48 protein-coding genes, 1 tRNA gene, 1 other RNA gene and 3 pseudogenes (2 of these 53 cut by a window edge) are annotated in these 56,483 nt (G+C 70.6%); 26 read left to right on the forward strand and 27 right to left on the reverse strand.

Annotated features, from left to right (window positions below; translation table 11 throughout):
* Positions 1-438, reverse strand: the start of a protein-coding gene (locus tag ACS5PV_RS02025; RefSeq protein ID WP_455393701.1) for an efflux RND transporter periplasmic adaptor subunit. It extends 768 nt beyond the left edge of the window; only the first 438 of its 1,206 coding nucleotides appear in the window; it begins with the start codon at positions 436-438; its stop codon lies beyond the left edge, outside the window.
* A gap of 203 nt (positions 439-641) precedes the next feature.
* Positions 642-767, reverse strand: a pseudogene (locus tag ACS5PV_RS02030) (CoA ester lyase); the annotation flags it as partial.
* 295 nt (positions 768-1,062) lie between these two features.
* Here ACS5PV_RS02030 and ACS5PV_RS02035 point away from each other — a divergent pair.
* From ACS5PV_RS02035 to ACS5PV_RS02045, 3 genes and pseudogenes are all read left to right on the forward strand, one after another.
* Positions 1,063-1,677: a glutathione S-transferase family protein gene (locus ACS5PV_RS02035; RefSeq protein WP_455393702.1), complete on the forward strand. Its 615-nt coding sequence runs from the start codon at positions 1,063-1,065 to the stop codon at positions 1,675-1,677.
* Positions 1,678-1,714: 37 nt separating this feature from the next.
* Positions 1,715-2,683 (forward strand): annotated as a pseudogene (locus tag ACS5PV_RS02040) (pyridoxamine 5'-phosphate oxidase family protein); the annotation flags it as partial.
* A 337-nt stretch (positions 2,684-3,020) separates the two neighbouring features.
* Positions 3,021-3,734, forward strand: coding sequence for a hypothetical protein (locus ACS5PV_RS02045; protein WP_455393703.1), 714 nt, complete (start codon positions 3,021-3,023; stop codon positions 3,732-3,734).
* A 161-nt stretch (positions 3,735-3,895) separates the two neighbouring features.
* Here the strand turns inward: ACS5PV_RS02045 and ACS5PV_RS02050 are convergent, their stop codons facing one another.
* From ACS5PV_RS02050 to soxC, 5 genes are all read right to left on the reverse strand, one after another.
* Positions 3,896-4,408: an NUDIX hydrolase gene (locus ACS5PV_RS02050; protein ID WP_455393704.1), complete on the reverse strand. Its 513-nt coding sequence runs from the start codon at positions 4,406-4,408 to the stop codon at positions 3,896-3,898.
* 8 nt (positions 4,409-4,416) lie between these two features.
* Positions 4,417-5,421: an anion permease gene (locus ACS5PV_RS02055; RefSeq protein ID WP_455393705.1), complete on the reverse strand. Its 1,005-nt coding sequence runs from the start codon at positions 5,419-5,421 to the stop codon at positions 4,417-4,419.
* 11 nt (positions 5,422-5,432) lie between these two features.
* Entirely contained in the window at positions 5,433-6,089 is a 657-nt protein-coding gene (locus ACS5PV_RS02060; RefSeq protein WP_455393706.1) for a DUF47 domain-containing protein, read from the reverse strand.
* A 235-nt stretch (positions 6,090-6,324) separates the two neighbouring features.
* Positions 6,325-6,876: a c-type cytochrome gene (locus tag ACS5PV_RS02065; RefSeq protein WP_455393707.1), complete on the reverse strand. Its 552-nt coding sequence runs from the start codon at positions 6,874-6,876 to the stop codon at positions 6,325-6,327.
* On the reverse strand, positions 6,866-8,089 hold the full coding sequence (gene soxC / locus ACS5PV_RS02070) for a sulfite dehydrogenase (RefSeq protein WP_455393708.1): 1,224 nt from the start codon (positions 8,087-8,089) through the stop codon (positions 6,866-6,868). The genes ACS5PV_RS02065 and soxC overlap by 11 nt, the downstream gene beginning before the upstream one ends.
* A 474-nt stretch (positions 8,090-8,563) precedes the next feature.
* Here soxC and ACS5PV_RS02075 point away from each other — a divergent pair, with 474 nt between their 5' ends.
* Positions 8,564-9,016, forward strand: coding sequence for an RrF2 family transcriptional regulator (locus tag ACS5PV_RS02075; protein ID WP_455393709.1), 453 nt, complete (start codon positions 8,564-8,566; stop codon positions 9,014-9,016).
* A gap of 265 nt (positions 9,017-9,281) precedes the next feature.
* Positions 9,282-9,704: pseudogene (locus ACS5PV_RS02080) on the forward strand (TCP-1/cpn60 chaperonin family protein); the annotation flags it as partial.
* 104 nt (positions 9,705-9,808) lie between these two features.
* Here ACS5PV_RS02080 and ACS5PV_RS02085 read toward each other — a convergent pair.
* The 5 genes from ACS5PV_RS02085 to ACS5PV_RS02105 all read right to left on the reverse strand — a co-directional run bounded on the left by ACS5PV_RS02085 (position 9,809) and on the right by ACS5PV_RS02105 (position 14,861).
* A complete protein-coding gene (locus tag ACS5PV_RS02085; RefSeq protein ID WP_455393710.1) occupies positions 9,809-10,441 on the reverse strand; it encodes an acyloxyacyl hydrolase in 633 nt (210 codons plus the stop codon).
* A gap of 519 nt (positions 10,442-10,960) precedes the next feature.
* Positions 10,961-11,034: transfer RNA gene (locus tag ACS5PV_RS02090), tRNA-Gly, on the reverse strand.
* 86 nt (positions 11,035-11,120) lie between these two features.
* The gene (locus ACS5PV_RS02095) at positions 11,121-12,593 is read right to left on the reverse strand and encodes a M48 family metalloprotease (RefSeq protein ID WP_455393711.1); all 1,473 of its coding nucleotides are present in this window, start codon (positions 12,591-12,593) and stop codon (positions 11,121-11,123) included.
* Positions 12,594-12,598: 5 nt separating this feature from the next.
* Complete coding sequence (locus tag ACS5PV_RS02100) at positions 12,599-13,396, reverse strand: DNA-binding protein (RefSeq protein ID WP_455393712.1); 798 nt, start codon at positions 13,394-13,396, stop codon at positions 12,599-12,601.
* Between the two features lie 1,084 nt (positions 13,397-14,480).
* Positions 14,481-14,861 carry a hypothetical protein gene (locus tag ACS5PV_RS02105; protein ID WP_455393713.1) on the reverse strand — a complete coding sequence of 127 codons (381 nt, stop codon included), beginning with the start codon at positions 14,859-14,861 and terminating at the stop codon, positions 14,481-14,483.
* 463 nt (positions 14,862-15,324) lie between these two features.
* Here ACS5PV_RS02105 and ACS5PV_RS02110 point away from each other — a divergent pair, with 463 nt between their 5' ends.
* Positions 15,325-15,573, forward strand: coding sequence for a DUF6894 family protein (locus ACS5PV_RS02110; protein ID WP_455393714.1), 249 nt, complete (start codon positions 15,325-15,327; stop codon positions 15,571-15,573).
* A 194-nt stretch (positions 15,574-15,767) separates the two neighbouring features.
* Here ACS5PV_RS02110 and ACS5PV_RS02115 read toward each other — a convergent pair whose 3' ends face one another.
* On the reverse strand, positions 15,768-16,235 hold the full coding sequence (locus ACS5PV_RS02115) for an MgtC/SapB family protein (RefSeq protein WP_455393715.1): 468 nt from the start codon (positions 16,233-16,235) through the stop codon (positions 15,768-15,770).
* Between the two features lie 287 nt (positions 16,236-16,522).
* Here ACS5PV_RS02115 and ACS5PV_RS02120 point away from each other — a divergent pair, with 287 nt between their 5' ends.
* From ACS5PV_RS02120 to ACS5PV_RS02140, 5 genes are all read left to right on the forward strand, one after another.
* On the forward strand, positions 16,523-17,014 hold the full coding sequence (locus ACS5PV_RS02120) for a helix-turn-helix domain-containing protein (RefSeq protein WP_455393716.1): 492 nt from the start codon (positions 16,523-16,525) through the stop codon (positions 17,012-17,014).
* A 99-nt stretch (positions 17,015-17,113) separates the two neighbouring features.
* A complete protein-coding gene (gene metK, locus ACS5PV_RS02125) occupies positions 17,114-18,292 on the forward strand; it encodes a methionine adenosyltransferase (RefSeq protein ID WP_455393717.1) in 1,179 nt (392 codons plus the stop codon).
* A gap of 61 nt (positions 18,293-18,353) precedes the next feature.
* Positions 18,354-19,058: a tRNA (guanine(46)-N(7))-methyltransferase TrmB gene (gene trmB, locus ACS5PV_RS02130; RefSeq protein ID WP_455393718.1), complete on the forward strand. Its 705-nt coding sequence runs from the start codon at positions 18,354-18,356 to the stop codon at positions 19,056-19,058.
* A 62-nt stretch (positions 19,059-19,120) separates the two neighbouring features.
* A complete protein-coding gene (locus ACS5PV_RS02135) occupies positions 19,121-19,654 on the forward strand; it encodes a coiled-coil domain-containing protein (protein ID WP_455393719.1) in 534 nt (177 codons plus the stop codon).
* A 205-nt stretch (positions 19,655-19,859) separates the two neighbouring features.
* Positions 19,860-21,647 carry an HWE histidine kinase domain-containing protein gene (locus tag ACS5PV_RS02140; protein ID WP_455393720.1) on the forward strand — a complete coding sequence of 596 codons (1,788 nt, stop codon included), beginning with the start codon at positions 19,860-19,862 and terminating at the stop codon, positions 21,645-21,647.
* 9 nt (positions 21,648-21,656) lie between these two features.
* Here ACS5PV_RS02140 and ACS5PV_RS02145 read toward each other — a convergent pair whose 3' ends face one another.
* On the reverse strand, positions 21,657-22,586 hold the full coding sequence (locus ACS5PV_RS02145; RefSeq protein ID WP_455393721.1) for a hypothetical protein: 930 nt from the start codon (positions 22,584-22,586) through the stop codon (positions 21,657-21,659).
* Between the two features lie 277 nt (positions 22,587-22,863).
* Between ACS5PV_RS02145 and ACS5PV_RS02150 the strand changes: the two genes are divergently transcribed.
* Positions 22,864-23,463, forward strand: a complete 600-nt coding sequence (locus tag ACS5PV_RS02150) for a superoxide dismutase (RefSeq protein ID WP_048429540.1) — start codon at positions 22,864-22,866, stop codon at positions 23,461-23,463.
* A 155-nt stretch (positions 23,464-23,618) separates the two neighbouring features.
* On the opposite strand, the gene ACS5PV_RS02155 is transcribed toward ACS5PV_RS02150, so the two are convergent.
* Entirely contained in the window at positions 23,619-24,482 is an 864-nt protein-coding gene (locus ACS5PV_RS02155) for a ChbG/HpnK family deacetylase (protein ID WP_455393722.1), read from the reverse strand.
* A 103-nt stretch (positions 24,483-24,585) separates the two neighbouring features.
* On the opposite strand from ACS5PV_RS02155, the gene ACS5PV_RS02160 reads away from it, so the two are divergent.
* The 3 genes from ACS5PV_RS02160 (at position 24,586) to ACS5PV_RS02170 (ending at position 28,093) form a co-directional block, all read left to right on the forward strand.
* On the forward strand, positions 24,586-25,623 hold the full coding sequence (locus tag ACS5PV_RS02160; protein WP_455393723.1) for a glycosyltransferase family 2 protein: 1,038 nt from the start codon (positions 24,586-24,588) through the stop codon (positions 25,621-25,623).
* 48 nt (positions 25,624-25,671) lie between these two features.
* On the forward strand, positions 25,672-27,195 hold the full coding sequence (gene murJ, locus ACS5PV_RS02165; RefSeq protein WP_455393724.1) for a murein biosynthesis integral membrane protein MurJ: 1,524 nt from the start codon (positions 25,672-25,674) through the stop codon (positions 27,193-27,195).
* 220 nt (positions 27,196-27,415) lie between these two features.
* Complete coding sequence (locus ACS5PV_RS02170) at positions 27,416-28,093, forward strand: haloacid dehalogenase type II (RefSeq protein ID WP_455393725.1); 678 nt, start codon at positions 27,416-27,418, stop codon at positions 28,091-28,093.
* A 14-nt stretch (positions 28,094-28,107) separates the two neighbouring features.
* Here ACS5PV_RS02170 and tcuC read toward each other — a convergent pair whose 3' ends face one another.
* Positions 28,108-29,427 (reverse strand): tricarballylate/proton symporter TcuC, encoded by a 1,320-nt coding sequence (gene tcuC / locus ACS5PV_RS02175; RefSeq protein ID WP_455393726.1) that lies wholly within the window; start codon positions 29,425-29,427, stop codon positions 28,108-28,110.
* Positions 29,428-29,612: 185 nt separating this feature from the next.
* On the opposite strand from tcuC, the gene ACS5PV_RS02180 reads away from it, so the two are divergent.
* The 7 genes from ACS5PV_RS02180 (at position 29,613) to ACS5PV_RS02210 (ending at position 38,250) form a co-directional block, all read left to right on the forward strand.
* On the forward strand, positions 29,613-30,413 hold the full coding sequence (locus tag ACS5PV_RS02180) for a substrate-binding domain-containing protein (RefSeq protein WP_455393727.1): 801 nt from the start codon (positions 29,613-29,615) through the stop codon (positions 30,411-30,413).
* Between the two features lie 214 nt (positions 30,414-30,627).
* Entirely contained in the window at positions 30,628-30,753 is a 126-nt protein-coding gene (locus ACS5PV_RS02185; RefSeq protein WP_455393728.1) for a hypothetical protein, read from the forward strand.
* Between the two features lie 495 nt (positions 30,754-31,248).
* Positions 31,249-32,043: a DUF2272 domain-containing protein gene (locus ACS5PV_RS02190; RefSeq protein WP_455393729.1), complete on the forward strand. Its 795-nt coding sequence runs from the start codon at positions 31,249-31,251 to the stop codon at positions 32,041-32,043.
* A 31-nt stretch (positions 32,044-32,074) separates the two neighbouring features.
* Positions 32,075-33,016: a hypothetical protein gene (locus tag ACS5PV_RS02195; protein ID WP_455393730.1), complete on the forward strand. Its 942-nt coding sequence runs from the start codon at positions 32,075-32,077 to the stop codon at positions 33,014-33,016.
* Between the two features lie 277 nt (positions 33,017-33,293).
* The gene (locus ACS5PV_RS02200) at positions 33,294-34,673 is read left to right on the forward strand and encodes a TAXI family TRAP transporter solute-binding subunit (protein WP_455393731.1); all 1,380 of its coding nucleotides are present in this window, start codon (positions 33,294-33,296) and stop codon (positions 34,671-34,673) included.
* A 140-nt stretch (positions 34,674-34,813) separates the two neighbouring features.
* Positions 34,814-36,640, forward strand: coding sequence for a translational GTPase TypA (typA, locus tag ACS5PV_RS02205; protein ID WP_455393732.1), 1,827 nt, complete (start codon positions 34,814-34,816; stop codon positions 36,638-36,640).
* A gap of 173 nt (positions 36,641-36,813) precedes the next feature.
* Positions 36,814-38,250, forward strand: coding sequence for a phospholipase D-like domain-containing protein (locus ACS5PV_RS02210; RefSeq protein WP_455393733.1), 1,437 nt, complete (start codon positions 36,814-36,816; stop codon positions 38,248-38,250).
* On the opposite strand, the gene ACS5PV_RS02215 is transcribed toward ACS5PV_RS02210, so the two are convergent.
* The 9 genes from ACS5PV_RS02215 to rnpB form a co-directional block, all read right to left on the reverse strand.
* Positions 38,183-38,998: an endonuclease/exonuclease/phosphatase family protein gene (locus ACS5PV_RS02215; protein WP_455393734.1), complete on the reverse strand. Its 816-nt coding sequence runs from the start codon at positions 38,996-38,998 to the stop codon at positions 38,183-38,185. The genes ACS5PV_RS02210 and ACS5PV_RS02215 overlap by 68 nt on opposite strands.
* A 75-nt stretch (positions 38,999-39,073) precedes the next feature.
* Entirely contained in the window at positions 39,074-40,462 is a 1,389-nt protein-coding gene (gene murD, locus ACS5PV_RS02220; protein WP_455393735.1) for a UDP-N-acetylmuramoyl-L-alanine--D-glutamate ligase, read from the reverse strand.
* A 394-nt stretch (positions 40,463-40,856) separates the two neighbouring features.
* Entirely contained in the window at positions 40,857-41,942 is a 1,086-nt protein-coding gene (mraY, locus tag ACS5PV_RS02225; RefSeq protein ID WP_455393736.1) for a phospho-N-acetylmuramoyl-pentapeptide-transferase, read from the reverse strand.
* Positions 41,943-42,022: 80 nt separating this feature from the next.
* Positions 42,023-43,483, reverse strand: a complete 1,461-nt coding sequence (locus ACS5PV_RS02230) for a UDP-N-acetylmuramoylalanyl-D-glutamyl-2,6-diaminopimelate--D-alanyl-D-alanine ligase (RefSeq protein WP_455393737.1) — start codon at positions 43,481-43,483, stop codon at positions 42,023-42,025.
* Positions 43,480-44,949, reverse strand: a complete 1,470-nt coding sequence (locus ACS5PV_RS02235; RefSeq protein ID WP_455393738.1) for a UDP-N-acetylmuramoyl-L-alanyl-D-glutamate--2,6-diaminopimelate ligase — start codon at positions 44,947-44,949, stop codon at positions 43,480-43,482. The genes ACS5PV_RS02230 and ACS5PV_RS02235 overlap by 4 nt, the downstream gene beginning before the upstream one ends.
* A complete protein-coding gene (locus ACS5PV_RS02240; protein WP_455393739.1) occupies positions 44,946-46,754 on the reverse strand; it encodes a peptidoglycan D,D-transpeptidase FtsI family protein in 1,809 nt (602 codons plus the stop codon). The genes ACS5PV_RS02235 and ACS5PV_RS02240 overlap by 4 nt, the downstream gene beginning before the upstream one ends.
* A gap of 44 nt (positions 46,755-46,798) precedes the next feature.
* Entirely contained in the window at positions 46,799-47,254 is a 456-nt protein-coding gene (gene ftsL, locus ACS5PV_RS02245) for a cell division protein FtsL (RefSeq protein ID WP_455393740.1), read from the reverse strand.
* Positions 47,251-48,270 carry a 16S rRNA (cytosine(1402)-N(4))-methyltransferase RsmH gene (gene rsmH, locus ACS5PV_RS02250; protein ID WP_455393741.1) on the reverse strand — a complete coding sequence of 340 codons (1,020 nt, stop codon included), beginning with the start codon at positions 48,268-48,270 and terminating at the stop codon, positions 47,251-47,253. The genes ftsL and rsmH overlap by 4 nt, the downstream gene beginning before the upstream one ends.
* 461 nt (positions 48,271-48,731) lie before the next feature.
* Positions 48,732-49,166, reverse strand: an RNA gene (gene rnpB / locus ACS5PV_RS02255) — RNase P RNA component class A.
* Between the two features lie 127 nt (positions 49,167-49,293).
* Between rnpB and ACS5PV_RS02260 the strand changes: the two genes are divergently transcribed.
* Complete coding sequence (locus ACS5PV_RS02260; protein ID WP_164712196.1) at positions 49,294-49,464, forward strand: hypothetical protein; 171 nt, start codon at positions 49,294-49,296, stop codon at positions 49,462-49,464.
* Between the two features lie 43 nt (positions 49,465-49,507).
* On the opposite strand, the gene ACS5PV_RS02265 is transcribed toward ACS5PV_RS02260, so the two are convergent.
* A complete protein-coding gene (locus ACS5PV_RS02265; protein ID WP_455393742.1) occupies positions 49,508-49,948 on the reverse strand; it encodes a VOC family protein in 441 nt (146 codons plus the stop codon).
* Between the two features lie 170 nt (positions 49,949-50,118).
* Here ACS5PV_RS02265 and pepN point away from each other — a divergent pair, with 170 nt between their 5' ends.
* Positions 50,119-52,776 (forward strand): aminopeptidase N, encoded by a 2,658-nt coding sequence (gene pepN, locus ACS5PV_RS02270; protein WP_455393743.1) that lies wholly within the window; start codon positions 50,119-50,121, stop codon positions 52,774-52,776.
* 199 nt (positions 52,777-52,975) lie between these two features.
* The gene (locus tag ACS5PV_RS02275; protein WP_455393744.1) at positions 52,976-55,318 is read left to right on the forward strand and encodes a PAS domain-containing sensor histidine kinase; all 2,343 of its coding nucleotides are present in this window, start codon (positions 52,976-52,978) and stop codon (positions 55,316-55,318) included.
* A 28-nt stretch (positions 55,319-55,346) separates the two neighbouring features.
* Here the strand turns inward: ACS5PV_RS02275 and gcvA are convergent, their stop codons facing one another.
* Complete coding sequence (gene gcvA / locus ACS5PV_RS02280) at positions 55,347-56,225, reverse strand: transcriptional regulator GcvA (RefSeq protein WP_455393745.1); 879 nt, start codon at positions 56,223-56,225, stop codon at positions 55,347-55,349.
* A gap of 133 nt (positions 56,226-56,358) precedes the next feature.
* Here gcvA and ACS5PV_RS02285 point away from each other — a divergent pair, with 133 nt between their 5' ends.
* Positions 56,359-56,483: the 5' portion of an EamA family transporter gene (locus ACS5PV_RS02285; protein WP_455393746.1), read on the forward strand. 703 nt of this gene lie beyond the right edge of the window; 125 of the gene's 828 nt are visible here — the first part of the coding sequence; it begins with the start codon at positions 56,359-56,361; its stop codon lies beyond the right edge, outside the window.

Consider the following 56,483-nt stretch of genomic DNA (forward strand, 5'->3'; position numbering starts at 1 on the left):
GAGCTTTGTGTAGCGATCGAGATCGGCCTTGGCGTTCTTGAGGTTGGCTTCGTCCTGGGTCTTCTTGGCTTTCGCCTGGTCGAGGGCGGCCTGATACTGGCGCGGGTCGACCTGGGCGAGCAGGTCACCCTTCTTGACCACCTGGCCCTCGCGAAAGCCGATCTTCAGGATCTCGCCGTCGACCCGGCTGCGCACCTGCACGGTGTTGTAGGCCTGGACCGTGCCGAGGCTACCGAGCACCACGCCGAACGGCCCCTGCTCGACCTGCGCGAAGGTCACCGGCACCGCGGCCGGGGCCCGTGCGGCGGGCTTCGCGTTCTCGGCATGCTGCCGGCTCTGCCACGCATAGGCGCCGCCCGCCCCCGCCAGGACCGCGAGGGCCAGCAGCCATCCACCGCGCCGGCGCTTTGCTGGGCCAGCGCCCTGTTCTGATCTCATCGGTCGCGTGCTTCCACAAGTCCCGAACCGGTCCTAAGGTCAATGTCCGAACCACCGAGGCGGTTGCACGGACCGGCATCCTGCAGACGTATGGCATCGGACTGTTTCTGCCGTATGCGAGGACCGTGCGTCGTTTCTGCGCGGCTTTCCGGCTCCCCGGTGGCGATGCATTGCACCGCTGCCGGCGCGCCGCTCCCGTTAGGTCAAGTTCGCGCCATGGCGTCGGCCTTGCCGATCAGCGCCTCGGCCATGCAGATCGACGCGATGTCGATCAGCCGCCCGTCGAGGGAGACGGCGCCGCGGCCGGCCTTCACCGCCGCCTCGATCGCCGATGGTGCCGCCTCGCTGAGACGTCGGCCGGCACGCCGATTTTCGGGATCAGGACCCTGTCGAGGCGCCGCTAGGCCTCCAACGAGGCCGAGGTCACCGACCCCTTTGAGGCAAAAGCCGCCGGGACGCGTCGAGGACGGTACGGCTTCGTGGCGATCGGCGCGGCCGCGCGATTATTCCTCTCCCTGCAACGATGAAGTGCGATCAGCGCGCATTCTCCGCGTCGCCCGATCGGATCATGGTGTCCTCGCGGATCGGGACGGACCCGGTCCGGCTCTTCGGGGACGCACGGCCATGAAGCTCTACCACCATCCCCTCTCCGGCCACGCCCACCGGGCGCGCCTGTTTCTCTCGCTCCTCGGCGTGCCGCACGAGGCCGTGGAGGTCGACCTGAAGGCGGGGGCGCACAAGGTGCCGGACTTCCTCGCCCTGAACCCGTTCGGGCAGGTGCCGGTGCTCGACGACGACGGCGTCGTCGTCCCGGATTCGAACGCGATCCTGGTCTACCTCGCCCGGAAGCTCGGGCGGACCGACTGGCTGCCGGAGGATCCGGCGGGAGCGGCCGCCGTCCAGCGCTGGCTGTCGGTCGCGGCGGGCGAGGTCGCGTACGGTCCGGCCGCCGCCCGGCTCGTCACGGTGTTCGGCGCCGCGTTCGACCCGCATGAGGTGATCGGCCGGGCGCATACCCTGCTGCGGCGCCTCGATTCCCACCTTGCCGGCCGCGACTGGCTGGTGGGCGAGCGCCCGACCATCGCGGACGTCGCGCTCTACAGCTACCTGGCGCGGGCGCCGGAAGGCAATGTCGACCTATCGGGCTACCCGCAGGTCGGTTCGTACCTGCGCCGGATCGAGGGCTTGCCGGGCTTCCTGCCCTTCGCGCGCACGCCCGCCGGTCTCGCCGCCGCGTGAGCGCACCAGCGAGGACCATGGATCGGAGGACGACATCATGAGCGATGATGGGGCGATGCCGGTCTGGCATCCGGGCGAACGGGCGATGCAGGAGCAGGTCGGCGTCGCCGGCCGCATGGAGGAGGTCGGCCGGCGCGTGGTGCGGGATTTCATGCCCGAGCAGCACCGCGCGTTCTTCGCCCAGCTCCCCTTCGTCGTCGTCGGCAGCGTCGACGGCAGGGGCGACGCCTGGGCGACGATTCTGTCCGGGGCGCCGGGCTTCCTCGCCTCGCCGGATCCCTGAACCCTCACCCTGGCGGCGCAGCCCGACCCCGGCGATCCGGCGGGCGCGGGCCTGCGCGCGGGCGAGGCCGTCGGGCTCCTCGGCATCGAGTTGCAGACTCGCCGCCGCAATCGGCTCAACGGCCTGATCCGCGCCGCGACCGACGATGGTCTGCGCATCGCGGTCGATCAGAGCTTCGGCAACTGCCCGCGATACATCCAGCTGCGGGAGCCGAGACTCGTCCGTGACCCGCGCATGCCCGTCGCGGGCGAGGTCGAGGAGCGCGACGGGCTCGACGCGGAGGCCCGCGCGATGGTCGCCGCCGCCGACACCTTCTTCGTCGCCTCATACGCCGCGCGCGACGAGACCGGCGAGGCTCGCCGCCAGGTCGACGTCTCGCATCGCGGCGGCAGGGCCGGCTTCGTGCGCGTCGCCGCCGACGGCACGCTCACGATCCCCGACTTCGCCGGCAACCTCTTCTTCGCCACGCTCGGCAACATCCTGACGACCGGCAGGGCCGGCCTCGTCTTCGCCGATTTCGCGACCGGTGACCTGCTGCAGCTATCCGGCGAGGCCGAGGTGGTGCTGTCCGCGCCCGAGATCGACGCCTTCCGGGGGGCCGAGCGGTTCTGGACCGTCCGGCCGCGCCGGGTCGTGCGCCGGCGTGCGGCTCTGCCGCTGCGCTGGACCATGCCGGCGGAGGGTTGGTCGCCCCATTCCCTGATGACCGGCGACTGGCGCGAGGTCGATGCGCATACCCAGGGACGATGAAAGGACTAGCCGGGCCTTTCTCCCCTTCGATCGGCGCCAGCGATCAGACAGAATCTCGGATATCTCCGTGTTTGCCGTCGCGATGACGGTCTTTCCGAAGTTCGCGAAACGAAGACGCAGGCCGCCATGAGCGGCGATAATCGTCCGAACGACGACCTCGGCGACCGGCTGCCTGCCGCCAGCAGGCACCGCCGGCAACGCCGCCGGCATGGGTCACTACCCTGGGATATTGGCTTGCGGATCGGGCGATCACGCCCGGCAGATCATGCACGAGTGCAACGGCACTCCGCCGAAGTTCAGCCGCGGCCACATGACCCGCCGCGAGGGTCCCGCCCGCCGGCGATCCGCCGCCGACCGCGACCGCCACCCGATTGCTCCCGGTCCCGCACCAGGCCGCCCTCGCGGCGAATTTCGTGCCCGATTCCGTGCTCGACGCCTACCGCGCGCGGCCGGGCGCATCTCCGGCTATCTGTGGATCGGCTCGGACGACAAGCCGAACCTCGCCGGAGGGGTGGTGCCCTCGACAGTCAGGACGGGCGCGCGCCTGACGCTGACGAAGAACATCGTCCTGCGCCAGGGCAAGCCGAGCGGCGACTCCACGCAGGCGCCGAGCCTCGGCGTGCTGCGGGCCGGCTCCGTCGTCACCGCGACCGGCGATCCGATCGCCTACGACCGGACGCTCGGCACGCAGTACTGGCTGCCCGTCGACGCCGATCCGCCGCTGCCGACGATCTCGATCCAGTACGCGGCGGCGCCGGGCAAGCCCGACGCGATCGCCGCGGCGCTGAGGACCCTCGGCTATCAGGTGCCCGACATCGAGCAGGCCGACGTCAACAAGGGCCTGAACGAGGTGCGCTGGTTCAACAAGCAGGACAAGGCCGCCGCCGACAAGCTCGCGGAGCGGCTCACGCAGATCCTGAAGGCGCAAGGGCTGCCGACGGCCGTCGCGAGCGTCGATCTCTCGCGATCGCGCTATCGGGTGCCGGTGGGCAACGTCGAGGTCTGGCTGGATCTGCCGGGCTAGAGCGCTTCACGATCGCGCTGCAATCGCGCTCCCGATCTTTGATTTTGCAGAATTTCCTTCGACGAAACGGAGGCCGGTTCGTCGCAGGAGACGCGGCACGATCAAGCCCCGGCGGCAATGTCCGGTCGCGACGGGATCGGACACTGCCCTGGGAGCGCGCCTCAAGCCCCCGGTGGACCGCCATCCGCCATGGCCAGCAGACGCGCGAGGTCGTGGATCAGGGCCGCCAGCTCCGGCTCCTGGACGAGCGCCGCCGCCGCCTCGCCGCTGACCCATTGCAGGTCGCGCTGCCCCTTCTCGCGCCACTCGTCCAGGGTCCCGGTGACGGCGAGCAGGTAGACCGCCACCCGGCACGGCACCACGCCGCCATCCGGCAGCCGCTTGTCGTAGGTGTAGTGCCCGGCCGGTTCCTTGCCGATCCGCCCGACGACGCCCGCCTCCTCCCGCGCCTCAATGGCGGCGGCGCGGTGGGGCTTGCGGCCCTTCATCGGCCAGCCCTTCGGGGCGATCCAGCGCCGGCTCTCCCGCGAGGTCACCAGCAGCACCTCGACGACGCCATCCGCATCGCGGCGAACCGGCAGGGCCGCGACCTGCCGCAGGAGCTTCTCGCGTCCGCGCGTCGGCTTCCTGCTCGCCTTCTTCGGTGTGGATCTGGCCTTGCGGGGCTTCGGCACGGACGTGCTCAGGCAACCAGCGACGTGAGGGCGTAGGCGCCCGCGCCGATCAGGGCCGCCGCCGGCAGGGTCAGGACCCAGGCCACCACGATGTCGCTCGCCACGCCCCAGCGCACGGCGGAGGTGCGCCGCGCCGCCCCCACCCCGACGATCGCCCCGGTGATGGTGTGGGTGGTCGAGACCGGCACCCCGAGCCAGGTCGCCCCGAACAGGGTGAGCGCTCCGCCGGTCTCGGCGCAGAACCCCTGCATCGGCGTGAGCCGGGTGATGCGCGAGCCCATCGTGTGGACGATGCGCCAGCCGCCGAGCAGCGTGCCGGCGGCCATCGCCGCCTGGCACGACAGCACCACCCAGAGCGGGACGTAAAAGTCGGATCCGAGATGGCCCTGGCTGAACAGCAGCACCGCGATGATGCCCATCGTCTTCTGGGCGTCGTTTCCGCCGTGGCCGAGGGAGTAGAGCGAGGCGGAGACGAATTGCAGCATCCGGAAGCGCCGGTCGACCGCGAACGGCGTCGAGCGCACGCAGAGCCAGGAGACGATCAGGACGAGGAGCAGCGCCAGGGCGAAGCCCAGAAGCGGCGAGAGCACGATGGCGGCGGCGGTCTTGCCGAGCCCACCCCACACCACCGCCTGCCAGCCGGCCTTGGCGAGCCCGGCCCCGACGAGGCCGCCGACGAGCGCGTGCGAGCTGCTCGACGGGATGCCTAGCACCCAGGTGAGCACGTTCCACGCGATGGCGCCGGCGAGCGCCCCGAAGATCACCCGGGCATCGACCAGGCTCGCCTCGACGATGCCGGTGCCGAGCGTCTGGGCGACGTGCAGGCCGAAGAACAGGAAGGCGATGAAGTTGAAGAACGCGGCCCACACCACCGCGTATTGCGGCCGCAGCACCCGCGTCGAGACGATGGTGGCGATCGAGTTGGCGGCGTCGTGCAGGCCGTTGAGGAAGTCGAACAGCAGCGCGACGGCGATCAGCCCGGCGAGCAGCGGCAGCGAGAGGGCAGCCTCCACGATCCAGGCTCCTACACGTTCTCGATGACGATGGCGCTGATCTCGTTGGCGACGTCCTCGAAGCGGTCGACCACGTCCTCGAGGTGGCCGAGGATCTCGCTGCCGACGATGTAGGCCATCGGGTCGCTGCGGTCGGGGCCGCTCCTCTGCGCGTGGTAGAGCGCCTTCAGGCCCTGCTCGTGCAGCGCGTCGGAGCGCCCCTCGACCTGGACCACCCGCTCGGTGAGCTCGGCCAGCCGGGTCGAGTGCTTGCCGATGCCGTTGAGCAACGGCACCGCCTCGGCGGTGAGCCGGGCGGCCTCCAGCACCGTCCCGCCCATCTCGCGCATGACCGGATCGAAGCTCCTCACCTCGAACAGCGTGATGGTCTTGGCGGTGCGGTTCATCTGGTCGATGGCGTCGTCCATCGACTGGATCAGGTCTTTGATGTCGCCGCGGTCGAAGGGCGTGATGAAGCTGCGGCGCACCGCCTCCAGCACCTCGCGGGCGATCTCGTCGGCCTCCTGCTCGCGCTCGGCGATGATCCGGCAGAAGTCGGGCACGTCCTCGCCGCCCTTGAGCAGGTCCTCCAGCGCCTCCGCGCCGGCCACCAGCGTGCGGGCGTGCCGCTCGAACAGGTCGAAGAAGCGGTCCTCCCTGGGCATCAACGCCCGGAACCAGCCCAGCATGTCCGTCCGCCCCCCAAGTGATCACCTGCGATGATCTGGAAGCCGGCTAACCTGTTGCAAGGGGCCAGATGCGCCGAACTCGCGAGGAGCGGCGCGGGTCTGCGCGCATCCGTGACCCGGCAGCGTCCTGGGGGGCGTCACCGCGCCGGATCGGGCGGATCACGCGAAGGCACGTCCCGTCGGCGCATCCTCGCGCGATCCAGCGGCGTTGCCGTGGGAACCGGGCGAGGCGCCCTCACGGCGCCTTCACGTCCGGCCGCGCATCCGCCACGAAGCCGGCCCGGTTCGGCATCGCCACGGCGGGCAGGTTCCTCGCGTCGAGGACGGCATCCGCCGGAACGATCCCGTTGAGGTGCAGGAGGTAGGCCGAGACCGCGTAGACCTCGGCATCGGACAGGGATTGCGGCGCGTCGAACGGCATCGCCCGGCGGACGTAGTCGAACACCGTCGTGGCGTAGGGCCAGAAGCTGCCCACCGTCCGCACGGGTTTGTCGCTCGCGAGCGTGCCCTGCCCGCCGACCAGCCGGTCGGCCGCCCCGCCCTGGCCGGTCTCGCCATGGCAGGCGGCGCAGCGGGCGGCGAAGACCGCGCGGCCCTCCGCCACGCTGCCGTGGCCGGGCGGCAGGCCGGCGCCGTCGGGGCGCACGTCGATGTCCCACGCCGCGATCGCGTCCGGCGTCGCGGGCCGGCCGAGGCGGTGAGGGCCGAGGGGTTCGGCCGAGGGCGTTCCTGCGAGGATCAAGCAAGCCGCGCCAACGGCGGCTCCCGAAACAATCTCACGCCACATGCCGCACGCTCCCGCCGGCCGCGACCTGCCAGCCGTAGATGCCGTTGTAATGGTAGATCGAGTTCGTGCCGCGGGCGGCGACCAGTGCCTCGCGGCTCGGCTGGCGATAGCCGGTCTCGTCGGTGGCGCGGCTCTGGATCAGGGCCGGACCGCCGTCCCAGGACCAGGGCAGGCGGAAGCGGGTGAGGCAGCGCGACAGCACCGGCTCCTGCAAGGTGGCAGGGCGCCAGGAGGCGCCGCCGTCGACCGAGACCTCGACCCCGGTGATGCGGCCCCGCCCCGACCAGGCCAGGCCGGAGATCTCGTAGGCCCCCGGCTCCTTGAGCTGGTGCCCGGCCGAGGGCGTGGTGACGACGGACTTCGCCTCCATGGTGAAGGTGAACTGGCGCGCCGTGCCATCTCGCATCAGGTCGGTGTATTTCGAGGTTTCCTCCCGGGTCTGGAACGGGCGGTCGCCGAGCTTGATCCGGCGCAGCCACTTGATGCTGAGGTTGCCCTCGAGGCCGGGGAGGAACAGCCGCAAGGGATAGCCCTGCTCCGGCCGCAAGCGTTCGCCGTTCTGGGCGTAGGCCAGAATCGCGCCGTCGAGGGCCGAGAGCGGCAGGCTGCGGGTCATCGCGGCGGCGTCCGCCCCCTCCGCCAGCAGCCACGAGGCTTCCGGCCTGACCCCGACCTCGTCGAGGAGCGTCGCCAGCTCGACACCGGTCCACTCGGCGCAGCTGAGGAGCCCGTGGGTGTCCTGCACCGTCCAGGCCGGGTTGGTGCTCTGCCAGGACGGGGTGTTGCCCGAGCATTCGAGGAAGTGCAGCCGCGACACGCTGGGGAAGCGCACGAGGTCGTCCATGGTCAGGATCAGGGGACGTGCGACGAGGCCGTGCACCACTAGGCGGTGCTGCTCGGGGTCGATCGCCGGCACGCCGCCGTGGTGGCGCTCGAAATGCAGCCCGTTCGGGGTGATCGTGCCGTGGAGGTGCTGGAGCGGCGTCCCGGTCGAGGCAGCGCCCGGGAAGGCCGGATTCGTGCGCGGCTTGCGGGCGAGGCGCTCGAAGGACGAGGGCGCGCCGTAGGCGGGACTTGCCACGCCCCTGCCCTGCTCGCGGGTCCAGACCGGCACCTGCAACGACCCCTCGGCGGCGAGCGCACCGCCGCTGACGCCGAGCGCCCCGGCGAGGAAGCTCCGGCGCCCGAAGAGCGGGACTGAGGGTGGGGGCATGGGACAGGATCCTTCAGGCGGTGCGCCAACGGAGGGACCGGGCCGCGACCGACGCGGCGGCAGGGTTGAGCAGGAAGCCAACGGGGCCCGGGACGTGGCAGGTGCCGCCGACCCGGATGGTGAGCGGGCCGTCCGCCGGAAGCGCAGGCCCCGCGCACCCGCGTCGGCGAGGGAGAGCTGCCGGATCGTCAGGTCATTGCCGGCGTCCCTGGGCTGCGCGCGCCACGTCCTCAGCCTCGCTTGCACGGGGCGGATCGCACCCGCCGATGGTGAGGTTCTCACAGCGGCAATCTATTTAGTCAATTATTTTTATGTACTATGTGCTGCAATCGGTGGCGGCTGCCACCCTCTGGCCCGCGGAGGCAGACGGGGCCCGGCAGGAAGTCTACGGAACGGGTCGACAGATCCCCGTCTTACCGGCACCGCTTGCCAGATGCGCCCCTCTCGCGGATCCCCGCCACACGCAGGACGACGATGCTGACCAACAAGGGCAAGTACGGGCTCAAGGCGATGGTCCACCTCGCCGGGCTGTCCCCGGGCGCCCGCGTCGGCGTCGCCGAGATCGCCGAGGCGCACCGGATCCCGAAGAAGTTCCTCGATGCGATCCTGGGCGACCTGCGCAATGCCGGCTTCGTGCACAGCAAGAAGGGGCCGGGCGGGGGCTACGCCCTGGCGCGCCCGGCCGAGGAGATCCGCGTCGGCCACGTCGTGCGCGCGCTTGATGGTCCGCTGGCGCCGCTCCCCTGCGCCAGCCGCACCGCCTATCGCCCGTGCGAGGATTGCGCCGACGAGGCGGCCTGCGCGGTGCGCCTCGCGATGCTGGCGGTGCGCAACAGCATCGCGGGAATCCTCGACAACCTGAGCCTGGAGCAGATGCGGGCGATGCCGCAGGCGGAGGCCGAGGCGAGCCTCACCTACCACATCTGAGCGCCGTGTCCTCGCGTCCCGGGTCTTGCTCTGGTGCGGCCGATGAAACGGCTCCCTCCCCGACGCGCCCGGCATAGGCAACGCGCCCGGCGAGCCAGGCGCAGGCGGCGTCGAGGTCGAGGAGGCGGGGTGGCGCGTAGGGCATCAGGTCCGCCGGATGACCGGCAAACAGCCGGTCGGCCGCCCCGGGCGTAACGGAAAGACCGCTCGCACGCGGCAGCAGGAGACCGCGCAGGACGAGGTCGCGCAGGAGGGCGCCCGGCCTTCGCGCGGCGCGGTCGCGGCGCTCCAGGGCGGCAACCCGGACGTGGCGGCCGGCATCAAAATCGTGCTCAAGGCCCTCGAAGCGCCGATCCGCCAGATCGCCGCCAATGCCGGGGTCGAGGGCTCGATCGTGGTGGCGAAGGTGGGTGAGAGCGAGTCCGACACCTACGGCTTCGACGCGCAAGCCGAGACCTACCTCGACCTGATCGAGGCCGGCATCGTCGACCCGGTGAAGGTGGTGCGCACGGCGCTCCAGGATGCCGCCTCCGTGGCGGGCCTGCTCGTCACGACGGAAGCGCTCGTCGCCGACCGACCGACCGAAGGACAAGGCCGCCCTGCTGGCCCCGGCCGCCCCGGATTTCTGACCTCTCGCCGCGCCCTGGGGCCAGCCCGGGGCGACCGCGCGTGCGAAGCGTCGAGATAGCCTTCTATGGTACCGCGTTCGATCGATCGCTCGACGATGGCCATGCAAGCGCATCGCACGGCGAAAAACCGGCTTTGCTCATCCCCCCGGCCGACCGGACACGCTCAGAACGTGTAGCCGAGCTTGGCGCCGTAATTCGTCAGTCCGCGGTTGTTCGCGCACAGGCCGGCATTCGACATATGCTCGATGGTGGCCATGATGGACCAGTGCTCCGTCAGGCGGTAGCCGAGGGCCGCCGCCTCGCGGAAGAGCGGCGAGCAGCCGAGGGTGTTGAAGCCGTAGGGGGTGGATATCTTCGGGCCGGTATAGCCGTCATGGACCGCGCCGCCGAAGAAGCCGTCGATGAAGACTTTCCGACCCAGCGTCTCCGGGAAGACCTCGACGGTCCACGTGGCACCGAGATACGCGTAGCTGGTCCGGCCGCCGGTATTGTAGCTGCCGCCGACCGTCGGGCGCGGGATGAAGGCCTGCCAGAAGGGATCCTGGAACACCATCGGCTTGGCGAACAGGATTTCGCCGTTGACGTTCTCGGTGTTGAAGCCCCGGGCCTTGCCCTCGGCACTGCCCGGATCCTGGACCGAGCCGCCGATCCGGACCTCGGAGACGATGCTGAGCGGCTGCACCGGAGCAGCATAGGGGACCGGGGGCGGAGCGTAGCGCAGATCCGCAGCGGCGGCAGGCACGAGAGCAGCGCCGAAAGCGAGGCCGGCGATGAGGGTGCGGATGGAAGCAGTCATGCGGGCTCGACAGACGAAAACGAGGACACTCGGTTGCACAGGACCTAACACGGAGCTTCGCCGTTGAACTCGATCTAATCCCCTGCCGCCCAGAAAATTCCGGCCTGCGGCGTGGGGGTCACAATCGCATCTCCGACGCGGTTCCGGGCGACACGGTGCGGGCGCGCCGTGAGGCGGTGGGAGCAGTTGGAGCAGACTTCCGCGCTCTTGGCTATCGCCACGACGGCTGTGGCCGCCGGATTGTCCACTCGGTTCCCCGGACACCCGCCCCCGGAGCGGGATGAAGCGCCATCGCCGGCGACGAGATCCGAGGCTCGATGGGGCGAATGAAATCCTGATTCTGCTCGACGCCGAACCAGTCCCCTCCTTTGATCTGGAGGGGCGCGAGCAAGACGGCTCAGCCTCGTCCGGACGACTGAAATGCCGCCTGCGGGATCTGTCGGGCGTTGCCCGTCGTGTCGCCCCGGACGCCGAGCCCCCTCGGGCGGCTCAAGATACCAGCGAAATGAATGGAAAAGCTGGAGCGGGTGAAGGGAATCGAACCCTCGTATTCAGCTTGGAAGGCTGCTGCTCTACCATTGAGCTACACCCGCGGCGGCCGTCCAGATAGCACGGTCGGCCGGGGTTGAGAAGCGGGGCGGTGCCGAGAAACGTCCCGTGGGGTCAGGCCCCGCCTCCCCTACTCCGCCACCAGCTTGTAGGGCTGGCCGGCCCGCAGCGGGGTGCCCTTGTCGAGCCCGTTGAGCACCTGGAAGCGCTCGAGCGGCCGGTCGACCGCGGTCATGCGCTGGGCCAAACTCTCGGCGGTGTCGCCGGGGGCGGCGGTGACGATCTGGATACGCAGCGGCTTGAGGCTGCGCGCCTCCTCGGGCGTCACCAGGGCGATGCTGGACAGCCAGCGGCCGAAGGCGGGCTCCGGATCGGTGGTGCCCTTGGCCGCCATGATCATCCGGAAGGTGTTGGTGCCGACCCGCACCGCGGCGAGGCGGAAGAACCACTCCTTGCCCTTCGAGATGGCCGTCACAGCCGGGAAGCCGTTCAGCATCCGGTTCTCGAAGCTGCCGGTCTCGATGGCGTCGTTCCAGGTCGCCTTCAGGACCTCTTCGAGCCCCTGGCCGGCATTGGTCTCGACGGCGTCGAACAGCAGTCGGCGGTTGCCGTCGGGGGTGGTGCCGAGCACCGCGCGGGCGGTGTTGTCGAGCGCGAACCCCTCGGGCGCCTCGAAGGCGACGCCGAGGCGCGGGTGGATGAAGCGGCGGCCGCGGATCAGCCCGTCGGCGGGATTGTCGCCGTAAGCGATGCCGTCGATCGCCGCGAGGTAGCGGTTGCGGTCGTCGACGCCGAGGCCAGGCGCCCCGATGCGCCGCGCCGCCTGCGTCACCTGGGTGATGCGCTCGGGCGTGCTCGGATGGGTCGCCAGCATGTCGGGCTCGGAGGCGAGCCCCGCCCCGGCGCGCAAGGCCGTGGTGCGGTTGAGCGCGGTGAGGAAGCGCGCGGCGCCGAACGGGTCGTAGCCGGCGCGGGCGAGCGTGCGCACCCCCGCCTGGTCGGCCTCGAATTCCTGCGTGCGCGAGAAGCGGGCGAGCACGAAGCGGGACTGGTCCTGGAGCAGGGCGCCGGTCGCCGGGTCGTTGAGCACGTCGGCCACGACCTTGCTGACGAGCTCGGAGCGGAGCGCCATCTCGGTGCGGGCGCTGGCATGGCGCAAGGTCACGTGGGCGATCTCGTGCGCCAGCACCGCGGCGAGCTCCGAGGTGTCGTCCGCGAGCGCGAGGAGCCCGCGGGTGACGTAGAGCCGGCCGGTCGGCAGCGCGAAGGCGTTGACAATTGGCGAATCGAGCAGCGTCACCGCGTAGGTCTCGTCCGGCCGCTCGGTCGCCTTGACCAGGCGGTCGGTGACGTCGCTGACGAGGCGCAACGCCGACGGCGCCTTGTACTCCCCGCCGAACGAGGCGACGAGCTTGGCGTGGTCGGCGTCGTTGGCCGGCCGGTCGCGCCCGGTGGTGCGCGGCGCCTCCGGCGGCACGACGGCCGCCACCGGCGCCAGTGCGCCGGTCTGGTCGGCCGTGCAGGCGCCGACGAGCAGCCCCATCGGCAACAGGGCCGCCGCCACGCGCCGGGCCGGCTGTGTTCGCGTGAAAGACCACCCCATGGCGATCAGCGCCGCGGCGCCTGCTCCTCGTCCAGCAACTCGATCATCTCGGCCGCGCCGATGTCCAGGGTCGGCCCGCGCCACAGCTCGACGATGCCGCGAGCCCGCACGCGCCGCCCCCGAAGCGCTGAGGAAGAGAAACCACGTTCGAGCATGATCCGCCAAGTGCGTTTCGACACCGTGACCGTAACACCTTCCGCGCCGAAAGGGGCGAAGTTGAGATAGGTCCGGCGCTCGCGCTCGCCCACGTTGCGGACGCGTCCCTCCACGACCGCGAACCGACCCGCCATCTCCTTGAGGACGGACACGTTTTCCGTCGGCACCGGCGCCGTCCCGGCCCAGAGCCCGCGCCCGGCGCGGCGGGCCGCGTCCTCCAGCGCCAGCAGGCCGGGGCGGCACAGGCTGTCGCCCTCCCCGGCATCGACCTGGGCCAGGCCCGCCGCCACGAGCCCGCCGGCGAGGTCCACCGGCGCCTCGCCCTGGGTCGCGGCGTCGAGGGTGATTCGGTCCCAGCGGTCGGGCTCGGGCGCCTCGCGGGTGGCGAGCAGGCGGCCGGCGAGCCCGGCGAGCCAGGTCCGTGCGGCGTCCGCCGCCGCCGGGTCGTCGGGCCAGCGCAGCCCGTCGAGGCGCGCGCGCCGCCCGGAGGCGAGGACAAGCTCGCCCCGCGCGACCACCGCCTCGATCCGGTCCTGCCCCGCGATCCGCCCGCGGCAGGCCGGCGCCTCGCGCCCGCGCGGGGCTGCCGCCTGCACCGCCCCGGCGAGAAGCGCGAGGCCGAGACCCGCCGCGATCCGTCCTCTCATGCTGGTAAACCCGTGTGGGACGACCCGTCGTGGAGATCCGGCCGTGCCGCCATCGGCGAGGTTGGCGGAAACCGGCCGGGATGGTAAGAGGCGTCCCGTGGGTCTCCGTAGCTCAGCTGGACAGAGCACAGGTTTCCTAAACCGAATTGGGCGTCGCGCCGGGAAACCGCGCGGCGGATCCGCTCAAAGTCGGGGAAAGCGTCGAGCCGCGGGTGCGGCTCACGCCGATCCCGAGCCAAGCCCGGCCCGCCAGGCCGGGAAGGTGTAGAGACTAGACGGGCGGCACCTAAGGGCTCCGGCGGGGCATCTCGCGGGGCTACGGTGAAGGGATAGTCCAGACCACGAACGCCTCGCGGCGGCGGCGAAAGCCGAAGTGGTACGAAACCTGGGGTCGCAGGTTCGAGCCCTGCCGGGGACGCCACGCATCTTCCAGCGCTTCGTCGGAAGCCATTTGCGGCCAGAGGCTGGGCGGCCGATTGCCGTCCATCGGGCACGTGGCCCGGCCCTGCGCAGGGCGGACGATCTCCGATGACGATGTCTTCTAAGGAACGGACGACGGCGCCGGTCGGGCCGTTCCGTCGAGGCGTCCGTGCGAGCCGGGCAGCCATGACCTCGTCCCGGAACCACTCCGCCTGCAGCACGTTCCCGGACTAGCAGCGGATTCCCCAATCCCCGATGACGGTTCGCCCGCCGAGGTCCTAACCCTCCGGCGGGCGTTTCGCATGCGACGCGCCGCCGGGCATTCACCATGCCGCCGGTGGGACCGACGGTCGCAGCGCTCGAGAATTCGAGCTTGAGCGTGGCCGCCAGTCCACACTCCCGCCTTGTTTGCGGTGCCTCGTGCCTGCTGACACGGCCGCCGGCGACGCGGCCCGATGCTCTTCAGCGAGGCGGCACCATGCGTTTCATCGTCATCTTCGGCGCTCTCCTCTCCGTCATCCTCGTCCTGACGGTCGGCGCGCTGTTCAACCTGGTGGCGGCGCCGTTCCGGGCGGCCCTGGCCTTCCGGCGCGCCTGACGACGCGCGCCGGCCCTTTGCGCGGCCCGATCGTGCATCGGGGCCGGCCGTGGTCCCGGGTTTTCGTCACACGCCGGCCCGGACGAGCCAGATCGCCGCGGACAGGCCGACGCCCGCAACGCCGATGAATCCGAGATAGAGAGCCAGCGTCGGGTCGACGCGGTCATGCGCGTAGCCCGGCTTGCGCGGCGACAAGCGCCACCGCTCCTTGATCTCGGCGAAGCGGGCCCGGGCGATGTCCTTCGGCGAGAGCGCGTTGCCGCCCGCCTCCTCGCAGGTCCCGAGCATCGCCATCCCGGGATCGAACACCTCGACCTTGTCGCCGCTGCGACCGGAATCGATATCGCCCTTGAGCATCGCCGTATTGGGCTTCGGATCGTCGATCGGAGCCGGCGGATCGGCGCGCTGCGCCGACAGGTGCGGAGGAACGTCGCTGTCGTAGCTCATGGTATGGCCTCGCGTCAGGGGGCGTGGTTCCTCCTCGCGGGAGGGACGGCTGTTCCGGTACTACGCGTGCCGCGCTGCGAAGTTCGGGAGGGAGCCGCCGGCCACCTGCGGCACGACGACCGCCCGCGATCCGGCGAGTGGATCGCGCGAGCGCTCGGGGCGACCCGAGCACCGATATTCTTGTGCCGGGACTCTTCGGGTCGAGATTTTCGGGAGACGGCGTCCCACGGAGGGAACGATGCGCCGCAACATGAATTGGTGCATCGCAGCATCGTCGAGATGTCGCGGTGCTGCTGCCCTCCTAGGGCGTTTCCTCCCCGACTGAAGCCGCTCGCGAGGGCGGCTTCCTTTTTTTGGGCGCTTGTGAGCCGCCCGGCGGGCCGGCCGTTCCCCGCGGCGTCGGGAACCTATCGGTATGTAGTCAGTAGTGTCGACTGCTGAACGTTTGCGGAAGGTTGACCCAATGCCCTGCTACTACGTCGACAGAGTCGATGGCACGGTGGTCATCGACGACGTAGGAGTCGAGCTGCCCGATACGAATGCCCTGCTCCATCATGTCCGCGCCGTCCTGACCGAGATGGTCACCGCCGAGCAGTGGACCGGGGACGCGACGCGCTGCCGCGCCGTCGTGCGAGATGCATCGGGCCGGCGCGTGATCGAGGCCTCCCTCCTTCTCACGATATCGTCGGAGACGCGGCCGGCGCGCCCCTGACGTCGGCCGCTCGCCCATGGGTCCCGGCCGCTTCGGGCGGCGCCCGCCATACGAAATCCGACTGATTGCTTCAGGCGATCCTGCCGGATCGCCTTCGCGATGCGGATTTCGGGTTCGCTCTGGTCCGCGAAGCCAACGGCTTCAGCGCGCGGGCTCTTGATACCGGATCGGGAGGTGATCTTCCGGATCCGGGATCAGTGATGGTCCTCCGCCCGCGCTCCCGCTCCGCCTCGCCTGCGCCGCGCATCGATGGCCCGGTCGATGACGCCGCCGATCAGGAGGGTGGCAAGCAGGAACCCCGTGCCGAGTGCCAGCGGACGATAGGCGCCGAGGCCGCAGATGATGCCGAGGGCGGCGGTCACCCAGATCGCCGCCGCGGTGGTGAGGCCGTGCACCCGGCCGGCCTCGCCTTTCACGATCACGCCGGCGCCGAGGAAGCCGATTCCCGTGATGGTGCCCTGGATCGCCCGGCTGGCATTCGCGTCGGTCCCGTCGCCGGAGAATCCGGATCCCGCCAGGGTCACGAGCGCCGCACCGAGTGCCACGAGGCCGAGCGTCCGCACGCCGACGGGCTTCGAATGCATCTCGCGGTTGATGCCGACGAGCCCCCCGGCGAGCACGGCCGCGCCGAGGCGCAGGCAGATCTCCGTGGTCGAGAGCATCGCTCAGGACTGCCGGGACGCCGGCCGACCGGGGAGGAGAGGAGCGGGATGCACCATGACGTTCCTCGTAGGGCCTTGTCGCGACCCGTGGCCCCGGCACGGTCGACGCCGCCGCTCTCCCGCGCGGTGTCGCCGCGCGTGCCCCACCGTTGCAGGCCGGTCGTTAAGGCGAGGTATGAGGCCCCGCCGCATACGTCATCCGCTATGGCGAATGAAGCGTTCGCCGAAAACGCGGGCATTTACGCGATCGCAACCATCGGGAATCAACAATCAGCCCGTTGCCTTCCATGCCGCGGCGCGACGCGCGGGCAGACCTGCGAGCCGAAGAGATGGCCGGGAAACCTGCGGACCACCGGGACGTCCATATCGGCAGCCTGATCGAGGAGCGGCGCCTGCGCGCCGGCCTGAGCCGGGAGGCCCTCGCCTCCCCGCTCGACGTCTCGCTCTCGCAGCTCGGGAAATATCTGAAGGGCGCCAACCGCCTGAGTGCCACCGACCTGGGCGTCGTCGCGCGCGTTCTCGACGTACCGGTCGGGTACTTCTTCGAGACCATGCCGGGTCGCGATGCCGCCCAGCCCGGACTCAGCGACCGGCCGCAGGCACGGCTGGAGGCGGTCGAGGCGTGGACCGGCTTCGCTCACGCCGTGGCCCTGGCCGCCGATGCCCATCTCGACGACGATCGCCGCCAGGCGCTGGGCAGCCTCGTGCGCGCGGTCGATCATGCGCTGTCCGGGCAACAAGCGTTCGATAAAGCGAACGACTCCGCTCCGTCGGATTGACGTTCGGAATCCCGGCTGCCAGAACCCCGCGATCGAAGGGTCGGGCTTCGTCGGCGTTGCGCGCCGCGCTCGACGAGATCGTTGAGGGCTCCGCACGCCATGCCGCGTTCCAACTACCTGTTCACCAGCGAGTCGGTTTCCGAGGGCCATCCGGACAAGGTCTGCGACCGCATCTCCGACACCGTGGTCGACGCCTACCTCGCGGTGATGCCGGAGGCGCGCCTGGGCGTCGAGACCCTGGCGACCACCAACCGCATCGTCATCGCGGGCGAGGTTCGCGGCCCCGACTCGGTCACCTTCCGCGATCTTGAGGAGCTGACCCGCGCGGCCGTCAAGGACATCGGCTACGAGCAGGACGGCTTCCACTGGAAGAACAACGACGTCGCCATCTACCTGCACGCCCAGTCCGCCGACATCGCCCAGGGCGTCGATGCCGCGGGCAACAAGGACGAGGGCGCGGGCGACCAGGGCATCATGTTCGGCTACGCGTCCGACGAGACCCCCGCCCTGATGCCGGCGCCGATCTACTACGCCCACAAGATCCTCAAGGACCTGGCCGACGCCCGCAAGGGCGGGGTCGGCGCGGCGGCCAAGCTCGGGCCGGACGCCAAGAGCCAGGTCACCGTGCGCTACGCCGACGGCCGCCCGGTCGAGGCGACCCAGATCGTGCTCTCGACCCAGCACCTCGACGAGTCGCTCGATTCCGCCGCCGTGCGCGAGATCGTCGAGCCCTACATCCGGGCGGCCCTGCCCGAGTCCTGGGTCACCGACGGGACGGTGTGGCACGTCAACCCGACCGGCAAGTTCGTGATCGGCGGGCCCGACGGCGACGCCGGCCTGACGGGCCGCAAGATCATCGTCGACACCTACGGCGGTGCCGCCCCCCACGGCGGCGGCGCCTTCTCGGGCAAGGACCCGACCAAGGTCGACCGTTCGGCGGCCTACGCGGCGCGCTACCTCGCCAAGAACGTCGTCGCCGCCGGCCTCGCCCGCCGGGCCACGATCCAGCTCGCCTACGCCATCGGCGTCGCCAAGCCGCTGTCGATCTACGTCGACCTGCACGGCACCGGCGAGGTCGACGAGGCCAAGCTCGAGTCGGTCCTCGGCCAGCTCGTCGACCTGTCGCCCCGCGGCATCCGCACCCATCTCGGCCTCAACAAGCCGATCTACGCCCGCACCTCGGCCTACGGCCATTTCGGCCGCGAGCCGGAGGCCGATGGCGGCTTCTCGTGGGAGCGCACCGACCTCATCGGACAGCTCAAGAGCGCCCTGGCCTGATCCGGTGCCCCGGTGCTAACGGGGCGTCGACACGCGCCCCTTCCTCGGCAACCGGGACACCATGGACGACCACGACACCGACGACGCGGTGCCTGAGCGGGCCCGCGCCTTCTACGGCCGGCGCAAGGGCAAGCGCCTGCGTCCCGGCCAGGAGGAGCGCCTGGCCGCCCTCCTGCCGCGCCTGCGCCTGCCCGAGAGCGGCGTGCTCGATCCGGCCGCCGTGTTCCCGCGCCCCGTCGCCGAGACCTGGCTCGAGATCGGCTTCGGCGGCGGCGAGCACCTCGCGGCGCAGGCCCGGCTCAATCCGGACACCGGCATCATCGGCTGCGAGCCCTTCGTCAACGGCGTGGTGAAGCTCCTGCGCACCCTCGACGACGAGGCGATCGACACCGTCCGGCTGTGGGACCGGGACGCGATGGAATTGCTGCCGCGCCTGCCCGACGCCAGCATTGGGCGGGTGTTCCTGCTCTATCCCGACCCATGGCCGAAGCGCCGGCAGCGCAAGCGCCGCTTCGTCTCGGACGAATCCCTGCGCGAGATCGCCCGGGTGCTCGTGCCCGGCGGCGAGTTCCGCTTCGCCTCCGACATCGACGACTACGTCGGCTGGACGCTGGTCCGCGCCGCGAACTGCCCCGCCCTGCGCTGGACCGCGACGGGCAGCAGCGACTGGACCACGCCCTGGCCGGAATGGCCCGGCACCCGCTACGAGGCCAAGACCACGGCCGAGGGCAGGCGGCCCACCTACCTGACCTTCGAGCGGGTGTAGGGGCCGGAGGACAACCCTGGGGCTCCTGTCGGGTCGACCCGGCCCATGCTAGGCTCACGGGCATGACCGCGGTTGCCTTCGACACCCTGAAATTCGCCCGCGCCCTCCGGGAGCGGGCCCACCTCTCCGCCGAGCAGGCGGAGGGGCTGTCCGAGGTGTTCGCCGAGGCGGTCCAGGGCGGCCTGCCGACCCGGGCCGACCTTCAGGGCCTCGAAGGCTCGGTGAAGGCAGAATTCGTCGCCGTCCGGTCCGAGGTCGCAGCATTCCAGGCGGAAACCAGGGGCGAGTTCGCCGCCGTCCGGGCGGAGCTCGCGGCCTTCAAGGCCGAGACCCGAAATGAATTCGCCTCCGTCCGGGCCGAGATGAAGGCGGAGTTCGCCGCCGTCCGCCAGGAAATGAAGACCGAGTTCGCGGCCGTCCGATCCGAGATGAAGACCGAGTTCGCCGCCGTCCGATCCGAGATGAAGACCGAGTTCGCGGCCGTCCGGTCGGACATGAAGCTCCTCGAGCAGCGGATGACGATCAAGCTCGGCGCCATGCTGGTGGCCCTCGTCGGCATCCTGCTCGCGGCGATCCGCTACATGCCGCCACGCTAGAGGACGAGCGCAGGCCCCGCCCCAGGAGCGTGCTCCGGCGCACGGGACGCGGACGGACGACCTTGCCGCCGGACGCACGGAGAGGCATGGTTTCGTTCGTAGAACCGCCAAGCCGGGCCGGGCGGGGCATGTCGGCTCGGGACGCCGTGCGGGGGAGCGGAGACGCCCCGCCCTCCCTCACCCCGTTCACCAGGATTGCGCCGCCTTGGACCAGAGGCCCGACGCCGCTCCCGGCCTGCCGGACGAATTCTTTCCCCGCTTCGCCTTCGAGGGCGCGCCGGTCGGCCTCGCCTGCCTCAGCGGATCGGACCAGCGCATCATCGTCGCCAACCCGGCCCTCGGCGCGCTGCTGGGCACGGCACCGGAGGCGCTGACCGGTCGCCGTCTCGCCGATCTCGAACACGCACCGGGATCGGTGTCCGGGCGGGACCTCGCGGGCGAGGCCTGGTGGCGCCGGGCCGACGGGTCGCCCGTGCGGGTGCGGCTCCAGGCCGGGCCGGAGCGGGACGGGTGCCGGACCCTCGCGGTCGAGGCCGTCGCGGACGACGGCGGCGCGGCCCGATCCCGCCAGGATCAGGCCCACCACGAGCAGACCCGTCTGGCGCTCGCCTCCGCCGGCCTCGGCGAGTGGAGCTGGAGCCCGTCCGACGGCCGCGTGACCCTGTCCGACCGGGCCGCCGCGATCCTGGGCTATCCCTCCGGCGCGGCACCGACCTGGGCCGAGTTGCAGGACGCCGTCGGCCGCGACGACCTCGACCGGCTCCGCGCCACGGTGCAGGACGCCGTCGCCAAGGCGATCCCCTACGCGATCGAGATGCGGTTCCGCCGGGCGAGCGACGGACAGGAGGCCTGGATCTCCGCCCGCGGCCAGGCGGCTCTCACCCCCGACGGCACCCTCACCGGCATGATCGGCGTGCTCCAGGACGTGACCGCCCGGGAGGAGGCGCGGCGCGCCCTGCACGACCGCGAGCAGCGGCTGCGGGTGGCGACCACGGTGGCGGCCCTCGGCATCTTCGAGTGGCACGTGCTCGACGACCAGTCGCTCTGGGAGAACGAGCGCATGTGGGAGATCTTCGGCCGGCGGCCGCAGGACGGCACCATCAGCATGCGCGAGTTCTTCCGCACGGTGGTCCACCCCGAGGACAAGGTGTCGTTCCGTCGGGCGGTGGCGGCGGCGCTCCACGGCGACGGGGTGCTGCACGCGACGACCCGCATCCGCCGGCCCGACGAGGGCGGCGAGGTCTGGCGCACGATCGAGATGGCCGGCCGGTTCGAGCGCGACGGGCCGGCCGGCCTGCCGCGGCGCCTGATCGGCGTGGTTGCCGACATCACCGACCGGCGGCTGGCCGAGGAGCGCCAGTCGCTGCTGATCCGCGAGCTGCACCACCGGGTGAAGAACACGCTGGCCACCGTGCAGGCCATCGTCGGTTCGACCGCCCGCACCGCGTCGAGCATCGACAGCTTCTACGAGGCCTTCGTCGGCCGCATCATGTCGCTCGCCCACACCCACTCGGTGCTGACCGAGGACGTGTGGCAGACCGCGTCCTTGCGCGGCCTCCTGGAAAACGAGCTGCGTCCCTACGCCGATGGCGAGATGCGGGCCGGCAGCGGCGGGCGGGTGGAGCTCGACGGGCCGGCGGTCGACCTGCCCTCGGAGATCGCGGTGCCGATCGGCATGGCGATCCACGAACTGACCACCAACGCCGCCAAGTACGGCGCGCTGTCGAACCGCGCCGGCCGGGTGCGCATCCGCTGGAGCGTCGAGCCCGGGGAGGACCGGCCGCGCCTGCGCTTCCACTGGCAGGAATCCGGCGGTCCTCTGGTGGCGCCGCCGACCCGCCAGGGCTTCGGCTCGCGCCTGCTGCAACGGGTGCTGACGACCCAGGTCCAGGCCGAGGTCGCCACCGACTACGCGCCGGGGGGCCTCGTCCTCACCATGCTGGCGCCGCTGCCGGCCCGCAACGCCGCTCTCAACCCCCTGGCGACACTGTAGCGCGCGGGCTCAGGCGCGGCGGGCCGCACCCTCGCCCCCGGCCCCGCGGAAGGCCTTCAGCTCCTCGATTGACGCGAAGTGGAAGCGCCCGGCCGGCGTCTCGGCGTCGATCGTGCCGTCGGCATACATCGTGTATGTGTTGCCGCCGGAATCGTAGGTGCCGATCACCGTCTTGGCGAGCGACTCGTCGAAGGGCGGCTCGTCGGCGTGGGACTCCTCCGGCCGGGGCGCCTCGGCGATCGGCTCGGAGGCCGGGGGCTCTGGTGCCGGAGGCGGCGCGTCGTGCACGTCACCGACCACGGGCGGCTCCTCCGCGGCCGGCGGCGGCGATGGCGGCAGCGGGTCGTGAGGCGCAGGCTCGGGCGGCGCATACAGGTCGGGCTGGTGCGGGTCGAGGTCGTGGGTGACCGGCTCGTGCAGGGCCGGCCCTCGGGTGTCCGGCTCGTGCGAGGCCGGCTCGCGCGACTCCGGCTCTGGCCGCCCCGCCGGGAGGTCCGGATCCTCGGCCCGGGTCAGGCGCAGCTCGCTCGCCGCGAGCCCCGCGGCCGCGCCTGCGGCTCCGGCCGCCAGCGCCGCGCCGCCGAAGCCCGTCGGCTCGGCCGGGCGCGGCTCGGATGCGGGCGGGGCCGGGAACGGAATCGGCGGCAGGACCGGCTCGCTGCGGGCCGCCCGGACCGGCGGGGCGACGGTCTCACGGGCGGAATCCGCCGCGACGATGCGTTCGGCGGCGGGGCGCGACGCGAGCGCCCGCTCGATGCGCCCGAGCCGCGCCACCGCGGCGGTGATCCCGAGCAGCACCGCGCCGCCGCTCGCCCCGACGGTCCCGGCGATCACCATGGTCCAGCCGACCTCGAGCCGCACGAAGGGGATGCCCTGCACCACCGCGGCGAGACCGCCGATCAGCATCAGGAGGGCGAGCACGGTCAACGCGACGATCATCGGACTCTCGGACTGGCGACAGGAAGCAGGCTCACGTGAGCAGCCGAACGGGCGGGCCCGGGGCCGTCCGCCCCGCCCGCTACGGCCCAGATTTAGGGGCAGCGCCCGCTTTTGCAAAATCGCCGCGCTTGAAGCTGCGCCAAAGGCCGGAATGGGCGTGCCGCGAACGACCGGCGGCGTTGCCGCCGACGGGCCGCCGACTTAGGTAGACGCGGGTACCGCGGCGGCGCCCCCGAGGTCCCGCCGCGTCGACCCCATGCGATCCGGAGACACGCCGATGGCCTTCACGCTGCCCGAACTCCCCTACGCCTACGACGCGCTGCAGCCCTACATGTCGAAGGAGACCCTGGAGTTCCACCACGACAAGCACCACAAGGCGTATGTCGACACCGGCAACAAGCTCCTCGAGGGCTCTGAGCTCGCCGGCAAGAGCGTCGAGGAGGTGGTGAAGGCCTCCTACGGCCAGAACCAGCCGCTGTTCAACAATGCCGGCCAGCACTACAACCACATCCACTTCTGGCAGTGGATGAAGCCGAACGGCGGCGGCGCGATCCCGGGCGCGCTGGAGAAGAAGATCGCCGAGGACCTCGGTGGCACCGACAAGTTCAAGGCCGACTTCATCCAGGCCGGCGTGTCGCAGTTCGGCTCCGGCTGGGCCTGGCTCGCGGTGAAGAACGGCAAGCTCGAGATCATGAAGACCCCCAACGGCGAGAACCCGCTGGTCCACGGCGCCAAGCCGATCCTCGGCGTCGACGTGTGGGAGCACTCCTACTACATCGACTACCGTAACCGCCGTCCCGACTACCTCAAGGCGTTCATCGAGAACCTGGTGAACTGGGAACACGTCGAGAAGATGTACGGCGAGGCGATCGCCTGATCGGCGCCGCGTAGCGACCGTCGAAGCCCCCTCCCCATGCGGGTCGAGGGGGCTTTTCCTTGCCGGTGGCGGTGTCGCACATCGAGACGCGACGTTTCCACCTCTCGCCGTCGTCCCGGTGCTCGCTGAAGCGAGAACGCGGGATGATGGCGGTCTCACGTCGGTTCGGGCAGACGGGCAGGTCCAGGATCCGGCACCAGCCGCAGGGCCGCCCGCTCCAGGAAGTCGCCGAACCGGTCGGAGGCGAGATAGGCCAGTTCCAGCGGCCGGCTCGCCACCACCGGGTCGAGGGCCCGCAATTCCTCATCGATTTCCCCCGGATGGCACATCACCACCGGGGCCGGCCCGAGCGCCCGGAAGCTCGCCTCGAAGGCGCCAGAGAAGCCGTCCCCCTCCGCGAAGTCCGAGAAGCCGGAGAAGCCGCGGTTGGCGGCGAACCCCGCCTGCCGGACCGCCGCGCCGAATCCGAGCCCGAGCCCCGCCACCACCAGCGCCTTGCCGGCCTGGGGCCGCGCCCGAATCGCGGCGACGCGGTCGCCTGGATCGCGCAGCCAGCCCCGCCAGCCCCGTGCCGCGAGCGCCGCGAGGAGCGCTCCCCGCACCCCGGGCAGGACGTGGACGTGCTGGTGCCCGTCGACGAAATCCGGCAGGCGGCCCATCGCGGCCGCGAAGGCGTCGAGCTGGCGCTCGATCTCGGGACGGACGTCGGCGGGCGTCAGCCCGCCCGACAGGGCGAGGCGCATGAGGCGCCCGAGGGACGGCAGGCGCCCGCCCGGCGCGAGGCGCGGCAGGGCCCCGAGGGGTGCGCCCGCGGTGAGCGTGAGGTGGAGCCCGAGGCCGACCGTGCCGGAGAGTTCGCGCAAGCCCGGCGCCGCCTCCGGAAAGGCCGGGATGTTGGTCATCGAGCCGGTGGCTGATATGCGCTTCATCCGCGCCAGCGCGAGGATGCCCCGGCTGACGCCCGGGCTCAGGCCGTAATCGTCGGCGCAGAGCACGACCGGGCGCCGTTCAGGAAGCATGGCCTAGATCTCGCGCTCGAACCGCCGGTGCGCGCACCGGCCTCTTCACCGACAGCCGCCGGCCCCGTGCCGGGGGTGCGACACCGAAACGAGGGACAGCGCCGTGGAGCTGTTCAGACACCCCGAGCCGGTCGACCTGAGCGTCGTCATACCGGTCTTCAACGAGAGCGCCAACGTCGCGCCGCTGCTCGCCCGGCTGACGCCCGTCCTGGAGCGGCTGACGCCGGCCTGGGAGGTGGTGTTCGTCGACGACGGCAGCCGCGACGACACCGCCGCGGTGGTGGCCGCCCACCACGCCGCCGAGCCGCGCATCGGCGCGGTCTCGTTCAGCCGCAACTTCGGCAAGGAGATCGCCATCGCGGCCGGCCTCGACCACGCCGAAGGCCGCGCCGTCGTCATCATGGATGCCGACCTCCAGCACCCGCCCGAGCTGATCGCGACCTTCTGGGAGCGCTGGCAGGAGGGCAACGTGATGGTCTACGCCCAGCGCACCGACCGCGACGACGAGAGCGCGATGCGCCGCGGCTTCGCCCGCCTGTTCTACCGGCTGTTCGCCCGCTTCGGCGAGATGCCGCTGCCCGAGGGGGCCGGCGACTTCCGGCTCATCGACCGCAAGGGCGTCGAGGTCCTGCGCTCGCTGCCCGAGCGGGCCCGGTTCTCGAAGGGCTTGTACTCCTGGATCGGCTTCCGCTCGGTCGGCGTGCCCTACCAGGTCGAGGAGCGCCAGCACGGCAGCTCGAAGTGGAGCTTCCGCAAGCTGTTTCGCTTCGCCTTCGACGGCATCACCTCGTTCTCGACCGTGCCGTTGCGGGTCTGGACCTATCTCGGCGGCGCCATCGCCGGCGTGGCGTTCCTCACCGCGCTCTACTTCGTCGCCGACACCCTGCTGCGCGGCCCCGACGTGCCGGGCTACGCCTCCCTGATCGTCTCGGTGATGTTCTTCTCCGGCGTGCAGCTGATGTCGCTCGGGATCATCGGCGAGTATATCGGCCGCATCTTCGCCGAGGTGAAGCGGCGCCCGCTCTACGTCGTCGCCGAGCGGATCGGCCCGGCGGCGTCCGGCCACGACCGGCTGGTGCGGGACGACCGGCGCGACAACCGCGGCACCGGGCGGCGGGCGCGCTATTCCGGCGCCGCGTGAGGCTTATCGGTCCCGGTTCCGATAAGTTCCTGTGCTAATGACCGCCGCATGATTCGCAGCATCCTCTCGGTCGGCGGCTGGACGCTGGTCTCGCGGGCCACCGGTTTCCTGCGCGACGTGGTCATGGCCGCCGTGATGGGCGCCGGACCCATCGCCGACGCCTTCGTGGTGGCCTTCCGGCTGCCGAACCACTTCCGGGCGATCTTCGGCGAGGGCGCCTTCAACGTCGCCTTCGTGCCGACCTACGCGGCGCTCGACGCCGAGGCCGGGGCGGCGCGGGCCTTCGCCGACCGGGTCTTCACCCTGATGCTGCTGGTGCAGGCGGCTTTGCTCGCGCTCGCCCTGCCGCTGATGCCGGTGATCGTGCGGGCGCTCGCCCCGGGCTTTGCCGACGAGCCGGAGAAATTCGCGCTCGCGGTGACGCTCACCCGCATCACCTTCCCCTACCTCCTGTTCATCACCCTGGTGACGCTGCTGTCGGGCATCCTGAATGCCCGACGGCGCTTCGCTGCGGCCGCCGCCGCGCCGGTGCTGCTGAACGTGTCGCTGCTGGCCGCTCTCGCCCTCGCCTTCCTGTTCCCGAATGCCGGTTGCGCCGCCGCCTGGGGTGTCGCGGTGTCGGGGGTGCTGCAATTCCTCCTCGTCTGGGCCGATGCCAGGCGGGCGGGGCTCGCGCCGGCCCTCGTGCGGCCCACCTTGCGCGATGCCGGCATGCGCCGGTTCTTCCGGATGCTGGGCCCGGCGGTGATCGGCTCGGCGGGCGTCCAGATCGCGATGTTCGCCGACACGATCATCGCCTCGTTCCTGCCGACCGGCGCGGTCTCGGCGCTGTACTACGCCGACCGGCTCTACCAGCTGCCCTTCGGGGTCATCGGCATCGCCGCCGGCACGGTGCTGCTGCCGGAGATGAGCCGGCGCATCGCCGCTCACGACGAGGGCGGCGCCCACGCGGCGCAGAACCGCGCCACCGGCTTCTCGCTGGCCCTCTCGGCGCCGTTCGCGGTCGCGTTCCTGCTGGTGCCGGACCTGATCATGACGGCGCTGTTCCAGCGCGGCGCCTTCGATGCCGAGGCGGCCGCGCGCTCCGGCGCCGTGCTGGCGGCCTACGGCCTCGCCCTGCCGGCGGCGGTGCTGATCCGCTCGATCGTGGCGAGCTTCTACGCCCGCCAGGACAGCCGCACGCCGGTGATCGCCTCGCTCACCGCGGTCGCCGTCAACGTGCTCCTGAAGGTGGTGCTCACCGGGCCGCTCGGGGTGATGGGTCTGGCGCTCGCCACCGCCGCGGGCGTGTGGGTCAACGTGCTGATCCTGTTCTGCCTCGCCTATGGCCGCGGCTGGACCGCGCCGAGCCGCACGCTGATCGTCACCGCCTGCGGGGTGCTCGCCGCCTGCGCCGTGCTCGCGGCCTGCACGCTGGGCGGGCTGCCGCTGATCGACCGCCTGATGCCCTCCCTGCCGCGCTTCCGTGAATTGGCGGTGCTGACGGCCCTGGGCGCGGCCGGGCTCGTCGCCTACGCGGCGACGCTGCTCGTGGCGTTGCGGCTGTTCGGGGTGCGGCTCAGGCGGGTGTGAGGTGCGGCTGAAAGGAGCCTCGAAGGAGGCCTCAAGAAACCTCGAGACTTCTGGAGCCCTCCTTCGAGGCTCCGCGATCTGCGATCGCTCCACATCTCAGGATGAGGTCGCTGATTGGGGGGAATGTGCCTGGCGGAGCCGCCCGGCCTTCCCGCTGAACCCGACGCCGCTTCCCGCGCGTTGACGGCCGCGACTCCGCCTGCGACGCACGAGGCCCCGCATGCCCCTCCCCGCCCCCCTCGATCGCGCCGAGGTCGTGGTGTTCGACGCCTACGGCACCCTGCTCGATGTCCATTCCGCCGTGCAGCGCCATGCCGCCGCGATCGGGCCGGAGGCGCAGAAGCTGTCCGAGACCTGGCGGCAGAAGCAGCTCGAATATTCCTGGGTGCTGGCGCTGTGCGGGCGCTACGCCCCGTTCTGGACGCTGACCGAGCGGGCGCTCGACTATGCTCTCGCCAAGCACCCGGCCGTGGATCGCGGCGCGCGGGGCGACCTGCTCGAGGCTTACAGGGCGCTCGACGCCTATCCGGAGGTCCCCGGCACCCTCGACGCCCTGCGCCGGGCCGGGCTCAGGACCGCGATCCTGTCGAACGGCGACACCGCCATGCTCGACGCGGCGGTGAGCGCCGCGGGCCTCGGCGACCATCTCGACGCGGTGCTCTCGGTCGATCCGGCCGGCACCTTCAAGACCGCGTCGGCGGCCTACGACCTCGCGCCGACGGCTCTCGGCGTCGCGCGGGAGGGCATCGTGTTCCTGTCCTCGAACCGCTGGGACATCGCCGGGGCGGCGGCCTACGGATTCGCCCCGGTCTGGGTCAATCGCACCGATCAGCCCGACGAGTACCCGGACCTCGCACCGGTCCGGGTGATCGCCTCCCTCGACGGGCTCCTGGCCTGAAAGGCCCAGCCTGACTACTCGCCGGCGACGGGCCGCACCGTGCCCGGCAGGGCGTCGGCGGCGGTCTCGCGGCGGCGGTAGATCAGCAGGGTCGCGATGAGGCCGCAGGCGCCCGCGAAGGCCATCCACAGGCCCGGTGCCGCCTTGTTGTCGAGCTTCTCGATCAGCCAGGTCGAGACGACCGGGGTAAAGCCGCCGAACAAGGCCGTGGCGAGCGAGTAGGCGAGCGAGAATCCGGTGGTGCGCACGTGCTTCGGGACGATCTCGGTCAGCGCCACCACCATCGCGCCGTTGTAGCTGCCGTACAGGAACGACAGCCACAAGAGCGTGAGCAGCATGTTGGTGAACGAGATGTTGGAGGTGAGCCACGCCAGCGCCGGGTAGGCGGTGAGCATGGCGAGCGCGGAGAAGACGATCAGGATCGGCTTGCGGCCGATCTTGTCGGACAAGGCGCCCATCACCGGCAGCCAGATCAGGTTCGACAGGGCGGTGCAGAAGGTGACGATCAGGCTGTCGGTCTCGGAGAGCTTCAGCACGCTCTTGCCGAAGGTCGGGGTATAGACCGTGATGGTGTAGAACGACACCGTGGTCATCACCACGAGCAGCATGCCGAGCGCCACGATCTTCCAGTTCTGGCCGAGCGAGGTGAAGACCTCACCGAGCGAGGGCCGGTGCGTCTGGTGCAGGAATTCCTGGGTCTCCTCCAGCGAGCGCCGGATGTAGAACAGGAACGGCACGATCATGCAGCCGATGAAGAACGGGATGCGCCAGCCCCACTCGGACATCTGCGCCGGCACCAGGGCGTGGCTCAAGCCGAAGCCGATCAGCGCCGCCACCATCACGGCGACCTGCTGGCTGCCCGATTGCCAGGAGACGTAGAAGCCCTTGCGGCCCGGCGTCGCCATCTCGGCGAGGTAGACCGACACGCCGCCGAGCTCGACGCCGGCGGAGAAGCCCTGGAGCAGGCGGCCGATCAGCACCAGGAACGGCGCCGCGAGGCCGATGCTCTGGTAGGACGGCACGAAGGCGATCAGCACCGTGCCGGCGGCCATGATGCCGAGCGTCACGATCAGGCCCTGGCGCCGGCCGATCCGGTCGACATAGGCGCCGAGGAAGATCGCCCCGAGGGGGCGCATCAGGAAGCCCGCCCCGAAGGTCATGAAGGTGAGCATGAGCGAGGCGAACTCGTTCCCGGCCGGGAAGAACGCCTTCGCGATGTGGCTCGCGTAGATGCCGAACAGGAAGAAATCGAACATCTCCAGGAAGTTGCCGCTCGTGACGCGCAACACCGTGGCGACCTTCGACCCCTGCGGACCGTGGACCGGACCTGCCATGCTCTCCTCCCGATTGCGGGCTTCCTCGTCTACCCCCTCTCTAGCGTCAACCTCGGCACGTTTGACAGAAAAATCTAATCCTGCGGAATGCGCGCTCACAGGCCCGAACGCGGGGGAGAATCCTGGAGCCCGTGCGTCAGGCGGGTTACCAGGCACGAAGCACGGACGCTGACCGGGAGGAAACCATGACCACGACGACATCGCGCCCGAGACCCGCCCTCGCCCGTCTGGCCGCCGGCCTGCTGGCGGGCCTCGTCCTCGCCGCCCCGGCCCGGGCGGCGGAGGTCCGGGTGATGATCTCCGGCGGCTTCACCGCCGCCTACCAGGCGCTGGTGCCGGGCTTCGAGGCCAGGACCGGCAACACGATCGAGACCGCCTACGGTCCCTCGATGGGCACGGCGCCGGAGGCGATCCCCGTGCGGCTCGCGCGCGGCGAGCCGGCCGACGTGGTGATCATGGTCGGCTACGCCCTCGACGGGCTCGACAAGGAGGGCCGGATCGCGCCCGGGAGCAAGGTCGCGCTCGCCGATTCCCGCATCGGCCTCGCGGTCAAGGCCGGGGCGCCGGTGCCGGACATCCACGACCTCGAGCACTTCAAGCGGGCGCTCCTCGCCGCCACCTCGATCGCCTACTCGGACAGCGCCAGCGGCGTCTACATCGAGAAGGAGATGTATCGGAAGCTCGGCCTGCACGACGAGATGGCGAAGAAGAGCCGGATGATCGTCGCCGAGCGCGTCGGCAACGTGGTGGCCCGGGGCGACGCCGAGTTCGGCTTCCAGCAGCTGAGCGAGCTGAAGCCGGTCAAGGGCATCACCATCGTCGGCCCGGTCCCGGCCGAGGTGCAGCAGGTGACGGTGTTCTCGGCCGGGATCCCGAAGGGCGCCAAGCACCCGGAGGCGGCCCGCGCCCTGATCGCCTGGCTCTCCGCGCCGGAGCACGCGGCAGCTATCGCCGAGACTGGCCTGGACCCGATCAAGGCCCGCTAACCCCCGATTCACGACGCGGACAATCCGAGGAAACGGATTCACCACCTCTTCACGCCGGCCGGCGCCTGATGGGTCTCACACAACAGGTCTCGCGTCGCCCGCAAGGGCGGCACAAGCGGGCGGGGACGGCATCATGCGACAGGGTCGGACGCTCGGAGCAGCGGCGCGCGCGGACGCGCCGCTGCTCCGGCAGCGGAAACAGGGCGGTCAGATCATGCATCAGCGCTACCTCGCGGCCCCGGGCTATCATCCGGGCGCGCTGGTGATCGCGGCTCTGGGGCCGGCGCTCGGCGCGGCGATCGTGGCGATAGTCGCGCTTGGACTCCGTGGGGCGATGTGACCTCATGCCCGGTCCGTGCCACGGTCCGGTCTTTACGTGAACACGTCCAACGCAGCCTCAATATCGCCGCCGGAACGGACCGGTGGACTCGGCACCAATGCCTGAGCACCGGCTTGACCCTTACGATCGGCTGAGCCGGGATCCTTATCCTTCCGCCCCAGGACAGATGCGGCATTCACCGGGGAACGCCGGTGAGGATGACCGCTTCTTCTCGTGCATCGGAGGCTCCCGTCGTCCGAACCACCGCGACAGAGGGACCGGACCGTTCCCGCTTGCTGGCCTCGCGAATTAGGCGGCAGCGATGCGGTTGCACTGCGCCACTCGGATCGAGAACCTCCTGGCTCTCCTGCTCTTGCCTTCGCCAGCAGCAATTTGCGCCTTATATAACCAATAAATATATCTATTTCCTCAACCTGAGTTTCGATGAATATTGTTTGTTTTTATTGATGTATTTCCATGGTGCGATATTTATTGTAGAATTCCATCATCAAGCACGTGAATGATTTCACTCGGCCCGCTAGCAAAATCGAAATCCAGGGCTTGACCTCGCCACGTCCTGCGCCTTGCGCGATACGACAGCCTTCTCTTGCGGCGGCATCAAAAAATGTGTCTATAGTGTTTCGTATCGGTGCTGCGTTTTTGCCAACGACGGGGCTTCCCATGGCAGCGGACTTGACTCAACTCCTCGACGCCGCCGACCACGAGTGGAAACACTGGGGTCAATCCACTTGGCACCTCAAGAAAAAGAAGAGAAAAATCGGCCATACCGACGATGAAGAAGATTATGCGAATTATATCATAAATAAATATTGCTCGATTGTTAAAGATATGCCAAGTTTGACTGAAATACAGGACGATCAATATTTCTGGTCGGCAGTCGGAATATCGGCATTTTTTCACGCTGCAGGCTTTTCCAAGCAGAAATTTCCCTTTTCAAACAATCACTCCGTCTGGATCAGAAAGTTCATTGCCGCGCGCCAATCGGGTTCCGATGCACTCTATCATGGTTTTCGCCTGACAGAGCCCGAGGCTAGTCCGGATGTCGGCGATCTAATTGGATATATCTATGATAAGGTGTCATTTGAGGGCGCTCAAAAATATTTTGACAAGAAAAAGCGTTACTCTTCGCACACCGATCTCGTGGTTGCACGAAGAGCCAATGAGATCGATGTCATTGGGGCAAACGTCATGGACTCCGTCACCAAGAAAACCATAAGTCTCGATGGCAATGGTCATATTGCCGATCGCACACATAGGTGGTTTGTCGTTCTTAAGAAAAAAGATTTTTGACTATATATGTCATATCCCAGGGAGTGGAAAGATGCCTAGGTTCGTCAAGCTACATGCGATCGCCGCTCTCGGCATCTGGCTTTCTGCCGCTACCTCAGCCGTAGCCCAACAGTGCAAGAGCCTACCCGACCATTGCCGTGAAGGAGGTGCCCTCCTGCACAATCCCACGTCTTCGGGGAATCGAATCTGGACGGTGTCATGCCGCGGCGCCGACGCGCCGGATCATTGGTCCAACACCTCCCCCGCGCGGCTCGATAGCCGCTGCAGCGAGATCAGCGCCTGTCCGGCCGCTGGGGGATTTGGCAAGTTCCTGCGCGCAGTGAGCAACGACTGCCGTCGCAAACAATTCGACGGCTACTTTGGCCTGGACGGGATGACATACGGCATCCTGGACTGGACAGCCGCTGACCTTCCCGTCGTCATGGGAGCGTTCCGGCAGCGTGACAGAAGCGGATATGATAAGCTGTTTGGTGCCCTGAACCTGCCCCTGGAGAACGGCTGCTTGCGGGCTACCGACGTCTGCGAGCGCAATCGCCAAGGCCTTTTGATGTGCGACAGGGCATGGAATCGGTCGTTTCGCTCGGCACTGGCGTCATCGGAGTTCCAGAAGAGCCAAGCTGAAGTAGCGCTCGCCGCCTATGACCGACGTCTCGCCAAATTTGCCGATCTCGGTTTGACGACCGAGTACGGCAATACCGCCCTTGCCGTGGTCTCGAACAACTTGCGGCGCGGCGCCCAGTGTCGACCGAAGACCTGGATTACGGCATGCGCCGGAATACGTGATGAAACGAAGAAGGTCGATTGCATGCTGGACAGGTATGCAGCGGGCGCCTGCCGAGGCACGAAGCGTGCGTCCTTGGAGCGGGTCAAATCGATTAAGAGCGCTTTCAAAAACACGACCCCGGGTCATACCGTCCATCCGACGATTGATGCTGTCGTAGGATGTACCGACAAATGGGGAAAACAGAGTTGAGACTCCTCTCCGTTTCCAAATGCATCTTGCGGATGAGCGCTCAAATTCATCAACCGGGATGTAAAAACTAGATAATTGAAAAATGGGCGTCAATGTAATTTGTCGCATCTGACGACATTACACGACGCCCGAGATTGGTACCGCGCGGAAAGGTCTGCGTCGCGCCGAGCCAAACGACGGCGTCGCGGCCCTGTCAATTCCGCGCGGGTTATCCCTTCACCCCGCGCCAATCGGCCGGATTGCACTCTCCCGCCCCGTCGCCGCAGGATGACGGCCCATGCGGCGCCACGTCCCCATCGTCCTCGCGGCCCTCCTCGCCCTCGTGGCGACGGCGCTCCTCGCCTATCAGTGGCTCGGGCAGCCGACGACCTTGCGCGTCGCGGTCGGGCCGGCGGGGAGCGAGGATGCGCGCCTCGTCGCGGCGGTGGCGCAATCGCTCGCCCGCACCCACGAGGAGGTGCGCCTGCGACCGGTCGCGACGGGCGGCGTCGCCGAGAGCGCGAGCCTCGCCGAGCGGGGCAAGGCCGACCTCGCGGTGGTGCGCTCCGACGTCGGCATCCCGGCCAACACCCAGACGGTGGCGATCCTGCACCGCAACGCGGTGCTGCTGCTGGCGGCCGACCCCTCGCTCGCCACCGTGCCGGACCTGCGCGGGCGCCGGATCGGCATCGTGCGCAACCCCTCCGGCAACACCCGGCTGCTCGTCACCATCCTGGAGCATTACGACATACCGGCCGACGCCGTCACGGTGGTGCCGCTCGGCGACGGGCGCGAGGCCGGCGAGGCCCTGCGCGCGCACCGGGTCGATGCCGTGATGGTGGTGAGCCCCCTCACCGGCCGCACCGCCGGCGAGGTGGTGGCGAGCATCGCCAAGGGAGGCGGGAATACGGGAGGCGGGAACACGGGAGACGGAACCTCGGCCGGCGGCACCCCGAACTTCATCCCGATCGGCGAGGCGGCGGTGCTGGCCCGGCGCTGGCCGGCGCTGGAGAGCGTCGAGGTCGCCCGCGGCACCTTCGGCGGCACGCCGCCGCGCCCGGCCGAGACGATCACCACGGTCGGGGTCAGCCACCGGCTGGTGGCCCAGGCGCAGCTATCCGACTCGGTCGTCTCGGAACTGACGCGGCTCCTCTTCGTCAACCGGCCCGGCCTCGCCGTCGAGGTGCCGCTCGCCAACCAGATCGAGGCGCCCGACACCTCGAAGAGCGCCTCGCTCCCGGTCCATCCCGGCGCCCAGGCCTATTACGAGGGCGAGGTCGAGAGCTTCTTCGAGCGCTACGGCGACTGGTTCTACCTCCTGGTGATGTGCGTCTCGATCCTGGGCTCGGCCGCCGCCACCCTGGTGTCGCGGGCGGCCAACCGCTCGCGGGCCCGGGACATGGCGCTGCTGCGCCAGCTCCTCGCCATCGTGCGGGCGAGCCGCGACGTCGAGGACGAGGGGGAGCTCGCCGACCTCGATCGCCAGGCCGACGAGATCCTGGCCGCCGCGCTCGCCCGGGCCGGGACCGGGGCGATCGACAATGCCGGGGTCGCGGCCTTCACCCTCGGCCTCGACCAGGCCCGGCGGGCCATCGCCGAGCGCCGCGCCGTATTGCTGGAGCGGCAGGCGCAGGGCCTCGACCGCGGGCCGGACCCGCTCTCCGCCGCGGCGGAGTGACGCTGTCGGAGACAGGCGCCCCCTTGCGGAGAGGCGCCACACCTTATATTGCGACGCAACAGTTTTCCCCCGGCTCGATGCGTCCGGCTGCCATCCTGGCGGCCCGCGGCGTGCCGGGCTTTGTTTGCTTCGGATATCCCATGAAGCTGCGCAATATCGCCATCATCGCCCACGTCGACCACGGCAAGACGACCCTCGTCGACAAGCTGCTCCAGCAATCCGGCTCGTTCCGCGAGAACCAGCGGGTCGAGGAGCGCGCGATGGACTCGAACGACCTCGAGAAGGAGCGCGGCATCACCATCCTGGCCAAGGCCACCTCGGTGGTCTGGAAGGACACCCGCATCAACATCGTCGACACCCCCGGCCACGCCGATTTCGGCGGCGAGGTCGAGCGCATCCTCTCGATGGTCGACGGCGTTATCGTGCTCGTCGACGCCGCCGAGGGCCCGATGCCGCAGACCAAGTTCGTGGTCTCGAAGGCGCTCAAGATCGGCCTGCGCCCGATCGTGGCGGTCAACAAGGTCGACCGGCCCGACGCCCGCATCACCGAGGTCGTCAACGAGGTCTTCGATCTCTTCGCCGCGCTCGACGCCACCGACGACCAGCTCGACTTCCCGATCCTGTACGGCTCGGGCCGCAACGGCTGGATGTCGACCACGCCGGAGGGCGACCAGTCCGAGGGCCTCGCGCCCCTGTTCGACCTCGTGCTGGAGCACGTGCCCCAGGCCAAGACCGAGGAGGGCCCGTTCCGGATGCTCGGCACGCTGCTGGAGGCGAACCCGTTCCTCGGCCGCATCATCACCGGGCGCATCGCGTCCGGCACCGTGAAGCCGAACCAGCAGGTCAAGGTCCTCGACCGCGAGGGCAAGGTCGTGGAGACCGGCCGCGTCTCGAAGATCCTGGCCTTCCGCGGCCTTGAGCGCCAGCCGATCGAGGTCGGCGAGGCGGGCGACATCGTGTCGATCGCCGGTCTCGTGAAGGGCACCGTCGCCGACACCTTCTGCGACCCGCAGGTCGAGACCCCGATCCAGGCCCAGCCGATCGACCCGCCGACCGTGACGATGTCGTTCATCGTGAACGACAGCCCGCTCGCCGGCACCGAGGGCGACAAGGTCACGAGCCGCATGATCCGCGACCGCCTGTTCAAGGAGGCCGAGGGCAACGTCACGCTCAAGATCGAGGAGGCCGCCGACAAGGACTCGTTCTACGTCTCGGGCCGCGGTGAGCTGCAGCTCGCGATCCTGATCGAGACCATGCGCCGCGAGGGCTTCGAGATCGCGGTGTCGCGTCCCCGCGTCGTGTTCGAGAAGGACGAAGCCGGCGAGATCATGGAGCCGGTCGAGGAGGTCGTGATCGACGTCGACGAGGAGTATTCCGGCGTCGTCGTGCAGAAGATGTCGGAGCGCAAGGCCGACATGATCGAGATGCGCCCGTCGGGCGGCAACCGCCTGCGCCTGGTGTTCCACGCTCCGACCCGCGGCCTGATCGGCTACCAGGGCGAGCTGATGACCGACACCCGCGGCACCGCGATCATGAACCGGCTGTTCAAGGCCTACGAGCCCTACAAGGGCGAGATCGCCGGTCGCCGCAACGGCGTGCTGATGTCGAACGACCAGGGCGAGGCCGTGGCCTACGCGCTGTGGAACCTCGAGGATCGCGGCCCGATGATGATCGAGCCCGGCTGGAAGGTCTACCAGGGCATGATCATCGGCGAGCACAACCGCGAGAACGACCTCGAGGTGAACGTGCTCAAGGGCAAGAAGCTCACCAACATCCGCACCACCTCGAAGGACGAGGCGGTCCGCCTCACCCCGCCGATCCGCATGACCCTCGAGCGCTCGCTCGCCTGGATCCAGGACGACGAGCTGGTCGAGGTGACCCCGAAGTCGATCCGCCTGCGCAAGGCCGTCCTCGACCCGAACGACCGCAAGCGGGCGGAGCGGGCCAAGGAAGCGCTGAGCGCGTAAGGCTGAGCGCCTGATCCGTCGCTTTCCTGCGTAGCAGAATCCCTCGCCCCGACCCGGGGCGGGGGATTTTTCGTGGTAGGTGGTGGACGACCGGCCAAGCTTGAGTGGATTCCCGGGCCGTCCTCCCGTATCCCGACCGTGACGATGACACCGACGCGGCGGCAGGAGGCCGTGTGGAACACGAGATCTACCGCTGGCTCGGGATCCCGGCCTCGATCCAGTCGGACGTGCTGGCACCGATCGGGCTCGCTATCGCGGTCATCGTCACGGTGCACGCGCTGATGCGCAAGCGCGAGGTCAGCGCGGCGATCGGCTGGATCGGGCTCGCCTGGCTGTCGCCGATGCTCGGCAGCCTGCTCTACGTGATGTTCGGCATCAACCGGGTGAGCCGGCGCGCGCGGCGCCTGCCGGTCCTGCCCGGCCCGCGCCCCGGCGCTCCGCCCCCGCCGGTGGCCGAGGTGCCCGACGACTTTCAGCCGCTCAAGCAGGCGGTGCAGCGGATCAGCGGCCTGCCGCTCGTCGCCGGCAACCGCATCCGGCGCTACCGCCACGGCGACGAGGCCTATCCGGCGATGCTGGCGGCGATCGGCGAGGCGACCACCAGCGTGGCTCTGTCGAGCTACATCATGCGCGACGACGACAGCGGCCGGGCCTTCGCCGACGCGCTCGCCGCCGCACGCGCCCGGGGCGTCGCGGTCTGCGTGGTGATCGACGGTATCGGCAGCGGCTACTTCTTCCCGGCGATGTACCGGCGGCTGCGAGCCCTCGGAATCCCGGCCGGATTGTTCATGCACTCGGCGCTGCCCTGGCGGATGCCGTTCCTGAACCTGCGCACCCACAAGAAGCTCCTGCTGATCGACGGCCGGATCGGCTTCGTCGGCGGGGTCAACATCGCCGACGAGAACGTCATGGCGAAGGACCCGCCCGAGCCGGTGCGCGACAGCCATTTCCGCATTGACGGGCCGGTGGTGGGGCAACTCGCGCAGGCGTTCTGGCGCGACTGGGCCTTCGTCAAGGGCGAGGACCTGGAGGGACCGGCGTGGTTCCCGGAGATCCCGCCGGCCGGCGCCTCCCTCGCCCGGGTCGTCACCTCGGGGCCCGACGCGGATATCGAGAAGATCGAGTTCGTGGTGCTGGAGGCGGTCGCCACCGCGCGGCGCTCGGTGCGGCTCACGACACCCTACTTCCTGCCGAGCGAGACGCTGCTGACGGCGCTCGGCCTCGCGGCGATGCGCGGCGTCACCGTCGACGTCATCATCCCGCAGGCGAGCAACCACCGGGTGGTCGACTGGGCGACGCGGGCCCATGTCGGGCCGCTCCTGGAGGCTGGGGTCAACATCTGGCTCGACCGGCCGCCCTTCGACCATTCGAAGCTGATGGTGGTCGACGACGCCTGGTGCTTCGTCGGCAGCGCGAACTGGGACAGCCGCAGCTTCCGGCTCAATTTCGAGCTCAACGTCGAGGTCTACGACCCCGATTTCGCAGCCGACCTCGACGGGCTGATGCGGGCCAAGATGGAGCAGCGCCTGACGGCGGACGCCCTCAACTCTCGCGGGATGGCCGTGCGCCTGCGCGACGCCGCCGTGCGATTGCTGCTGCCATATCTTTGAGCGGCGCGCGCTTGCGGAAGTCCTCGGCGCGGTCGCGAAACGCCTCGATGCGGGCGCGCAGCGGCTCTCGCCGCCCCTGCGGGTTGCCGGGCTCGAGATGGACCACGATCGGCCGGTGGTCGGAGGCGCCCCGCGGCAGCACCGCCTGGCCGCGGCAGGAGAGCCCCCGCACGAGACAGCGGTCGAGGCGCAGGGGCACGAGGTCGACCATGGCGTGGGTCGGGTGGCGCGGCCCGACATCGTGGAAGCCCGGCAGCAGGGCCGGTCCGACGATGTTGTAGTCGCCGAGCACCGCGGCGCGCACCGGCAGGGCTTGAGCGATGCGGCGCAGCTGGCGCCGGTTCAGCACCTGCCCGTGCGAGAGGTGGACGTTGGCGACCCCGAAGGTGCCGAGATCGAGGATCTGGCAGACCCGGTCGATCAGCGCGCCGGAGGGCAGGGCCACCACCTCGGGCGGGCGGGCCCAAGGCGTCGGGCTCCACATCGCGAGACCGTGGATGCGGCGCGGCAGCGGCGCCCAGGCATAGTGCCCGCCGACCCGCGCCTGCAACTCGGTGATGTCGACGGTCGCCTCCTGCATCAGCAGCAGGTCCGGCTTCTCGTGCGCGATCAGCGCCTCGAGGGCGTCGACCGTCGCGCCGGTCCGCCGCAGCAGGTTCCAGCTGATGATCTTGCGCGGACCGGGGCGGTGCGGCGCGTGGGCCGCGGCCGGGGTCTCGGCGGGCAGGAGGCGTTGGGGGGGCAGCATGGCACCGCTTGCGGAAGCGCTCGGAGTGAGCCGGCGAAGGGGCATACGCCGATTTGCCGATTCGCGAAACGCGCGTCAGGCGCCGGGGGGTCGCAGGCCTGGCAGGGCTCGCACGAGGGCGCGGAACTGGTCGCCGCGATCCTCGAAGCTGCGGAACTGGTCGTAGGAGGCGCAGGCCGGCGAGAGCAGCACCACCGGCTCGGGCCCGTCGTCCCGCTCCGCCGCGGCGGCGGCGGCTGCGACGGCGGCATCGAGCGTGCCGCAGCGGCTGAACGGCACCTGCCCGTCGAGGGTGGCGGCGAACGCCTCGGTCGCGGCGCCGATCAGGTAGGCGTGGGCGACGCGCGGGAAGTACGGCGCGAGGCTCGCGATCCCGCCCTCCTTCGGCTTGCCGCCGAGGATCCAGTGCACGCGCTGGAAGGCCGAGAGCGCCTTCTCGGTCGAGTCGGCGTTGGTGGCCTTCGAATCGTTGATGAACAGCTCGGATCCGCGCCGTCCGACCTCCTCCATCCGGTGCGGCAGGCCCGGGAAGGTCGCGAGCGCCGCAGCGAACTCGTCCGGCGCGACGCCGAGCTCGCTCGCCACCGCGTAGGCGATGGCGGCGTTCTGCCAGTTATGGGCGCCGCGCAACGACCCGATGCCGGAGAGGTCCGCCACCGGCTCGGCCGGCTCGCGGCGGCCGTCGATGACGACCCCGTTGCGGGCGAGGATGCCGGGTCCCTCCCCTGCCTCGCCGACATGGACGCGGGTCAGCGGACCCGCACGGCGCTCGGCGATCGCCCGGCAGAACTCGTCGTCGACCCCGACGATCGCGTGGGCGGCGCCGGTCACCAGCCGCTCCTTGATAGCGGCGTAGTGCGCCATGTCGCCGTGGCGGTCGAGGTGGTCGGGCGTGAGGTTGAGGAGAACGCCGATCGTGGGCGCCAGCGACGGGGTCAGGTCGATCTGGAACGAGGACAGCTCGATCACGTGGACGCGATGGGCCGAGGGCGGCGCCAGCGACAGGATCGCCGTGCCGATATTGCCGCCCATCTGCACGTCGCGCCCTGCCTGCGCCAGGACGTGGGCGATCAGCGCCGTGGTGGTCGACTTGCCGTTGGTGCCGGTGATGGCGACGAACGGCGCGTCGGGGCTCGTCGCCGCCCGCTCGCGGCAGAACAGCTCGATATCGCCGATCACCGGCACGCCGGCGGCCTTGGCGAGTTCCACCGTCCAGTGCGGCGCCGGATGGGTGAGCGGCACGCCGGGGGCGAGGACCAGCACCGCGAAGGCGCTCCACTCCGCCTGCCGCAGGTCGCCGGTCTCGATGCCCTGCTCGCGCGCTGCCTCCATCCGCGCCGGGTTGTCGTCGCAGGCGATCACCCGGGCGCCGCCGGCCTTGAGGCTGAGCGCGGTCGCGAGGCCCGAGCCGCCGAGCCCGAACAGGGCGACCGTCCGGCCGGCGAAGGTGGTGGAGGGTGTCATGCGGTGTCCGCCGGATACGTCAGGAATGGCGCGATCCCTTCCCCGTATGAACTCACGCATCCACACATCGCTGGAAGAGGCGCGGGGCTCTCCTCTCCCCGCGGGCGGGGAGAGGGCTGCGTCTCCGTTCAGGAGATGCAGCAAGCCCGAAGGGCGAGGGTGAGGGGGTGTTTCCGGAGGAGCCACATCCGGCACCTCCCCCTCACCTTCGGCTGCCGCCTCGCTGCGCCCCCTGAACGTGGGCACAGCCCTCTCCCCGCCCGCGGGGAGAGGAGACGCGCGCGACCCGACATGTGAATCCACGACCCCGCATGGGAAAGGGATGCACCTTACTTTCAAGCCTGGACGAGGATTGCAACAGGCGGTCCGTGAAGCACGTCGCGGAGAACAGATTCTACCGCAGCTTCAAGGTCGCCAGTCCCAGCAGCGCCAGCACCACCGCGATGATCCAGAACCGGATCACCACCTGCGGCTCCTTCCACCCCTTCTGCTCGAAGTGGTGGTGGATCGGCGCCATGCGGAAGACGCGCTTGCCGGTGAGCTTGAACGAGGCGACCTGGATGATGACGGACAGGATCTCCAGCACGAACAGGCCGCCGACGATGCCGAGCACGATCTCGTGCTTCGTCGCCACCGCGACGGTGCCCAGCAGCCCGCCGAGCGCCAGCGAGCCGGTATCGCCCATGAAGATCTGGGCCGGCGGCGCGTTGAACCACAGGAAGCCGAGGCCCGCCCCGATCAGCGCGCCGCAGACCACCGCCAGTTCGCCGGTGCCCGGGACGTAGTTCACCTGGAGGTAGGAGGCGTAGATCACGTTGCCGACGAGGTAGGCGATGATCCCGAAGGTCGCTGCGGCGATCATCACCGGCACGATGGCGAGCCCATCGAGGCCGTCGGTGATGTTGACCGCGTTGCCCGCACCGACGATCACGAAGCCCGCGAAGGCGACGTAGAACAGCCCGAGATTGATGATCGCGTCCTTGAAGACCGGGAAGGCGAGCCGGTAGGCCAGGCCGGGGGCGGAATATTCCGCCACCGCGACGCAGGCCGCGATCGCGATCAGGGCTTCGAGTGCGAGGCGGAACTTGCCGGAAAAGCCCTTGTGGCTCTGCTTCGTGACCTTGAGGTAGTCGTCGTAGAAGCCGATCGCGCCGAAGCCCAGCGTCACCATCATGACGATCCAGACGTAGTGGTTGCGCGGGTTGGCCCAGAGCAGCACCGCCACCATCACGCCGGCGAGGATCATCAGCCCGCCCATCGTCGGCGTGCCGCGCTTGGTCAGCAGGTGCGATTGCGGGCCGTCTTCGCGGATCGGCTGGCCCTTGCCCTGGCGCAGGCGCAGGAGCGAGATGATCCATGGGCCGAACCAGAACACGAAGAAGCCCGCCGTGAACAGCGCGCCGCCGGTCCGGAAGGTGATGTAGCGAAAGACGTTGAGCGGCGAGAACACGCCGCTCAGGTCGGAGAGGAGATAGAGCATCCCGAGAGGTATCCGATCGTGGGCGAGCGGCAACGTCGGGCTTATGCCCGCAACGCTGCGACAGAATCCTGAAGGTTGGCTCAGCCGGACCGGCCGACTGCGAGATCCTGGTCGACGGGAGCGCCGTAGCGGGCCTTGAGCGCCTCGACGATCCGGCCCATGCGGGTGCTGTTCGAGCCCTTGACCATCACCGCGTCGCCGGGCCGCAGAGCCGCGAGCACCGGATCGACGAGTTCGGCCGAGGAGGCGCGGGCGCCGGCGCGGCGTGCGCTCGGCAGAGCCTCGAACAGCTCCTGCATCAGCGGGCCTGCGGTGAAGACGAGGTCGACGCCGTGCTCCTCGACGGCCTCGGCCAGCTCGCGATGCAGGCGGGGGGCGTCCGCGCCTAATTCCATCATGTCGCCGAGGACCGCGATGCGCCGGCCGGACGTCTCGACCCCGGCGAGCGTGCTGAGCGCCGCCCGCACCGAAGCCGGATTGGCGTTGTAGCTCTCGTCGACGAGCAGCGCCTCGCCGTCGCCGATGCTGAGGACGTGGCGGGCGCCGCGGCCGGCCGGCGGGCGCAGCTGCGCCAGCGAGAGCGCGGCGAGCGCGAGGTCGGCGCCGAGCGCCTGCACGGCGGCGATGACCGCGAGCGAGTTCAGCGCCGTGTGCCGGCCCGGCGTGCCGAGCTGGTAGGTGACGGGCACCCCCATCGCCCGCACGTCGACGATCGAGAGGTCGGGGCGCATCACGATGCGCTCGGCCCGCACGTCGGCCTCGCGGTGCTCGCCGAAGCTCACCACCCGGCCGGCGCGGGAGGCCAGCGCGTGCGCCTTCAGCCGCTCGAAATTCGGGTTGTCGCGGTTGATGATCGCGACGCCGCCGGGCTCCAGGCCGTAGAAGATCTCGCCCTTGGCATCGGCGATGCCCGACAGCGAGCGGAAATGCTCAATATGGACCGGCTCGACCGTGGTGACGATCGCGATCTCGGGCCGCACCAGGCGGGTGAGCGGCGCGATCTCGCCGGCATGGTTCATGCCGACCTCGAACACCGCGAACTCGCTCGAAGCCGGCATCCGGCTCAAGGTCAGGGGCACGCCCCAGTGATTGTTGTAGGAGGCGACCGAGGCGTGGGTGGCGCCTTGCGCGGCGAGCACGTGGCGCAGGGCCTCCTTGGTGCCGGTCTTGCCGACCGAGCCGGTGACGGCCAGCACCCGCGCGCCGGTGCGGGCGCGCGACGCCACGGCGAGGCCGCGCATCGCGGCCAGAACCCCGTCCTCGTCCCGCGCCGGCACGGCGATCAGCGGGCCGGCATCCGAGAGGTCGGCCGCGCGCTCCGCGGCCACCACCGCGGCGCCGGCACCCCGGGCGAGGGCGTCGCGCACGAAGTCGTGGCCGTCGCGGGCCTCGCCGCGGATGGCGAAGAACAGGTCCCCGACCTTCAGGGTGCGGGTGTCGATGGAGATCCCGGACAGGGCCTGCGGCGCGTCGGCATCGGCGACGACGCGGCCGCCCATGGCGGCGGCGGCCTCGGTCAGGGTCCAGAGGGGCTCGGTCATGCGCGGGACTCCTCGATCGCGCTCAGGACCGCGTCGCGGTCGGAGAAGGGGAGCGTGCGGTCGCCGATGATCTGGCCGGTTTCATGACCTTTGCCGGCAACGACCAGAACGTCGCCGGCGCGAAGGTCGCGCACCGCCGCCCGGATCGCCTCGGCGCGGTCGCCGATCTCCTCGGCGCCGGGCGCCGCCGCCAGGATCGCCGCGCGGATCGTGGCGGGGTCCTCGCTGCGCGGATTGTCGTCCGTGACGATGACCCGGTCGGCCTTGTCGGCGGCGATGCGGCCCATCAGCGGGCGCTTGGCGCGGTCGCGGTCGCCGCCGCAGCCGACGACGCAGACGAGGCGCCCGGTGGTGAAGGCGCGCAGGGCGTCGAGGACGTTCGCGAGCGCGTCGGGCTTGTGGGCGTAGTCGACGACGCAGAGCGCGTCGCGCACCGTGCCGACCCGCTCCAGCCGCCCCGGCACGCCGGCAAGTTCCCCGAGCGCCGCGATCACCTCGGATTCGCGCCCGGCCCCGGCCGGGGTCGCGAGCACGAGGCCGGCGGCGAGGAGCGCGTTCTCGACCTGGAACGCCCCGACGAGGGGGAGGTCGACGGTATGGGTCGCGGCCCCGACCGCGATCTCGAGGCGCTGCGCGAAGCCCTCGGTGCGGGCCGAGACCAGGCGGATCCCCTCCCCCGCCCGGCCGGTGGTGACGAGCCGCAGGCCGCGTTCCTGCACGGCGGCGATCACCGCCCCGCTCTGCGGGCCGTCGGCATTGACCACCGCCGTGCCGCCGTCTGGCAGCAGGGTCGTGAACAGACGGAGCTTCGCCTGGAGGTAGGCCTCCGGCGTGCCGTGATAGTCGAGATGGTCGTGGCCGAGATTGGTGAAGCCGGCGGCGGCGAGGCGCACCCCGTCGAGACGGCTCTGCTCGATCCCGTGGGAGGACGCCTCCATGGCGAGTTCCGTCACGCCGTCATGCGCGAGCCGGTCGAGGGTCTTGTGCAGCGTGATCGGGTCGGGGGTCGTGAGCGAGCCGTAGGCGGCGCCGCTCGTCGTGATGACGCCGAGCGTGCCGAGGCTCGCGGCCTCGCGGCCGAGCCGGCCGAAGATCTGGCGCACGAAATCCGCCACCGAGCTCTTGCCGCTGGTGCCGGTGACGGCGACGACCGTACCGGGCTGGCCCGGATGCAGGCGGGCGGCGGCAGCCGCGAGCGCGACGCGGGCATCCGCGACCTCGATATAGGCCACGGCCTCCGGCAGGTCGGCCGGGCGCGGGCCTTGCGCCACCATCGCCGCCGCGCCGGCCGCCGCCGCCTTCGCGGCGAAGAGCCGGCCGTCGGCGGCGGTGCCGGGTACCGCCAGGAACACGAAGCCGGGCTCGACCTTGCGGCTGTCGGCGGTGAGGCCGGTGACGGGGAGGCCCGCGGCTTGGCCGGTACCATGGCCGGCCTCAGGGAACAGGTCGCCGAGGGTGAGGCTCATCGTCCGTCCAGCATGTTGACGTGGTAGGCGCCGAGCTTGACCATCAGCGGGAACGGCTTCACCGGCGGGTCGAATTGCGGTGGCAGGCCGAGGATCGGGGCGACGCGGGCGATCACCCGGCCGGTGACGACGCCGGAGTTCCAGGCGGCTGTGGCGTAGGAGCCGGATTCCGCCGCCACCGCCTGCGGTTCGTCCATGATGGTGACGAACAGGTATTTCGGCTTGTCCATCGGGGCGGCGGCCATGAAGGTCGTGAACAGCCGGTTCTTGACGTAACGGCCGCGGATCACCTTCTCGGCGGTGCCGGTCTTGCCGCCGACGTAGTAGTACGGAATCGCCGCCTTCTTGGCCGAGCCCTCGGTGGCGTTGAGGCGCATGATGTAGCGCATCGCCTCGCTGGTCTGGGGCGAGAGCACCTGCGTCGCCTTCTCGCGCGCCTCGGCCTCGCTGCGCTTGAGGAAGGTCGGCGTCATCAGGAAGCCGCCGTTCGCGATCGCCGCCACCGCGGCGGAAGCCTGGAGCGGCGCCACAGCGAGGCCGTGGCCGAACGCGATGGTGATGGTGTTGATTTCGGTCCAGCGCGGCGGGATGATGGGCTCGGCGCTCTCCGGCAATTCGGTGCGCAGGCGGTCGAGCAGGCCCATCTTCTTCAGGAAGGCCTTGTGGCCGGGCACGCCGATGCCGAGCGCCATCTTGGCCGAGCCGATGTTGGAGGAGTGCGTGAACACCTCCGGCATCGTGATGACCCGGTTGGTGCCGTGATACTCGTGGATCTTCTGCCGGCCCCAGTGCAGCACGCCGCCGCGGGTGTCGAAGGTCGAGTTGACGTTGAACTTGCCGGAATCGAGCGCCATTGCCAGCGTCATCGCCTTGAAGGTCGAGCCCATCTCGTAGACGCCGACGTTCATCCGGTTGATCCGGTCGGGATCGAGCGCGTCCTTCGGCTCGTTCGGGTCGAAGTCCGGCAGGGAGGCGAGCGCGATCACCTCGCCGGTGGTCACGTCGAGGATCAGGCCGGCGGCCGCCTTGGCGCGGTAATGCTCCATGCCCCAGGCCAGCTCGTCGCGCACCGCGTGCTGGGCGCGCAGGTCGATCGAGAGCTGGACCGGTGCCATGTCGGCCGACTTCTCGACGAAGCCGAGGCTGTTCAGATCGCGCAGACCCTGGCGGTCGATGTACTTCTCCATGCCGGCGATGCCGACATTGTCGAGATTGGTCACGCCGAGGATGTGGGCCGCCGCGGTGCCGTTCGGGTAGACCCGCTTGTGGTCGGACAGGAAGCCGACGCCCGGAATGCCGAGGCGGTGCACCTCGGCCTGCTGGCGCGGGGTGATCTCGCGCTTGACCCAGACGAAGCCCTTCTTCGACGACAGTTTCTCGCGAAGGTCGCGGGCGTTGATCTCCGGCAGGACGGCGGTGAGGAGTTCCACCGCCTCGTCCTTGTCGTAGATGTTCTTCGGCTCGGCGAAGACCGAGACGGTGCGGATGTCGGTGGCGAGGATCTCGCCGTTGCGGTCGATGATGTCGGGCCGCACCTGGGTGGTGCCGCCGGCCTCGGCCCGCCGGGCCGAGGCCGTGCCCGGATCGTCCGGCATGAGCGCGAAGCTGGCGAGCCGGCCCATCAGGGCGAGGAACACCGCGCCGAAGACGAGGCCGACGAGGCCGACGCGGGCGGCGCTGCGCTCCACCGAGAGGCGGAACATCGCCAGGACGCCGCCGCGCAGCATCTGCGCGAGGCTGCGCCGGGGTGCCGGCGGCGCGACGGGCTCCTCGACGGCAGCGGGCGCCGGATCGGCGTCGGTCATCCGGGGGTCGTGAGCCTGGGAGTCCTGATCCTGGTTCACGGCGCCTACCTCTTGGCCGTCGGCGTGACGGTGCGGGTGGGAGTGGGAGTTGACGTGGAGCCGGTAGTGCGGGGCTCCTCGCTGCGGGCGGCGGTGGTGGAGGGCGCGCGCTCCTTGGCGGCGGGCGTCGCGGTCGCGCCGAGGCCGAGCGCCTCGAGCTTGCGGGCGATCTCGTCGCCGCGGTCGACCTTGGCCGGCAGGTCGGCCATCCGCGCGAGGTGGGCGGTGCCGATCGGCTCCAGACTCAGGTACTTGTCGACCGCGCCCTGCAACCGGTCGGGCCGGGTCAGCAGCTGCCACTCGGCGCGCAGGACCGCGATCGCGTCGCGCTCCTTGCGCAGGCGGGTCTTCAGCTTGGCGACCTGCTCGGCCTGGTAGAGCGTGTCGTACTTGATCGAGTAGGCGTAGATGGCCGAGGCGATCAGCCCGGCGATCGCCGCGAGGTGCAGGAGGCGGATCACCGGCGCCCTCCCCGGGTCTGGGTCTCGGGCAGGGAGGCCAGGGCTTCGAGCGCGGTGAGCGGCGGCGGCGGGGCTGCGTCGGTGCGCTCGCCGGCGCGCAGCTTGGCCGAGCGGGCGCGGGGATTGGCCCTACACTCGGCCTCGCCCGCCGCGACCGGGCCCTTGGTCGACAGCGTGAAGCTGCGGGGCGCGGGCTGCGAGGCCATCGGCAGGTGGCGCGAGGCCGCGACCGCCCGGCCGCTGCGGGCGGAGAAGAACTGCTTCACGATGCGGTCCTCCAGCGAGTGGAACGTCACCACCGCGAGGCGCCCGCCCGGCCTCAAGGTGCGCTCGGCGGCGTGGAGCGCCCGCTGCAGCTCGCCGAGCTCGTCGTTGACCGCGATGCGCAGGGCCTGGAAGGTCCGGGTCGCCGGATGGATGCCGCTGCCGGGCTCGGCCCGCACCACGCCGGCGACGATCTCGGCGAGGGCCGCCGTGGTCTCGATGCGGCCGCGCCGGCGCGCCTCGATCAGCGCGCGGGCGACTGCGCGGGCCCGGCGCTCCTCGCCGTAATGGTAAATCACGTCGGCGAGCGCCGCCTCGGAGGCCTCGTTGACGAGGTCGGCGGCGCTCTCGCCCGCCCGCTCCATGCGCATGTCGAGGGGGCCGTCGAACCGGAACGAGAAGCCGCGCTCGGCCTGGTCGAGCTGCATCGACGACACGCCGATATCGAGCACGACGCCGTCGGCCTCTGCAAAGCCGTGCTCGCGCGCGAGTGCGTCGAGGTCGCCGAAGCGGCCCTGCACCAGGGTCAGGCGCCCGGCCTGCTCGCCGACGAGCGCCTGGCCGGCGGCGATCGCCGTCGGGTCGCGGTCGATGGCGAGCACGCGGTTCTCAGGGTCGGCCGCCAGGATCGCCCGGGTGTAGCCGCCGGCGCCGAAGGTGCCGTCGATGATTCGGGCCGGCCCCGAGCCGAGGCGCAGGGCGGCCAGGACCTCGTCCAGGAGGACCGGGATGTGGGGGGCGGCCCCGCTCACGACCGGCACCCCGATGCGGACGGGCCGACGGGCGATCCCGCGCGCCGGGCGCGCCTTGAGGCGTGACGATCCATGGTGCTCCGGGTTCCGCGCGAGCCGGGCCGAAGCCGGCCGGGATCGGCGCCGGGGCGCCGCTTTGCCCACGCCCGACACCGGCGCGCGACCCTCACGCCCGCTGACGCGGGGTGCGGCCGCCGATGCTGGAATCGCCGTGGACGGGGTGGCTCGGGGTATCATGGGCCTCTGGGGTCGTCAACGCGAGGGCACACGCGGCGGGCAGCACCCGCCCCGCGGCAATCAGAGACCAGCAAGGTTAACGAAGGCTTGTGATGCTCGCGCGTCCCGTCGAAAAGTCGAGGCGAGCGTACCTGTTTGCCCACGGGCGCGGGCTCTACCTCGGCGATGCCTCGCGCCCGCCGGGCTTCAGCTGCGGCGGACGCGGGCCGGATTTTCGAAGATCGGGTATCAGCCGGCCTGTAAGCCGGGTTCTGTATGGCCCGGGAGATCCGCGAGGATCCCCCGAACGTGGCGGCCATTCCTCTGGGACGGCCGTTGCCGGCCGCCTCGAGCAACCAACCCGGGCGACGGGCCTGAAGAAGGCCGTGCGCGATTGCCCGCGCGTGCCGCCCCTATTCGGTTTTGCTCCCGGTGGGGTTTGCCGTGCCGTCCGCGTTGCCGCGTCCGCGGTGCGCTCTTACCGCACCCTTTCACCCTGGCCGCGACGGATCCTATAAGGATCCGCGGCGCGGTGGTCTGCTCTCTGTGGCACTGTCCCTGGGGTCGCCCCCGCCGGACGTTATCCGGCACCGTCTCTTCATGGAGCCCGGACTTTCCTCCCCGATCCCGCAGGCGGGAAGACCCGCTGACGGAACCGGAGCGGCCGCCCGGCCGGCTGACGGCGCCGATGTGCGACGCCCGGCCGGCCGCGTCAAGCCGGCAGGCCGGGTTGCCGCGCCACCGACGCTCCCTACCTGCCCGTCCCAAGGCCGCCGCGACGCGGCCGCGAGAACGGAGGCGACCCTGATGAGCGAGAACATCGAGGCGGGCTGGACGCTCGAGACCGTGCAGCAGCTCAAGGCCATGGCGCGCGAGGGCGTCTCGGCCTCGGTGATGAGCCTGAAGCTCAAGCGCCCGGTCACGGCGATCCATGCCAAGCTCGCCGAGCTCGGCCTCACCCCGGCGGCCGAGGCCTGAATTTTCGCGCGGGCGGGCCGCATCCGGCCCGCCCGCCGGCATTCTACCAGCTGCCGGTATTCTGCATCGAGGCCCAGGGCTCCTGCGGCGGCTTGGCGCCGCCCTTCTGGAGGATCTCGATCGAGATGCCGTCGGGCGAGCGCACGAAGGCCATGTGGCCGTCCCGCGGCGGACGGTTGATGGTCACGCCGGCATCGTGGAGCTTCTGGCAGGTCGCGTAGATGTCGTCGACCTGATAGGCCAGGTGGCCGAAGTTGCGCCCGCCGGTATACTCCTCAGGATCCCAGTTGTAGGTGAGTTCGAGCAGCGGCGACTTGGTGTCCTTGGCTCGCGCGGCGTCGCCGGGGGCCGCCAGGAACACCAGGGTGAAGCGGCCCTTCTCGCTCTCGGTGCGGCGCACCTCCTGGAGGCCGAACTTGTTGCAGTAGAAGTCGAGCGCCTTGTCCAGGTCGGCGACGCGGACCATCGTGTGCAGGTATTCCATGGCGCTCCATCCTCGGCTGTCGGGGCGCCCATGCCGGGCGCCGGATCCGGCGTCGTAGCTAGGGCGCCCCTCCGCCGGCGGGGAGTAGCCGATCCCGCGTTGCGCTGCGGCCGGCGCCGGTGCAAAGGCTTGATCCCTCCGCCGCCCGCGAGACCGCCGAGGACCCCGCCATGCAGTCGATCGTTCGCCTCGCCGATTACCGCCCGAGCGACTACCTGATCGACCGCGTCGACCTCGACGTGCGCCTGCATCCGACCGAGACCCGGATCACCGCGACCCTGGCCTTGCGCCCCAACCCCGCCGGCGAGCCCGGCGCAGCCCTCGTCCTCGACGGCGACGAGCTGACGCTGCTCGCCATCGCGCTGGACGGGCAGCCGACGGGCCCGGGCGCGATCGAGGTCACGCCCCGCACCCTCACCCTGCACCAGCCGCCGCAGCGCCCCTTCGTGCTCGAGATCGAGACGCAGGTGAACCCGAGCGCCAACACCAAGCTGATGGGGCTCTACCGCTCGAACGGCGTCTACTGCACCCAGTGCGAGGCCGACGGCTTCCGGCGCATCACCTACTTCCTCGACCGGCCCGACGTGATGGCGGTCTACACCACCCGGATCGAGGCCGATCGGTACGAGTCTCCCGTGCTCCTCGGCAACGGCAACCCGGTCGCCAAGGGCGAGGTTGGCCTGAGCCGCCACTTCGCGGTCTGGCACGATCCGCACCCGAAGCCCGCCTACCTGTTCGCCCTCGTCGGCGGCCGCCTGGGCCGCGTCGGCTCGCGCTTCGTCACCATGGAGGGGCGCGACGTCGAGATCGCCGTCTACGTCGAGCCCGGCAAGGAGGACCGCGCCGGCTTCGCCCTCGACGCGGTCGCCCGCTCGATGGCCTGGGACGAGCGCACCTTCGGCCGCGCCTACGACCTCGACGTCTTCAACGTCGTCGCGGTCTCCGACTTCAACATGGGCGCGATGGAGAACAAGGGCCTCAACATCTTCAACGACAAGTACGTGCTGGCGAGCCCCGACACCGCGACCGACGCGGACTACGCCAACATCGAGGCGATCATCGCGCACGAGTACTTCCACAACTGGTCCGGCAACCGGGTGACCTGCCGCGACTGGTTCCAGCTCTGCCTCAAGGAAGGGCTGACGGTCTTTCGCGACCAGGAATTCTCCTCCGACGAGCGCTCGCGCCCGGTCCACCGCATCGCCGAGGTGAGGACGCTCCGCGCCCGCCAGTTCCCCGAGGATGCCGGTCCCCTCGCCCACCCGGTGCGGCCGAAGGCCTATCGCGAGATCAACAACTTCTACACCGCGACGGTCTACGAGAAGGGCGCCGAGATCGTCCGGATGCTGCGCACCCTGCTCGGCCCCGACACCTTCCGGCGCGGCATGGACCGCTACTTCACCACCTGCGACGGCACGGCGGCCACGGTCGAGGACTTCCTCGCCGCCTTCGTGGCCGAGAGCGGGCGGGACCTCGCCGCCTTCTCCCGCTGGTACGAGCAGGCCGGCACGCCGACCGTCGCGGTGTCGGGCACCTACGATGAAGCTGCGCAAACCTACACCCTCGCCTTCCGCCAGAGCCTGCCGGTGGTCGCGACCGAGGCCGCGGCCGGCGCCGTGCCGCGTCCCCTGGTGATCCCGGTGGCGCTCGGCCTCGTCGCGCCGCAGGGCGGCGCGGTGGACGCCGCGTCCGAGCGGGTGCGCGACGGCGTGTTCGTGCTGGAGAGCGCGCAGGACAGCCTCGTCTTCACGAACGTCGCGGCGGCGCCGGTGCCGTCGCTGTTTCGCGGCTTCTCGGCCCCGGTGAAGGTCGATCACGCGCTGACCCGGGACGAGCGGCTGGCGCTGCTCGCCCACGATTCCGACGCCTTCAACCGCTGGCAGGCGGCCCAGAGCCTCGCCATGGAGGTTCTGGTCGCCCGGGCGCGGGCCGGCGCGCCCCTGTCCGACGAGGCCGGGCCGGAGGGGGCGAGCCTCACGGCTGCGCTCGCGACCTTCCTCGACGGCGAGGCCCTGGCCGATCCCGCCTTCGCGGCCCTGGTCCTGACCCTGCCCGGCGAGCAGGAGGTGGCGCAGACCCTCGCCTCCGAGGTCGATCCCGACGCGATCTGGCGCGCGCGCCAGACCCTGCGGTTGCAGCTCGGCCGCGATCTCGGGCCCCGTCTCCTGGCCCTGCGCGACGCGCTCGCCGAGAATCCGGGCGCGCCGTTCAGCCCCGACGCCGCCAGCGCCGGCCGCCGGGCCCTGCGCAACGCCGCCCTCGACCTCGTCGCCGCCGCCGCGCCGCAGGCCGGCACCGCCCTCGCGCTGGCCCAGCTCGACGCCGCCACGACCATGACCGACCGCCTCGCGGCCCTCGCGACCGTGAGCCTGGTGCCGGGCGAGGCCCGGGAGGCGGCGCTCGCCCGCTTCGGCGACACCTATCGCCACGAGCCCCTGGTGCTCGACAAGTGGTTCGCCCTCCAGGCGATGATTCCGGAGGCCGGCACGCTCGACCGGGTCCGCCGGCTGATGGCGCATCCGGCCTTCTCGCTCGGCAACCCGAACCGGGTCCGCTCGCTGATCGCGAGCTTCAGCCTCAACAATCCGACCCAGTTCCACCGCCCGGACGGGGCCGGCTACGACTTGACCGCCGAGGTGGTTCTGGCCCTCGACCAGAAAAATCCGCAAGTCGCGGCGCGGCTGCTAACTGCTTTCAATACTTGGCGTATGGTCGAGGGCGGGCGCCGCCAGAGGGCCGAGGCCGCCCTGCGGCGGGTGGCCGGGGCGCCGGGCCTCTCTCCCGACGTCAGCGACATCGCCGGCCGATCGCTCGCGGCTGCAAAATAGTTCACAACCCGTTGTGACTGCTGAGGGAATCACGTGGCGTACAGGCCACGCGAGCGCCCGTATCACTGGTTAACACTTCATTTCCACGGCGCGAGACGCTGGACAAAATGCTTGTGGAAATGCCAGATTGAGGCTCGATTCGGGGGCCAGCCGGGAACCTCCGCGGCATCTGTCTTTCTGTTCCGTTGGGGGTTTGGGTATGCTGGAGGCGGATCCCGCCCCCTTCTCTGCGCGTGCCGCGACGATCCTCGGCATCAGCCGGGCGTCGAAGGCCGCGCACCAGCGCCTCGCCCACGCGGAATCCTGGCTGCGGTTCGCCGTCCCGGCGATGCTGGCGGCCTTCCTCCTGTGCCTCGGCACCGTCACCGCCCTCCAGCTCTCCGGCCACCGCGAGGAAGTCGTCGCCGACGCGAGGCGCGACATCGACCTCGTCGCCCGCCTGGCGGCCGGCACGCTGCCGGCCGCCCTCGCCCGCACCTCCGGGACGACGGAGGCGATGGCGCCAGCTGTCTTGCGCGAGCGCCTGATGCGCCTCCTGCCGCCCGGCGGCCTGCCGGCCGGCCGCAGCGTGCTGCTGATCGGCCCCGACGACGCGATCCTCGCCGCCCTGCCCGAGCAGCCCGGCCTACCGCGCAATTTCGGCGAGTTCGTCGGCGAGGTGCAGGTGCTCGGCATCATGGGCGAGCGCGCCGGCGTGCTGCCGGTGGTGCTCGGCGGCGGCGAGCGGGCGCTGGCGACGGTGCGGGCGGTGCCGGGCGGGGCCGGGATCGCTCAGGTCGCGGTGGTGCAGACCCTCGATTCGGTCACCGCCCCCTGGGCCGGGCGGGCGCGCATCGCCGCGGTGCTGGTCGGCGCGGTGACCCTGGTGGTGGTCTGCACCGGCCTCGCCTACGCCCTCCAGGCCGATCGGGCGCGGGCGGTCGACCGAGTCTGCGAGCAGGTGCGCCAGCGCCTCGACACGGCCCTGGGACGGGGCCGCTGCGGCCTGTGGGACTGGGACATCCCGCGCGGGCGGATCTACTGGTCGGATTCGATGTACCAGCTCCTCGGCTACGTCCGGGAGCAGGAATTCCTCTCCTTCGGCGACGTCAACGGCCTCGTCCACCCCGACGATACCGACCTGTATGGCCTCGCCCGCCAACTGGCCGCCCGCGACACCACCGTCGACCACGAGTTCCGCATCCGCGCCGCTGGCGGCGAGTGGGTCTGGCTCAAGGCCCGGGCCGAGATCGTGCAGGACCTGGAGGACAATGGCCGGCACCTCGTCGGCATCGTCATCGACATCTCGGAGCAGCGCCGGCTCGCCGAATCGACCGCCACCGCCGACATGCGCCTGCGCGACGCCGTCGAGGCGGTGTCCGAGGCCTTCGTGCTGTGGGACGCGCAGAACCGCCTGGTCCTGTGCAACTCGAAGTTCCGGCGCCTGCACGCGCTGACCTCCGACGAGGCGCAGCCGGGCCGGCGCTACGACGCCATCATGGGGCGCGCCGCCCTGCCGACCGTGCGGCGCGAGATCCCCGCCGGCGAGTTCCCGGAAGCGGGAGCCCGCACCTTCGAGGCCGAGCTCGCCGACGGGCGCTGGCTGCAGATCAGCGAGCGCCGCACCAAGGACGGCGGCTACGTCTCGGTCGGCACCGACATCACGGCCCTGAAACGGCACCAGGAGCGGCTCGTGGAATCGGAACGCCAGCTCATCGCCACCATCGCGGACCTCAAGCGCTCGCGCCGCACCCTCGAGATCCAGACCCAGCAGCTCGCCGACCTCGCCGAGCGCTACCTCGACCAGAAGGCCCAGGCCGAGAGCGCCAACCGCTCGAAGTCCGAGTTCCTGGCCAACATGAGCCACGAGCTGCGCACGCCGCTCAACGCCATCCTGGGCTTCGCGGAGGTGATGGAGAGCGAGGTGTTCGGCTCGCTCGGCTCCGAGAAGTACCGCGAGTACTGCCGCGACATCCGCTCGAGCGGCCACTACCTGCTGTCGGTGATCGACGACATCCTCGACATGTCGCGGATCGACGCCCGCCGGGTGAAGCTCGCCAAGCAGCCGGTCGCCGTGAGCGAGGCCCTGGAGCGCGCCCTGAAGCTGATCGCCGAGCCGGCCCGGTCGAAGGGCCTCACCATCAGCGTCGAGATGAGCGCCGACACCCTGGTGATGGCCGACGAGCGCGCCCTGCACCAGATCCTGGTCAACCTCTTGCAGAACGCCGTGAAGTTCACCCCCGAGGCCGGCCGCGTCGCGGTGCGCACGCGGCGCGCGATCGATTCGGTGCACATCTTCGTCGAGGACAGCGGCATCGGCATCCCGAAGGCGGCCCTGCCGAAGCTCGGCTATCCCTTCGAGCAGGTCGAGACCAACTTCGCCCGCAGCTACAAGGGCTCCGGCCTCGGGCTCGCCATCGCCCGCTCGCTCGCCGAGCTCCACGGCGGGGGCCTGCGCATCCGCTCCGAGGAGGGCACCGGCACGATCGTGCTCGTGCGCCTGCCGCGGCCCGGCCTGAACGAGTCCGCCGCCGCGCAGGAAGCGATCGCCTTCCAGGCCTGAGAAATCGCAGCCCGCATCGCGCGGGCGGTCAGGCGGCCGTCGGCAGCCAGTCGCAGAAGGCGCGCACGGCGGGATCGTCGCGGCGGGCCGCCGGGACGTAGGCGTAGTAGCTGCGCGCCGGCAGTGCGGGCCCGGCGAAGGGCAGCGTCAACCGGCCCGCCGCGACGTCGTCGGCGACGAGCCGCGTCGGGCCTATCGCCACGCCCAGGCCGTCGAGCGCCGCCTGCAGCGTCTGGTAGAAGTGCTCCAGCGTGATCGAGGCCTGGGGCGCCAGATCCGGCACCCCCGCCGCCGCCAGCCATTGCGGCCAGACATCCGGCAGGGTCGCCGCGTGCAGGAGCGTGTGGCGCGCGAGCTGCGGCGGCTCCCGGAGCGGCAGGCGCTCCAGCAGGGCCGGGCTGCAGACCGGGATGCGCTCTTCGGCGAGGAATTCTCGCGCGACATGGCCCGGCCGCATGTCGGGACCGCCGCGGATCGCGACGTCGTAAGGCCCGGCCAGCTCGGCGAGCGGCACGTTCGAGGTCGTCAGCCGGACCTCGATCGCCGGGTGGGCGCGCTGGAAGGCGTGCAGCCGCGGGATCAGCCAGCGCAGGGTGAAGGTCGCCAGGGCGTTCACGTGGAGCACCCGCGCCTGGCCACGCTCCACCTGGCGCGCGGTGGCGAGCGCGACGCGGTCGAGGGCGCCGCCGATCTCCGCGAGGTAGCTCCGCCCGGCCTCCGTCAGCACCACGCGCCGATTGTGGCGCTCGAACAGCTTCACGCCGAGCCAGGCTTCGAGCGCCTGCACGTGCCGGCTGACCGCACCGTGAGTCACCCGCAGCTCCTCCGCCGCCAGGGTGAAGCTCGCGTGGCGGCCGGTCGCCTCGAAGGCTTTCAGGGCGTTGAGGGGCGGCAGGCGGCGATGCACGTGTCAGTTTTCCTCACGCGAAGGCCACCATAAGGCGTTTGTCGGGGCGCGACGAGAGGGGCATCCTCACCTGCATGACCCCCGAGAGCCGAACCCTGAATCGGGCATCGACCCTGCCCCGAGGCCGTCCCGCATGACCCCGATCGTCCTTGCCGGCGTCGTCTGCGCGGCGATCCTGCATGCCGGCTGGAACGCGGTCCTGCGCGGCGGCAGCGACCGGCTCTGGTCGATGACCCTGATGATGATCGCCGTCGCCTG

The sequence above is a fragment of the Methylobacterium sp. Gmos1 genome (assembly GCF_053764715.1).

Bases quoted from the DNA above. Each gene is read 5' to 3' on its own strand.
- ACS5PV_RS02035 (WP_455393702.1), top strand. From the start codon at position 1,063: ATGAAGCTCTACCACCATCCCCTCTCCGGCCACGCCCACCGGGCGCGC.
- ACS5PV_RS02045 (WP_455393703.1), top strand. From the start codon at position 3,021: ATGACCCGCCGCGAGGGTCCCGCCCGCCGGCGATCCGCCGCCGACCGC.
- ACS5PV_RS02060 (WP_455393706.1), bottom strand. From the start codon at position 6,089: ATGCTGGGCTGGTTCCGGGCGTTGATGCCCAGGGAGGACCGCTTCTTC.
- ACS5PV_RS02065 (WP_455393707.1), bottom strand. From the start codon at position 6,876: ATGTGGCGTGAGATTGTTTCGGGAGCCGCCGTTGGCGCGGCTTGCTTG.
- soxC (WP_455393708.1), bottom strand. From the start codon at position 8,089: ATGCCCCCACCCTCAGTCCCGCTCTTCGGGCGCCGGAGCTTCCTCGCC.
- ACS5PV_RS02075 (WP_455393709.1), top strand. From the start codon at position 8,564: ATGCTGACCAACAAGGGCAAGTACGGGCTCAAGGCGATGGTCCACCTC.
- ACS5PV_RS02085 (WP_455393710.1), bottom strand. From the start codon at position 10,441: ATGACTGCTTCCATCCGCACCCTCATCGCCGGCCTCGCTTTCGGCGCT.
- ACS5PV_RS02095 (WP_455393711.1), bottom strand. From the start codon at position 12,593: ATGGGGTGGTCTTTCACGCGAACACAGCCGGCCCGGCGCGTGGCGGCG.
- ACS5PV_RS02100 (WP_455393712.1), bottom strand. From the start codon at position 13,396: ATGAGAGGACGGATCGCGGCGGGTCTCGGCCTCGCGCTTCTCGCCGGG.
- ACS5PV_RS02105 (WP_455393713.1), bottom strand. From the start codon at position 14,861: ATGAGCTACGACAGCGACGTTCCTCCGCACCTGTCGGCGCAGCGCGCC.
- ACS5PV_RS02110 (WP_455393714.1), top strand. From the start codon at position 15,325: ATGCCCTGCTACTACGTCGACAGAGTCGATGGCACGGTGGTCATCGAC.
- ACS5PV_RS02115 (WP_455393715.1), bottom strand. From the start codon at position 16,235: ATGCTCTCGACCACGGAGATCTGCCTGCGCCTCGGCGCGGCCGTGCTC.
- ACS5PV_RS02120 (WP_455393716.1), top strand. From the start codon at position 16,523: ATGCCGCGGCGCGACGCGCGGGCAGACCTGCGAGCCGAAGAGATGGCC.
- metK (WP_455393717.1), top strand. From the start codon at position 17,114: ATGCCGCGTTCCAACTACCTGTTCACCAGCGAGTCGGTTTCCGAGGGC.
- trmB (WP_455393718.1), top strand. From the start codon at position 18,354: ATGGACGACCACGACACCGACGACGCGGTGCCTGAGCGGGCCCGCGCC.
- ACS5PV_RS02135 (WP_455393719.1), top strand. From the start codon at position 19,121: ATGACCGCGGTTGCCTTCGACACCCTGAAATTCGCCCGCGCCCTCCGG.
- ACS5PV_RS02145 (WP_455393721.1), bottom strand. From the start codon at position 22,586: ATGATCGTCGCGTTGACCGTGCTCGCCCTCCTGATGCTGATCGGCGGT.
- ACS5PV_RS02150 (WP_048429540.1), top strand. From the start codon at position 22,864: ATGGCCTTCACGCTGCCCGAACTCCCCTACGCCTACGACGCGCTGCAG.
- ACS5PV_RS02155 (WP_455393722.1), bottom strand. From the start codon at position 24,482: ATGCTTCCTGAACGGCGCCCGGTCGTGCTCTGCGCCGACGATTACGGC.
- murJ (WP_455393724.1), top strand. From the start codon at position 25,672: ATGATTCGCAGCATCCTCTCGGTCGGCGGCTGGACGCTGGTCTCGCGG.
- ACS5PV_RS02170 (WP_455393725.1), top strand. From the start codon at position 27,416: ATGCCCCTCCCCGCCCCCCTCGATCGCGCCGAGGTCGTGGTGTTCGAC.
- tcuC (WP_455393726.1), bottom strand. From the start codon at position 29,427: ATGGCAGGTCCGGTCCACGGTCCGCAGGGGTCGAAGGTCGCCACGGTG.
- ACS5PV_RS02180 (WP_455393727.1), top strand. From the start codon at position 29,613: ATGACCACGACGACATCGCGCCCGAGACCCGCCCTCGCCCGTCTGGCC.
- ACS5PV_RS02185 (WP_455393728.1), top strand. From the start codon at position 30,628: ATGCATCAGCGCTACCTCGCGGCCCCGGGCTATCATCCGGGCGCGCTG.
- ACS5PV_RS02195 (WP_455393730.1), top strand. From the start codon at position 32,075: ATGCCTAGGTTCGTCAAGCTACATGCGATCGCCGCTCTCGGCATCTGG.
- ACS5PV_RS02200 (WP_455393731.1), top strand. From the start codon at position 33,294: ATGCGGCGCCACGTCCCCATCGTCCTCGCGGCCCTCCTCGCCCTCGTG.
- typA (WP_455393732.1), top strand. From the start codon at position 34,814: ATGAAGCTGCGCAATATCGCCATCATCGCCCACGTCGACCACGGCAAG.
- ACS5PV_RS02215 (WP_455393734.1), bottom strand. From the start codon at position 38,998: ATGCTGCCCCCCCAACGCCTCCTGCCCGCCGAGACCCCGGCCGCGGCC.
- murD (WP_455393735.1), bottom strand. From the start codon at position 40,462: ATGACACCCTCCACCACCTTCGCCGGCCGGACGGTCGCCCTGTTCGGG.
- mraY (WP_455393736.1), bottom strand. From the start codon at position 41,942: ATGCTCTATCTCCTCTCCGACCTGAGCGGCGTGTTCTCGCCGCTCAAC.
- ACS5PV_RS02230 (WP_455393737.1), bottom strand. From the start codon at position 43,483: ATGACCGAGCCCCTCTGGACCCTGACCGAGGCCGCCGCCGCCATGGGC.
- ACS5PV_RS02235 (WP_455393738.1), bottom strand. From the start codon at position 44,949: ATGAGCCTCACCCTCGGCGACCTGTTCCCTGAGGCCGGCCATGGTACC.
- ACS5PV_RS02240 (WP_455393739.1), bottom strand. From the start codon at position 46,754: ATGACCGACGCCGATCCGGCGCCCGCTGCCGTCGAGGAGCCCGTCGCG.
- ACS5PV_RS02260 (WP_164712196.1), top strand. From the start codon at position 49,294: ATGAGCGAGAACATCGAGGCGGGCTGGACGCTCGAGACCGTGCAGCAG.
- ACS5PV_RS02265 (WP_455393742.1), bottom strand. From the start codon at position 49,948: ATGGAATACCTGCACACGATGGTCCGCGTCGCCGACCTGGACAAGGCG.
- pepN (WP_455393743.1), top strand. From the start codon at position 50,119: ATGCAGTCGATCGTTCGCCTCGCCGATTACCGCCCGAGCGACTACCTG.
- ACS5PV_RS02275 (WP_455393744.1), top strand. From the start codon at position 52,976: ATGCTGGAGGCGGATCCCGCCCCCTTCTCTGCGCGTGCCGCGACGATC.